Origin of the sequence: Streptomyces sp. BBFR25, assembly GCF_044590125.1 — a bacterium.
Taxonomy (GTDB): domain Bacteria; phylum Actinomycetota; class Actinomycetes; order Streptomycetales; family Streptomycetaceae; genus Streptomyces; species Streptomyces canus_D.
In genome coordinates this window covers 1,033,228-1,089,585 of record NZ_CP172447.1, presented here as the reverse complement: position 1 = coordinate 1,089,585, position 56,358 = coordinate 1,033,228, and the positions used below count along the sequence as shown (strand labels likewise).

General features: G+C 73.0%; 49 protein-coding genes and 1 pseudogene (1 of these 50 only partly in view). 16 read left to right on the top strand and 34 right to left on the bottom strand.

Annotated features, from left to right (window positions below; translation table 11 throughout):
• A protein-coding gene (locus tag ACGH52_RS04750; protein WP_399937800.1) for an ATP-binding protein crosses the window boundary here: on the bottom strand, positions 1–1,420 show its 5' portion. It extends 74 nt beyond the left edge of the window; 1,420 of the gene's 1,494 nt are visible here — the first part of the coding sequence; its start codon is at positions 1,418–1,420; the stop codon falls past the left edge of the window.
• A complete protein-coding gene (locus ACGH52_RS04745) occupies positions 1,417–3,093 on the bottom strand; it encodes an FAD-dependent oxidoreductase (protein ID WP_399937797.1) in 1,677 nt (558 codons plus the stop codon). Before ACGH52_RS04745 ends, ACGH52_RS04750 begins: the two co-directional genes overlap by 4 nt.
• A 213-nt stretch (positions 3,094–3,306) precedes the next feature.
• On the opposite strand from ACGH52_RS04745, the gene ACGH52_RS04740 reads away from it, so the two are divergent.
• Complete coding sequence (locus ACGH52_RS04740; RefSeq protein ID WP_059297262.1) at positions 3,307–4,179, top strand: universal stress protein; 873 nt, start codon at positions 3,307–3,309, stop codon at positions 4,177–4,179.
• Between the two features lie 16 nt (positions 4,180–4,195).
• Here the strand turns inward: ACGH52_RS04740 and ACGH52_RS04735 are convergent, their stop codons facing one another.
• The 3 genes from ACGH52_RS04735 to ACGH52_RS04725 all read right to left on the bottom strand — a co-directional run bounded on the left by ACGH52_RS04735 (position 4,196) and on the right by ACGH52_RS04725 (position 6,890).
• Complete coding sequence (locus ACGH52_RS04735) at positions 4,196–5,428, bottom strand: DUF4032 domain-containing protein (RefSeq protein ID WP_076972983.1); 1,233 nt, start codon at positions 5,426–5,428, stop codon at positions 4,196–4,198.
• A 9-nt stretch (positions 5,429–5,437) separates the two neighbouring features.
• The gene (locus ACGH52_RS04730; RefSeq protein WP_210975501.1) at positions 5,438–6,184 is read right to left on the bottom strand and encodes an MBL fold metallo-hydrolase; all 747 of its coding nucleotides are present in this window, start codon (positions 6,182–6,184) and stop codon (positions 5,438–5,440) included.
• 76 nt (positions 6,185–6,260) lie between these two features.
• Positions 6,261–6,890, bottom strand: a complete 630-nt coding sequence (locus ACGH52_RS04725) for an alpha-ketoglutarate-dependent dioxygenase AlkB (protein ID WP_076972981.1) — start codon at positions 6,888–6,890, stop codon at positions 6,261–6,263.
• A 142-nt stretch (positions 6,891–7,032) separates the two neighbouring features.
• On the opposite strand from ACGH52_RS04725, the gene ACGH52_RS04720 reads away from it, so the two are divergent.
• Both ACGH52_RS04720 and ACGH52_RS04715 read left to right on the top strand, forming a co-directional pair.
• On the top strand, positions 7,033–7,656 hold the full coding sequence (locus ACGH52_RS04720) for a TetR/AcrR family transcriptional regulator (RefSeq protein ID WP_059297258.1): 624 nt from the start codon (positions 7,033–7,035) through the stop codon (positions 7,654–7,656).
• A gap of 23 nt (positions 7,657–7,679) precedes the next feature.
• Positions 7,680–9,353 carry an FAD-binding dehydrogenase gene (locus tag ACGH52_RS04715; RefSeq protein ID WP_399946632.1) on the top strand — a complete coding sequence of 558 codons (1,674 nt, stop codon included), beginning with the start codon at positions 7,680–7,682 and terminating at the stop codon, positions 9,351–9,353.
• A 34-nt stretch (positions 9,354–9,387) separates the two neighbouring features.
• Here the strand turns inward: ACGH52_RS04715 and ACGH52_RS04710 are convergent, their stop codons facing one another.
• The 3 genes from ACGH52_RS04710 to ACGH52_RS04700 form a co-directional block, all read right to left on the bottom strand.
• Positions 9,388–9,741 (bottom strand): DUF488 domain-containing protein, encoded by a 354-nt coding sequence (locus tag ACGH52_RS04710; protein WP_121703920.1) that lies wholly within the window; start codon positions 9,739–9,741, stop codon positions 9,388–9,390.
• Positions 9,742–9,802: 61 nt separating this feature from the next.
• Complete coding sequence (locus tag ACGH52_RS04705) at positions 9,803–10,054, bottom strand: WhiB family transcriptional regulator (protein ID WP_059297255.1); 252 nt, start codon at positions 10,052–10,054, stop codon at positions 9,803–9,805.
• 97 nt (positions 10,055–10,151) lie between these two features.
• On the bottom strand, positions 10,152–11,078 hold the full coding sequence (locus tag ACGH52_RS04700; RefSeq protein WP_210975502.1) for a LysR family transcriptional regulator ArgP: 927 nt from the start codon (positions 11,076–11,078) through the stop codon (positions 10,152–10,154).
• An 80-nt stretch (positions 11,079–11,158) separates the two neighbouring features.
• Here ACGH52_RS04700 and ACGH52_RS04695 point away from each other — a divergent pair, with 80 nt between their 5' ends.
• Together ACGH52_RS04695 and ACGH52_RS04690 are read left to right on the top strand one after the other, a co-directional pair.
• A complete protein-coding gene (locus ACGH52_RS04695) occupies positions 11,159–11,773 on the top strand; it encodes a LysE/ArgO family amino acid transporter (RefSeq protein ID WP_059297253.1) in 615 nt (204 codons plus the stop codon).
• Positions 11,774–11,871: 98 nt separating this feature from the next.
• Positions 11,872–13,182 (top strand): MFS transporter, encoded by a 1,311-nt coding sequence (locus ACGH52_RS04690; RefSeq protein WP_374103191.1) that lies wholly within the window; start codon positions 11,872–11,874, stop codon positions 13,180–13,182.
• A gap of 7 nt (positions 13,183–13,189) precedes the next feature.
• Here ACGH52_RS04690 and ACGH52_RS04685 read toward each other — a convergent pair whose 3' ends face one another.
• The 3 genes from ACGH52_RS04685 to ACGH52_RS04675 form a co-directional block, all read right to left on the bottom strand.
• Positions 13,190–13,645, bottom strand: a complete 456-nt coding sequence (locus ACGH52_RS04685; protein WP_059297251.1) for a cyclic nucleotide-binding domain-containing protein — start codon at positions 13,643–13,645, stop codon at positions 13,190–13,192.
• 293 nt (positions 13,646–13,938) lie between these two features.
• Entirely contained in the window at positions 13,939–15,417 is a 1,479-nt protein-coding gene (locus ACGH52_RS04680) for an aminotransferase class I/II-fold pyridoxal phosphate-dependent enzyme (RefSeq protein ID WP_121703922.1), read from the bottom strand.
• 48 nt (positions 15,418–15,465) lie between these two features.
• Positions 15,466–15,681: a hypothetical protein gene (locus ACGH52_RS04675; protein ID WP_399937786.1), complete on the bottom strand. Its 216-nt coding sequence runs from the start codon at positions 15,679–15,681 to the stop codon at positions 15,466–15,468.
• Positions 15,682–15,845: 164 nt separating this feature from the next.
• Between ACGH52_RS04675 and ACGH52_RS04670 the strand changes: the two genes are divergently transcribed.
• The 5 genes from ACGH52_RS04670 (at position 15,846) to ACGH52_RS04650 (ending at position 19,148) form a co-directional block, all read left to right on the top strand.
• Entirely contained in the window at positions 15,846–16,304 is a 459-nt protein-coding gene (locus tag ACGH52_RS04670) for an ATP-binding protein (protein ID WP_121703923.1), read from the top strand.
• A 184-nt stretch (positions 16,305–16,488) separates the two neighbouring features.
• Positions 16,489–17,370 (top strand): SigB/SigF/SigG family RNA polymerase sigma factor, encoded by an 882-nt coding sequence (locus ACGH52_RS04665; RefSeq protein WP_121703924.1) that lies wholly within the window; start codon positions 16,489–16,491, stop codon positions 17,368–17,370.
• 91 nt (positions 17,371–17,461) lie between these two features.
• Positions 17,462–17,713, top strand: coding sequence for a DUF5133 domain-containing protein (locus ACGH52_RS04660; RefSeq protein WP_121703925.1), 252 nt, complete (start codon positions 17,462–17,464; stop codon positions 17,711–17,713).
• Between the two features lie 138 nt (positions 17,714–17,851).
• On the top strand, positions 17,852–18,685 hold the full coding sequence (locus tag ACGH52_RS04655; RefSeq protein ID WP_121703926.1) for a DUF1206 domain-containing protein: 834 nt from the start codon (positions 17,852–17,854) through the stop codon (positions 18,683–18,685).
• Between the two features lie 28 nt (positions 18,686–18,713).
• Positions 18,714–19,148, top strand: coding sequence for a hypothetical protein (locus ACGH52_RS04650; RefSeq protein WP_059297244.1), 435 nt, complete (start codon positions 18,714–18,716; stop codon positions 19,146–19,148).
• Between the two features lie 23 nt (positions 19,149–19,171).
• On the opposite strand, the gene ACGH52_RS04645 is transcribed toward ACGH52_RS04650, so the two are convergent.
• The 10 genes from ACGH52_RS04645 to ACGH52_RS04600 form a co-directional block, all read right to left on the bottom strand.
• A complete protein-coding gene (locus tag ACGH52_RS04645; protein WP_193777833.1) occupies positions 19,172–21,418 on the bottom strand; it encodes an FUSC family protein in 2,247 nt (748 codons plus the stop codon).
• A 144-nt stretch (positions 21,419–21,562) separates the two neighbouring features.
• Positions 21,563–22,939 (bottom strand): NAD(P)/FAD-dependent oxidoreductase, encoded by a 1,377-nt coding sequence (locus ACGH52_RS04640; RefSeq protein ID WP_399937780.1) that lies wholly within the window; start codon positions 22,937–22,939, stop codon positions 21,563–21,565.
• A 209-nt stretch (positions 22,940–23,148) separates the two neighbouring features.
• Entirely contained in the window at positions 23,149–24,888 is a 1,740-nt protein-coding gene (locus ACGH52_RS04635) for a PP2C family protein-serine/threonine phosphatase (protein WP_399937777.1), read from the bottom strand.
• Positions 24,885–25,946 carry an ATP-binding SpoIIE family protein phosphatase gene (locus tag ACGH52_RS04630; RefSeq protein WP_399937774.1) on the bottom strand — a complete coding sequence of 354 codons (1,062 nt, stop codon included), beginning with the start codon at positions 25,944–25,946 and terminating at the stop codon, positions 24,885–24,887. Before ACGH52_RS04630 ends, ACGH52_RS04635 begins: the two co-directional genes overlap by 4 nt.
• Positions 25,946–26,386 carry an anti-sigma regulatory factor gene (locus ACGH52_RS04625; protein WP_121703930.1) on the bottom strand — a complete coding sequence of 147 codons (441 nt, stop codon included), beginning with the start codon at positions 26,384–26,386 and terminating at the stop codon, positions 25,946–25,948. The genes ACGH52_RS04630 and ACGH52_RS04625 overlap by 1 nt, the downstream gene beginning before the upstream one ends.
• Positions 26,386–26,817: an STAS domain-containing protein gene (locus ACGH52_RS04620; RefSeq protein WP_076972966.1), complete on the bottom strand. Its 432-nt coding sequence runs from the start codon at positions 26,815–26,817 to the stop codon at positions 26,386–26,388. The genes ACGH52_RS04625 and ACGH52_RS04620 overlap by 1 nt, the downstream gene beginning before the upstream one ends.
• The gene (locus ACGH52_RS04615; protein ID WP_121703931.1) at positions 26,814–27,713 is read right to left on the bottom strand and encodes an STAS domain-containing protein; all 900 of its coding nucleotides are present in this window, start codon (positions 27,711–27,713) and stop codon (positions 26,814–26,816) included. The genes ACGH52_RS04620 and ACGH52_RS04615 overlap by 4 nt, the downstream gene beginning before the upstream one ends.
• 155 nt (positions 27,714–27,868) lie before the next feature.
• Positions 27,869–28,261 carry an STAS domain-containing protein gene (locus ACGH52_RS04610; RefSeq protein WP_059297748.1) on the bottom strand — a complete coding sequence of 131 codons (393 nt, stop codon included), beginning with the start codon at positions 28,259–28,261 and terminating at the stop codon, positions 27,869–27,871.
• A gap of 118 nt (positions 28,262–28,379) precedes the next feature.
• The gene (locus ACGH52_RS04605; RefSeq protein WP_121703932.1) at positions 28,380–30,863 is read right to left on the bottom strand and encodes a SpoIIE family protein phosphatase; all 2,484 of its coding nucleotides are present in this window, start codon (positions 30,861–30,863) and stop codon (positions 28,380–28,382) included.
• Positions 30,860–34,855, bottom strand: a complete 3,996-nt coding sequence (locus tag ACGH52_RS04600; RefSeq protein ID WP_121703939.1) for a HAMP domain-containing protein — start codon at positions 34,853–34,855, stop codon at positions 30,860–30,862. The genes ACGH52_RS04605 and ACGH52_RS04600 overlap by 4 nt, the downstream gene beginning before the upstream one ends.
• A 419-nt stretch (positions 34,856–35,274) precedes the next feature.
• On the opposite strand from ACGH52_RS04600, the gene ACGH52_RS04595 reads away from it, so the two are divergent.
• Positions 35,275–35,748 (top strand): ATP-binding protein, encoded by a 474-nt coding sequence (locus ACGH52_RS04595; RefSeq protein ID WP_121703933.1) that lies wholly within the window; start codon positions 35,275–35,277, stop codon positions 35,746–35,748.
• A 9-nt stretch (positions 35,749–35,757) separates the two neighbouring features.
• On the opposite strand, the gene ACGH52_RS04590 is transcribed toward ACGH52_RS04595, so the two are convergent.
• Positions 35,758–36,192, bottom strand: a complete 435-nt coding sequence (locus ACGH52_RS04590; protein ID WP_059297235.1) for an ATP-binding protein — start codon at positions 36,190–36,192, stop codon at positions 35,758–35,760.
• A gap of 131 nt (positions 36,193–36,323) precedes the next feature.
• The gene (locus tag ACGH52_RS04585; RefSeq protein ID WP_399937765.1) at positions 36,324–38,231 is read right to left on the bottom strand and encodes an AMP-dependent synthetase/ligase; all 1,908 of its coding nucleotides are present in this window, start codon (positions 38,229–38,231) and stop codon (positions 36,324–36,326) included.
• Positions 38,232–38,384: 153 nt separating this feature from the next.
• Here ACGH52_RS04585 and ACGH52_RS04580 point away from each other — a divergent pair, with 153 nt between their 5' ends.
• Positions 38,385–38,621 (top strand): DUF6480 family protein, encoded by a 237-nt coding sequence (locus ACGH52_RS04580; RefSeq protein ID WP_076972961.1) that lies wholly within the window; start codon positions 38,385–38,387, stop codon positions 38,619–38,621.
• Between the two features lie 4 nt (positions 38,622–38,625).
• Here the strand turns inward: ACGH52_RS04580 and ACGH52_RS04575 are convergent, their stop codons facing one another.
• From ACGH52_RS04575 to ACGH52_RS04550, 6 genes and pseudogenes are all read right to left on the bottom strand, one after another.
• Positions 38,626–39,717 (bottom strand): glutamate--cysteine ligase, encoded by a 1,092-nt coding sequence (locus tag ACGH52_RS04575; RefSeq protein WP_076972960.1) that lies wholly within the window; start codon positions 39,715–39,717, stop codon positions 38,626–38,628.
• A 72-nt stretch (positions 39,718–39,789) separates the two neighbouring features.
• Positions 39,790–42,015 (bottom strand): 1,4-alpha-glucan branching protein GlgB, encoded by a 2,226-nt coding sequence (gene glgB, locus ACGH52_RS04570; protein ID WP_210975511.1) that lies wholly within the window; start codon positions 42,013–42,015, stop codon positions 39,790–39,792.
• Positions 42,016–42,018: 3 nt separating this feature from the next.
• Positions 42,019–43,380, bottom strand: coding sequence for a hypothetical protein (locus ACGH52_RS04565; protein ID WP_059297230.1), 1,362 nt, complete (start codon positions 43,378–43,380; stop codon positions 42,019–42,021).
• Between the two features lie 28 nt (positions 43,381–43,408).
• Positions 43,409–45,127: a maltose alpha-D-glucosyltransferase gene (gene treS / locus ACGH52_RS04560; protein ID WP_123621267.1), complete on the bottom strand. Its 1,719-nt coding sequence runs from the start codon at positions 45,125–45,127 to the stop codon at positions 43,409–43,411.
• A pseudogene (locus ACGH52_RS04555) lies at positions 45,124–47,123 on the bottom strand (alpha-1,4-glucan--maltose-1-phosphate maltosyltransferase). The gene treS and the pseudogene ACGH52_RS04555 overlap by 4 nt, the downstream one beginning before the upstream one ends.
• A gap of 68 nt (positions 47,124–47,191) precedes the next feature.
• A complete protein-coding gene (locus ACGH52_RS04550) occupies positions 47,192–47,464 on the bottom strand; it encodes a DUF5133 domain-containing protein (RefSeq protein WP_059302912.1) in 273 nt (90 codons plus the stop codon).
• Between the two features lie 279 nt (positions 47,465–47,743).
• Here ACGH52_RS04550 and ACGH52_RS04545 point away from each other — a divergent pair, with 279 nt between their 5' ends.
• Together ACGH52_RS04545 and glgX are read left to right on the top strand one after the other, a co-directional pair.
• Positions 47,744–48,259, top strand: a complete 516-nt coding sequence (locus ACGH52_RS04545) for a hypothetical protein (protein WP_059302913.1) — start codon at positions 47,744–47,746, stop codon at positions 48,257–48,259.
• On the top strand, positions 48,256–50,403 hold the full coding sequence (gene glgX / locus ACGH52_RS04540) for a glycogen debranching protein GlgX (RefSeq protein ID WP_399937758.1): 2,148 nt from the start codon (positions 48,256–48,258) through the stop codon (positions 50,401–50,403). Before ACGH52_RS04545 ends, glgX begins: the two co-directional genes overlap by 4 nt.
• Positions 50,404–50,416: 13 nt before the next feature.
• On the opposite strand, the gene ACGH52_RS04535 is transcribed toward glgX, so the two are convergent.
• Positions 50,417–51,217, bottom strand: coding sequence for a VOC family protein (locus ACGH52_RS04535; protein WP_171987521.1), 801 nt, complete (start codon positions 51,215–51,217; stop codon positions 50,417–50,419).
• A gap of 176 nt (positions 51,218–51,393) precedes the next feature.
• On the opposite strand from ACGH52_RS04535, the gene ACGH52_RS04530 reads away from it, so the two are divergent.
• On the top strand, positions 51,394–51,735 hold the full coding sequence (locus ACGH52_RS04530) for an ANTAR domain-containing protein (protein ID WP_107487898.1): 342 nt from the start codon (positions 51,394–51,396) through the stop codon (positions 51,733–51,735).
• Here the strand turns inward: ACGH52_RS04530 and ACGH52_RS04525 are convergent.
• Positions 51,683–52,474 carry a SigB/SigF/SigG family RNA polymerase sigma factor gene (locus tag ACGH52_RS04525; RefSeq protein ID WP_059302917.1) on the bottom strand — a complete coding sequence of 264 codons (792 nt, stop codon included), beginning with the start codon at positions 52,472–52,474 and terminating at the stop codon, positions 51,683–51,685. The genes ACGH52_RS04530 and ACGH52_RS04525 overlap by 53 nt on opposite strands.
• A gap of 302 nt (positions 52,475–52,776) precedes the next feature.
• On the opposite strand from ACGH52_RS04525, the gene ACGH52_RS04520 reads away from it, so the two are divergent.
• Positions 52,777–53,301, top strand: coding sequence for a hypothetical protein (locus ACGH52_RS04520; RefSeq protein ID WP_076977595.1), 525 nt, complete (start codon positions 52,777–52,779; stop codon positions 53,299–53,301).
• Positions 53,302–53,358: 57 nt separating this feature from the next.
• Here the strand turns inward: ACGH52_RS04520 and hemC are convergent, their stop codons facing one another.
• From hemC to ACGH52_RS04505, 3 genes are all read right to left on the bottom strand, one after another.
• Positions 53,359–54,294 carry a hydroxymethylbilane synthase gene (hemC, locus tag ACGH52_RS04515; protein ID WP_121703545.1) on the bottom strand — a complete coding sequence of 312 codons (936 nt, stop codon included), beginning with the start codon at positions 54,292–54,294 and terminating at the stop codon, positions 53,359–53,361.
• Between the two features lie 73 nt (positions 54,295–54,367).
• Positions 54,368–55,144: an NPP1 family protein gene (locus tag ACGH52_RS04510; protein WP_076977597.1), complete on the bottom strand. Its 777-nt coding sequence runs from the start codon at positions 55,142–55,144 to the stop codon at positions 54,368–54,370.
• Between the two features lie 141 nt (positions 55,145–55,285).
• Positions 55,286–56,266 (bottom strand): ATP-dependent DNA ligase, encoded by a 981-nt coding sequence (locus ACGH52_RS04505; protein WP_399937751.1) that lies wholly within the window; start codon positions 56,264–56,266, stop codon positions 55,286–55,288.
• Positions 56,267–56,358 lie beyond the last annotated feature (92 nt).

The following is a 56,358-nucleotide window of genomic DNA, read 5'->3' as shown; positions in this document are numbered from 1 at the left end:
TGAGCGGCAGGAGCACCTGGAACCGGGTGTCCCCGGGCACGGACTCGACCTGGAGGCTGCCGTGGTGCTTGTCGACCACGATGCGCCAGGAGATGTCCAGACCGAGTCCGGTGCCCTCGCCCACCGGCTTGGTGGTGAAGAACGGGTCGAAGACGCGCTCCCGGATCTCCGGGGCGATCCCGGTGCCGGTGTCCCGGAACTCCACCAGCAGCCGGTCGTGGTGGAGCGACGTCCGCACGGTCAGCGTGCCCTCGCCGCCCGCGCCGTTCATCGCGGCGACCGCGTTGTCGATCAGGTTGGTCCACACCTGGTTCAGCTCCGCCGGGTACGCCGGGACCCGGGGCACCGTGCGGTCGTACTCCTTGACGACCTCGATCCGCGGGCCGATCTTCCCGGAGAGCATCAGCAGGGTGCTGTCGAGGAGTTCGTGGACGTCGACCGTGCGGTGCGGCGCCCGGTCCAGCTGCGCGTACTGCTTGGCCGCGTCCACCAGGTGCGAGATGCGGGCGGTGGAGTCCGCGATCTCGTTCATCAGCAGCTCGGTCTCGACCGTGTAGTTGAGCCAGCCGACCGCTCCCGGCAGGATCTCCGCGTCCACGGCCGCCGCGACCTGCTCCAGCCACTCGGTGTCCAGACCGGCCTGCACGAAGGTCGGTGCGAGCTGCCAGCCGTGCTCGATGCCGTGGTCCTCCAGCCAGTCGCCGAGTTCGTCCTCCCGGTCCGCGGCCTCCAGCGGGCTGAGCGAGGGCGCCTTGGCCACCCGTTCCGCCGTGCGCTCCTGGATCTCGATGAGGCCCGCGAGCGCCTCGCGGGAGAACGGCCCCTCGGCGATCACGGCGAGCTTGTGCCGCATCTTCGCCACCCGCTCCCGCAGCGACGAGGTGGCCCGCACCGCGGCCGCCGCCGGGTTGTTCAGCTCGTGGGTGAGACCCGCGGACAGCGAGCCCAGCGCCAGCAGCCGCTCGCGCTGGCCGATGGCGCGCTGGGTGTTCTTGGACCCGAAGAACAAGCCCTCCAACAGGTGCACCGCCATCGGGAACCACTCCCGCATGACGGCCGCGAAGGTGTCCGCCGGGAGCACGAAGAACCGCGTCGGCTCGGTGACCCGCATCGAGTTGTTGTAGACCTGCGGCACCCGGTCGCCGACGTACGCCTGCATCGCGCCCGCGTACACCCCGGGCTGCGAGGTGCGGTTGGTCTCCACGTCGTCCCCGCCGACCCGGCGGGACAGCACGACCGTCCCCTCCAGCATCACGTAGAAGCAGGTGGCGTCCTCGCCCTCCGCGTACACGGGGCCCGGGTCGAACAGCTCCACCCGGCCCTCGGCGCACAGTCTGCCCAACTGCTCGGGCGTCAGCTTCTCGAACAGGAACAGCTTCCCGATCTCCTCGGGGCTGCACGGCACCGGCCGCCCGCTCACGACTGCTCCAGGTACCGGTGGACGAGCATCACGGCCATGGCTCCCTCTCCGACGGCGGACGCGACCCGCTTGGCGGACTCCGCGCGGGCGTCGCCCGCCACGAACACGCCCGGGACGCTGGTCTCCAGGTGGTACGGCGGCCGGTCCAGCTCCCAGTCGGCCGGTGGCCGTCCGTCGGGGGTGAGGTCGGGCCCGGCGAGGATGAACCCGCGCTCGTCCCGCAGCACCGTGCCGTCCAGCCAGTCGGTCAGCGGGGCCGCGCCGATGAACACGAACAGCCACTGCGCGTCGACGACTTCGGTGGCGCCGTCGATCGCGTCGCGCAGGGTGAGCCGCTCCAGGTGGCCGTCGCCGTGCACGCCCTCGACGACGGTGCCGCAGCGCACGTGGATGTTGGGCGTCTCCTCGATCTGCTGGATCAGGTAGTACGACATCGACGCCGCCAGGGACTCGCCACGCACCAGCAGGGTCACGGACTTGGCACCCCGGGCCAGGTACATCGCGGCCTGCCCGGCCGAGTTGGCGCCGCCGACGACGTACACGTCGTGGCCCTGGCAGGAGGCCGCCTCGGTCAGCGCCGAGCCGTAGAACACCCCGCAGCCGGCCAGGTCCTCGGTGCCCGGCGCGGTCAGCTGCCGGTAGGACACGCCGGTCGCCAGGATGACGCTGTGCGCGGCGATCTGCGAGCCGTCCGAGAACCGGACGACCCGCGCCGCGCCGTTCGCCTCCAGGCCGGTCACCTCGCGCGCGGTGAGGATCTCGGCGCCGAACCTCGCCGCCTGCCGCCGGGCCCGCTCGGTGAGCTGGCCGCCGGAGACGCCGTCGGGGAAGCCCAGGTAGTTCTCGATGCGCGAGCTCTGCCCGGCCTGACCTCCGGTCGCCGACCGCTCCACCAGCACCGTCCGCAGCCCCTCCGAGGCCCCGTACACGGCCGCGCCGAGCCCCGCCGGGCCGCCGCCGATCACCACCAGGTCGTAGAAGTCGGCCGTCGGCGTGGTCGCCAGGCCCACCCGCGCGGCCAGGTCGGGCGCCTCCGGCTCCACCAGCGGGGTCCCGTCCGGCGTGATCACCACCGGCAGCCGCTGCCCGTCCTGCCCGGCCGCCGACAGCAGCCGCCGCCCCTCCGGCTCGTCCGAGGAGTACCAGCGGTAGGGCACCTGGTTGCGGGCCAGGAACTCCCGGACCTCCGAGGACCGCGCCGACCAGCGGTGTCCGACGACCTTGGTGCTGGGCACCGGACGGTGGTCGCCGGTCCGCCAGGCCTGGAGCAGGTCGTCCAGGACCGGATAGAGCTTCTCCTCGGGCGGGTCCCAGGGCTTGAGCAGGTAGTGGTCCAGGTCGACGACGTTGATCGCGTCGATCGCCGCGTTGGTGTCCGCGTAGGCCGTCAGCAGCACCCGCCGGGCGCCCGGATACACGTCCAGGGCCTGTTCGAGGAACTCGATGCCGTTCATCTGCGGCATCCGGTAGTCGGCCAGGATCACGGCCACCAGGTCGCCGCGCAGCTTCAGTTCGCGCAGTGCGCCGAGCGCCGACTCGCCGGACTCCGCGCGCACGATCCGGTACGTGGCGCCGTAGCGCCGCCGCAGATCGCGGGCGACGGCGCGGGAGACCCCCGGATCGTCGTCCACGGTCATGATGACGGTCCGCGTCTCCCCGTCGGCCTGTGCCATACGTCCCCCACGTCGAGCGGCCGGATTCACGGCCCGGCGTCCCCGTCACCGCACCGGCCTGCGGCCATCGTATGTTCGATCGCCGGTCCTCGCTCGGGCGGCCGGGGGAGAGACCACCGGCGTGCGTCCGCCGCCCCCGTGCGGGCCGTGCGGGCGGCTTGGGGAAGACTGGGCCGTGAGAACGACGTTCCCGCGACCCAGGGAGGGACCCGCATGACGCGCCCGATCACGGCAGGCTCGGACGGTTCGGAGGAGAGCCTGGCCGCACTGGCCTGGGCGGCGAGGGAGGCGGTCCGCCGCCGCGCCCCGCTGCACGTCGTGCACGCCTGGCGGTTCCAGGGGCAGGGCGTGGCGGACTCGGTGGACCGGGACACGCAGGAGGGCTGGGCGCGCGACGCCCTCTCCCAGGCGGTCGGGACGGTCACCGAACGGCACCCCGACCTCACGGTGACCACCGACGTCCGCGAGGGCGACGCCGTCGCGGCCCTGCTCGCCGCCGCGGCCGACGCCGAGACGCTGGTCCTCGGCTCGCGCGGGCACGGCGCGGTCGTCGGCTTCCTGCTCGGCTCGGTCGGCCAGCAGGTGATCGCCGAGGCCACCCGGCCGGTCGTCCTCGTGCGGGCCGGTGACGAGGCCGCCGCCGAGGCCGCGGGCCGCGAGGTGGTCGTGGGCCAGCAGGGCGAGCCGGAGGACAGCGCCGACGTCATCGGGTTCGCCTTCGAGGCGGCCGCCGCCCGCGGCGCCACCGTGCGCGCCGTGCGGGCGTGGACCCTGCCGACCGTCTTCACCTACAGCCCCGGCTCGATGGCGCTGGCCGACGAGGCCGGGGGCCTGGAGCAGTACGAGCGCAAGGCGCTCGGCGAGGCGCTCGCCCCGTGGCGCGAGCGCTTCCCCGACGTGCCGGTGGTCGAGCACGTGGAGATGGGCAGCGCGGGCCAGGTGCTGCTGTCGGTGTCCGCGAACGCCCAGCTGGTGGTCGTCGGCCGCCGCGCCCGCCGTACGGCCGTCGGCGCCCGGATCGGCTCGGTGGCGCACGGCGTGCTGCACCACGCGGAGTGCCCGGTGGCGGTGGTCCCGCACACCTGAGCCTCGGCCGCGCCGCTCAGTCCGCCGTGGGCTGGAGGGTCTCCCGGGCCCTGGGCAGGATGTTGACGAGGTAGTCCTCGACGGCCGTGTCCAGGCCGATGTCGTGCTGGGCCCGCTCGGACAGGTACCAGCGGTGCTCCAGCAGCTCGTGGTAGATCTCCGCCGGGTCCATCGCGCCGCGCAGCTCCACCGGCACGGCGCGCACGGTGGGCCGGAAGACCTCGCGCACCCAGCGGTGGGCGAGGACCTCCGGGCGGGCACCGAGGGGGTCGCCCGGGGCGTAGTCGTCCTGGGTGGCCATCCAGCTCTCCAGGTCGTTCAGCAGCCGCCTGGCCTGGTTCTCCTCGGCGTCCAGGCCGGTCAGGCGCAGCAGTTGGCGCTGGTGGTGACCGGCGTCGACGACCTTGGGCACGAAGGTGACGGTGTCGCCGTTGGAGGCGTGCTCGATCTGCATCTCGGCCACGTCGAAACCGAGGTCGTTCAGGCGCCGGATCCGGCGCTCGATGTAGTGGTACTTGCCCGCCGGATAGACGGAGGTGCGGGTCAGCTCCTCCCACAGGCTCCGGTAGCGGGCGCAGATCTCGGTGCCGAAGTCGACCGGGTCGACGGAGGGGTGCAGCGCCCCGGAGGCCTCCAGGTCGAGCAGTTCCCCGCTGATGTTCACCCGGGCCAGGTCGAGGTCGTAGTCGCGCTGGCCGTCGCTGAGCCGCGGGTGCAGTTCCCCGGTCTCGGCGTCGACCAGGTAGGCGGCGTACGCGCCCGCGTCGCGCCGGAAGAGCGTGTTGGACAGCGAGCAGTCCCCCCAGGCGAACCCGGCCAGGTGCAGCCGGACCAGCAGCACCGCCAGGGCGTCCATCAGCCGGTGCATGGTCGCCGGGCGCAGCGTCGTCTCGAACATCGACCGGTACGGCTGCGAACCGCCCAGGTGCCGGGTGACCAGCACCGGTTCCAGCGCCTCACCGGCGGCGTCGGAGCGGCCGGTGACCACGGCCAGCGCGTCCACCGCCGGGATGGCGAGCCGGTCCAGGTCGCGCAGCAGCTGGTACTCGCGCAGCGCGGGCCGCTCGGCCAGCTCCTTGACGGCGATCACCTCGTCCCCGGCGCGCGCGTAGCGGACCACGTGCCGGGAGATGCCGCGGGGCAGGGGCACGAGGTACTCCTCGGGCCACTGCTCCAGCGGCAGCTGCCAGGGCAGTTCGAGCAGGAGCGCGGGGTGCTCCGGATTGGTGGCGCTGATCTGCAAGGCCATGCCCCGACTCTAGAACGCCCGTTCCCGGGCCCGGTCCGCGGCGTCCTTCACCGGCCCGCGGTGGACGGGACCGTGCCCCGGCAGCAGGAGGTCGCCCGCCAGCCCGGCGATGACGTCGAGCGAGGCGGTCGCGCGCGTCCGGTCGTGGTGGAAGAGGTCGGGCAGCAGCTGCGGTCCCTCGGTGCGGGAGAGGGCGTGCCCGCTCACCAGCGCGTCACCGGAGATCACCACCCCGGCGTCGGGGAGGTGGTAGACGCAGTGGCCGTCGGTGTGCCCGGGGGTGTGCACCGGCACGGGCCGGCCGGGCAGGTCGAGGGCACCGTCCGCCGGGAAGGGCGCGGGAGCGGTCACCGGGTGCTGTCGGGTGCCGCCGGTGCGCAGCACGTGCACCGCCCACGGCAGGACGCCCGGCCGCCAGGCGTTGCGCAGCACCGTGCCGACCGACACCTGCTGGAGGAAGTCGCGCCGGGCGTGGGGCACCTCGGCCTCGTGCAGGAGGACGGGGGTGCCGTGGGTGGCGCGCAGGTACTCGGCGGAGCCCAGGTGGTCGTTGTGGGCGTGCGTGATCAGGACGGCCGCCACCGCCTCGGGCGAACTGCCGACCGCGGCCAGGGAGTCGAGCAGTGCCCGGCGGTCGCCGGGGTAGCCGGTGTCGACGAGGGTCACCGCGTCGCCGTCGGTGAGGAGCACCCAGTTGGTGTGGCCGCCGTGCACCAGGTAGGTGCCGTCGGCCACGTGCCGTACGTCCGCGCTCATGGTCTCCCGCGTTCCGGATCGGATGTCCCCGCTCGGGACAGCCAAGCAGATACACGGGGCGGGCGGTCGCCGACCCTCAGCGCACGCCGTGCGGACGGAACTGGACGCTGATGCGCGGACCGGCGGCGCGGGTGCTCTTGGGGACGCAGTGCTCCCAGGTGCGCTGGCAGGAGCCGCCCATCACGATCAGGTCGCCGTGGCCCAGCGGGCGGCGCACGGTCTGCCCGCCGCCGCCCGCCGGGCGCAGCAGCAGGTCCCGGGGCGCGCCCACCGAGAGGATGGCGACCATCGTGTCCCGGCGCGCGCCGCGTCCGATCCGGTCACCGTGCCACGCCACGCTGTCCCGGCCGTCGCGGTAGTGGCACAGGCCCGCGGTGGTGAAGGGCTCGCCCAGCTCCCCGGCGTAGTGGGCCGACAGCGCGTCGCGCGCCTCGGCCAGCAGGGGGTCGGGCAGCGGGTCGGAGGCGCCGTAGAACGCCAGCAGCCGGGGCACGTCGACGACGCGCTCGTACATCTCCCGCCGCTCCGCGCGCCAGGGGACCTCGGCGGCCAGCCGCTCGAACAGCGCGTCGGCGCCGCTCAGCCACCCGGGGAGCAGGTCGATCCAGGCTCCGGAGCCCAGGTGGGTGCGGCGCAGTCCGTCGAGCGGGCCCAGCCGGACCTCGTCGGCCTGGTCGAAGAGCGAGCCCTGGAGGTGCGTGGTCATGGGACCAGCGTACTCCTTGTTCGAAAATATGTTCTAACCACGTCGTGGCCGTCCCCGCGTGGCCGTCCCTCCCTGTCCGTCCCTTTCGATACGTCGGTGTATCCGATACATTCCCGTATCGAACCGAGCGAAGGGGCCGGGCATGACGGCGAGGGCGACCACCGGGCGGGTGACCAGGCGGCGCGTGCGCACCCGCGCGAACCTCCTGGACGCCGCGTTCGCGGTGTTCGCCGCCAAGGGCTTCGGGCGGGTGTCGATCGAGGAGGTCTGCGAGGCCGCCGGGTACAGCCGGGGCGCCTTCTACTCCAACTTCGACAGCCTCGACGAGCTGTTCTTCGCCCTCTACGAGCAACGGGCCGGCCTGATCGCCGAGCAGGTGACCGCCGCCCTCGCCTCCGACGGCCCCGACCTGGACGTGCCCGCCGCGGTCGAGCGCGTCACCGAGGTGCTGCTCCTCGACCGCGACTGGCTCCTGGTGAAGACCGACTTCCTGGTGCACGCCGCCCGCGACCCCGAGGTCGCCCGGACCCTGCTGGAGCACCGGGCCCGCCTCAGGCGAGCGATCGCCGACCGGCTCGCGCGGGCCCGCGGACACACCGCCCTGCCCGCCGCGCTCGGCGACGCCGGGCAAGCCGCGCACGCCGTGGTCGCCGCCTACGACGGGGTCACCACCCAACTGCTCCTGGACCGGGACGTCGCAGGCGCCCGGGTCTGGCTGGGACAGCTGCTCACCGCGCTGCTCACCGACGGCGGCGCGCCTCAATGACGGAACAGGAAGGGACGGTCGCCATGGATGCCGACGTCATCGTGGTCGGAGCGGGACTCGCGGGCCTGGTCGCGGCCCACGAGCTGACCAGCCGGGGCAGGAGGGTCGCCCTGGTGGACCAGGAGAACGCGGCCAACCTCGGCGGACAGGCCTTCTGGTCCTTCGGCGGCCTCTTCCTCGTCGACTCCCCGGAGCAGCGGCGGCTCGGCGTCAAGGACTCCTTCGACCTGGCCTGGAACGACTGGCAGGGCAGCGCCGGCTTCGACCGGACCGAGGACGAGGACTCCTGGGCCGTGCGCTGGGCGCGGGCGTACGTCGAGTGGGCGGCGGGGGAGAAGCGGTCCTGGCTGGCCGGACACGGCATCACCTTCCTGCCCACCGTCGGCTGGGCCGAGCGCGGCGACCTGAGGGCGGGCGGGCACGGCAACTCCGTACCCCGCTTCCACATCGCCTGGGGCACCGGCACGGGGATCGTCGAGCCCTTCGTGCGGTACGCGAAGCAGGCCGCGCGGGACGGGCTGCTCACCTTCCACCACCGCCACCGCGTCGACCACCTGGTCGTCGAGGGCGGCACCGCGCGCGGGGTGCGCGGCACGGTCCTCGCGCCGGACGACTCACCGCGCGGCGTCGCCTCCAGCCGCGAAGCGGCCGGTGAGTTCGAACTCACCGCCCGGGCCGTGGTCGTCACCTCCGGCGGCATCGGCGCCGACCACGACATCGTCCGCCGCCACTGGCCCGAGCGCCTGGGCACCCCGCCCGCCGAGATGGTCACCGGCGTCCCCGCCTACGTCGACGGGCGGATGCTCGACATCAGCGCCGAGGCGGGCGCCCGCCTGGTCAACCGGGACCGGATGTGGCACTACACCGAGGGCCTGCGCAACTGGGACCCGATCTGGCCCGGCCACGGCATCCGCATCCTGCCCGGGCCGTCCTCCATGTGGTTCGACGCGCTCGGCCGCCGACTGCCCGAGCCGTACCTGCCCGGCTACGACACCCTGGGCACCCTGCGCCACCTGCGCACGGCCGAGGGTCTCGCGGAACACGACCACTCCTGGTTCATCCTCACCCGGAAGATCATCGAGAAGGAGTTCGCGCTCTCCGGCTCCGAGCAGAACCCCGACATCACCGCCAAGGACCGCGCCGGCTTCCTGCGCGAACGCCTGCTCGGCAAGGGCGCCCCGGCCCCGGTGGACGCGTTCCTGCGCAACGGCGCCGATTTCGTCACCGCACCGGACCTGAAACAACTGGTCGAGAAGATGAACCGGTTGACCGACCGGCCGCTCCTGGACGCCGCCGCGCTCCGGCGCCAGATCGAGGCCCGCGACCTGCAACTGGCCAACCCCTACGCCAAGGACGCCCAGGTGCAGGGCATCCGCAACGCCCGCCGCTACATCGGCGACCGCCTCGGCCGGGTCGCCACCCCGCACCGCATCCTCGATCCCGCGGCAGGCCCGCTGATCGGCGTCAAGCTGCACATCCTCACCCGCAAGACCCTCGGCGGCATCCAGACCGACCTGGACTCCCGCGCCCTGGGCGCCGACGGCACCCCGGTCGAGGGCCTGTACGCGGCCGGTGAGGTGGCCGGCTTCGGCGGGGGAGGGGTGCACGGGTACAACGCGCTGGAGGGCACCTTCCTCGGCGGCTGCCTGTTCTCCGGACGGGCGGCCGGCCGGGCCGCGGCGCGGCAGACCGCCTGAGCGACGGACGCGCCCGCGGGCCGCTCCGCGCCCCTCACCCCTCGTCGAGGAGGCGGAGCAGCACGGCGGCGTGGCTCTCGCCGGGGGACTTGGCCGCGGTCAGCAGCGTCACGTCCCCCGCCCCGGCCATTTCCCGTACGCGGCCGAGGAGTTCGCTCGCCTCCGACGCGGTCAGCTCCGCCTCGTACCGGCGGGCGAACTCCTCGTACGAGCCCTCGCCCGCGTGGTACCAGCGGCGCAGCTCGCTCGACGGGGTCAGTCCCTTGGGCCACTCGTCCACCCGCGCCGCGTCCTTCGACACGCCCCGGGGCCACAGCCGGTCCACCAGGACCCGCACGCCGTCGTCCGGCTCCGGCGGGTCGTAGACGCGGCGCACGCGTACGCTCATTGCGCTCCTCCCACGGCCGACGACGCTCGCGCCGACCTGTCTTAGGCGCGGGCGGCCGGGATCAGCCCGACCTCCGGCGCGCGGCCTCGCGCCGCTTGAGCGCCCGGCGTTCCAGCTCGCCGGTGCCGCCCCAGACACCGAGGGTCTGCCCGGTGTCGAGCGCCCAGCGCAGGCACTGCTCCTGGACCGGACAGGTCCGGCAGACCGCCTTCGCCTGCTCGGTCTGCAATGCGGCCGGGCCGGTGGTGCCGATCGGGAAGAAGAGGTCGGGGTCCTCCGTCCGGCATGCGGCGTGCTCTCGCCAGTTGTCCATCAAAGTCACCTGCGATCGGTATCGTTCGCGCCTTCGGGCATGGCTTGCTCCCTTGCGGGTGACCTGTCGACAGCGGTGCGAAACCGGCGGGGCCGGCTCAGGACGCCGTCCCGGTGCCCGGCGCCCGCCGGCGCAGCGCCCGCGCGGCCGCCGTCACCACGGCGTCCGCCACCGCGGCCAGCGCGGGGGAGTCCAGCTTCCACTGCTGCCAGTACAGCGTGACGTCCACCGCCAGGTCCGGGGCGAAGCAGACGAGCCGGCCGGTGCCCAGTAGGGGTTCCGCCTGCGGCTGCGGCACCATGCCCCAGCCGAGACCGGCGGCGACGGCCTCGGCGAAACCCTCCGAGGTCGGCACGTAGTGCCGCACGGTACTCGCGCCCTCGTGACCGAGCCGCCGCGCGAAGGCGTCCTGGAAGTCGTCCCGCCGGTCGAAGACCACCACGGGGGCGTCGGCGACGGACTCCCGCGGCGGCCCCGTCAGATGCCGGGCGGCGAACGCGGGGGCGGCACAGGGGAGATAGCGCATCCGGCCCAGCTCCCGGACCGTGCAGCCCGGCACCGGTTCGGGCGACGAGGTCACCGCCGCCATCACCACGCCCTCCCGCAGCAGCGTCGCCGTGTGCCCCTCGTCCTCGCGGCGCAGTTCGAAGCAGAGGGCGGGTTCCCGGGGGAGCCGGGTCAGGGCGGGCAGGAACCAGGTCGCCAGCGAGTCCGCGTTCACCGCCACCGACACCCGGGTCGGCTCGCCCTCCCCGCGCAGGCCCAGCTCGGCCGAGGCGTCCCGCTCCAGCCGCGCCACCTGGCGGGCCAGCCGCACCAGCACGGCACCGGAGTCGGTGGCCCGCACCGGCTTGGTGCGCAGCAGCAGCACCCGGCCGGTGCGCTGCTCCAGCGCCTTCACCCGCTGGCTGACCGCGGACGGTGTCACGTGCAGGGCGGCGGCGGCCGCGTCGAACGTGCCCTCGTCCACCACGGCCAGCAGGGTGCGCACGTGGTCCAGCGGCAGATCCGCGAAGGTCGTCATCACGTCGTCATCACGAGCGCTAATGTTACGTAAGAATCTTTAGCTGTACGTCCAGTGATCGCCCGCTTAGCGTCGAGGGCATGAACAACGCCCTCACGGCAGCCGCCGCCGGATTCGGCACCGGACTCTCGCTCATCGTCGCCATCGGTGCCCAGAACGCCTTCGTCCTGCGCCAGGGCGTCCGCCGCGACGCCGTCCTCGCCGTGGTCGGGATCTGCGCGCTGTCCGACGCCCTGCTCATCGCCCTCGGCGTCGGCGGGGTCGGTGCGGTCGTGGTGGCCTGGCCGGGCGCGCTGACCGCCGTCGGCTGGATCGGCGGGGCCTTCCTGCTCTGCTACGGCGCCCTGGCCGCCCGGCGGGTGTTCCGTCCGTCCGGCGCGCTGCGGGCGGACGGCGACGCCGCGGGCTCGCGCCGCCGGGCCGTGCTCACCTGCCTGGCGCTGACCTGGCTCAACCCGCACGTCTACCTCGACACGGTCTTCCTGCTGGGCTCCGTCGCCGCCGACCGGGGGCCGCTGCGCTGGACCTTCGGCGTCGGCGCCGCGGTCGCCAGCCTGGTCTGGTTCGCCGCGCTCGGCTTCGGCGCCCGCTACCTCGGCCGCTTCCTGGCCCGGCCCGCGGCCTGGCGGGTCCTGGACGGCCTGGTGGCCGCCACCATGATCGCCCTGGGTGTCTCCCTGGTCGCCGGGGCCTGAGCCGGGCCGGACGCGGCCCCACGCGTTGCGGAGTGCTCGAACGGAGCTGCGATAGTGATCCCCGCAACCGAAAGATGTACCGAGCACGTAGGAAGCGCGTGGACACCAGCGAGAGCAGCGGCGAGAGCGGCACCGAAGCGGACACGAAGGCCTCGGCGCCGGAGGGAGTACGGCAGCGTGGGTGGCGCCGCTGGGCCATGGACACCCGCCCCCTGCGCCGCCCGGCCTACCGCAGACTGTGGTCCTCGACCATCGTCACGGCCGTCGGCAGCCAGCTCACCGCGGTCGCCGTACCGAAGCAGATCTACGACATCACCGGCTCCTCGGCCTGGGTCGGCGCCGCGAGCCTCGCCGGTCTGCTGCCCCTCATCGTGTTCGCGCTGTGGGGCGGCGCGGTGGCCGACACCGTGGACCGCCGCAAGCTGCTGCTGATCACCAACGCCGGCATCGCGGTGACCTCGCTGCTCTTCTGGATACAGGCGGTCGCCGGCCTGGACTCGGTGGCCGCGCTGATGCTGCTGCTCGCGCTGCAACAGGCCTTCTGGGGCCTCAACGCCCCGGCCCGCAACGCCTCCATCGCCCGCCTGGTGCCCGAGGACGAGCTGCCCGCCGCCAACGCCCTCGGCTCGACCGTCATGCAGACCGGGCAGGTGGTCGGCCCGCTGCTCGCCGGTGCGCTGATCCCGGTGATCGGACTGCCGGAGCTGTACCTGATCGACGCCCTGGCCCTGTGCGTCACCGTGTGGGCGGTCTACAAGCTGCCTTCCCTGCCGCCGCTGGCGGGCACGGCGGTCCGGCGCGCGGGCGTGCGCGAGGTCGTGGCCGGATTCCGCTACATCGCCGGGCACAAGGTGCTGCTGCTGTCCTTCCTGGCCGACATCGTCGCCATGGTCCTCGGCATGCCCCGGGCCCTGTTCCCGCAACTCGCCGCCGAGACGTACGCGCCCTACGGCGAAGGGCTCGCGCTCGGCCTGCTGTTCGCGGCGATCCCCATCGGCGCGGTGGCCGGCGGACTGTTCTCCGGCACCTTCTCGCGGGCCCGCCGGCACGGCTGGATGGTGATCGGCGCGGTCGTCGTCTGGGGGGCCGCCATCACCGGTTTCGGGCTGAGCGGCAGCCTGTGGCTCGCGGTGGCGTTCCTGGCCGTGGCCGGTGTCGCCGACATGGTCTCCATGGTGTTCCGCGGGGCGATCCTGCTGTCCGCCGCCACCGACGAGATGCGCGGGCGCATGCAGGGCGTGTTCACCGTCGTCGTGGCGGGCGGCCCGCGACTGGCCGACGTCCTGCACGGCGCCGCGGGCTCCGCCTTCGGCGCGCGCGAGGCGGTGGCGGGCGGCGGGCTGCTCGTCGTGGCGGTGATGCTGGCCCTGGCCGTCGCGGTGCCGGCGCTGCGCCGCTACCGCGTCTGACCGCGCCTCACAGGGAGCCGCGTCCGTGCAGTGCGTAGTGCTCCATGAGCCGGCCCCTGGTGGACTCCAGCCGGTGGGCGAGGATCTCCGCGACCGACCGCACCAGCACGATGCCCAGCTGCGGGTCGCGCTCGCACAGGTCGAGCACCGACGCCGCCTCGAACTCGTAGGCGCGCACCGGGCTGAACGCCTCGGCGCCGAAGTCCCACTCGTAGGGCGGGAACAGCCAGGACCAGCCCAGCAGGTCGCCCGCGCCGAGACTGGCGACCGTGACCCGCTGCAGGGACGTCACCTGCTGGGTCAGGGAGACCGCGCCGGAGCGGATGACCCAGAAGCGGTCCGCCCTGCCCCCCGCCTCGAAGATCCGGTCGTCCTCCGGGAAGGAGACCTCCTGGGCCAGTTCCATCAGCCGCGCGCGCTGGGGGAGGGGGAGGGCGGTCAGGAGTTTGATCGCTTTGGTCATGGCACGGGACTCCTCGCCGGCGATTCGGTTCCGGGGCTTTCCCTATGCCCATTTCAGTCGCTGTCGCCGTCCTGAGCACCTCGGCGGAGGGCGGGATCCCGTAGGGATTGCGTGCCGGAACCGGGGACGGGAGCGCGAGGGCATGAAAAAGCCCTGGCCGGACGGGGGAGGCCGGCCAGGGCCGTAAGCGGTGACCGCGGAGGACGTTTCGGTCGACTCCGTCGCCACGTATGGATGAACGCTAAACCATCTCGGTTCGTTCCGCGAATCCGGCCCCCGTCACGTGACTCGTCTCACCCGCCGTCCCCCGCGACGACCCTGATCGTCTCCAGCGCCGGGTCGGTCGGGTCGGGGAGGTACATCCCCGCGTCCAGACCGGTGCGCAGATAGCGCAGGACCGGCTCGGCCAGCCGCTCACCCGGCAGCACGGCCGGAATACCGGGCGGATACGGGGTGATCATCTCCGCCGCGACCCGGCCGGCGGCCCGGTCCAGGGGCACGTCCTCGGTGGGACCGAAGAACGCGTCCCGGGGCAGGCACACCTGCGGCATCCGCAGCTCGGCCGGCGCCGGGACCTCGACCCGCGGAGCCGGGTCGAGACCGGGGGCGGCGCGGGCGAGGTCCTTGAGCGCGGTGAGCAGCTCGCCGGCGGTCTCCCGGTCGTCGCCGTGGGTGATCTGCGCGCCGATGCGGCGGTGGTCGGTGATGTGGGCGACCACGCCGCGGTTCTCCCGCAGCCAGTCCGCCGCCTGGAAGCCCGAGACGCCGAGCCCGGCGAGGTCGATGACGACCGGCAGCGGATCGAAGCCGTGGGCGGCCCCCGGGCCGCAGAAGTCGTCCCGGTCGTTGACGTGCATGCCGTCGATCTCCTCGACGGCCGCCCGGACACCGGCCGCCAGCTCCAGGGCGCCGCCCATCAGCTCCTGCCCGCGCAGCGCCATCTGGCGGCGCCAGCCGTCGAGACCGGCGAAGATCAGTACCGACGGGCTGGTGGTGCTCAGCAGGTCGGCGCGCATGCCGAGGAGCTTCGGCTGCACCAGGTCGCCGCGCAGATGGAAGACCGAACCCTGCTCCAGACCGCTGCCCATCTTGTGAATGCTGGTCACGCAGATGTCGGCGCCCGCGTCCATCGCCCAGGACGGCAGATCGGGGTGGAAGGGCAGGTGAGCCCCCCACGCCTCGTCGACGATCAGCGGCACCGAACGCCGGTGGCAGACCTGGGCGACGGCCCGCAGATCGGCGCTCGCGCCGTACGGCGTCGGGCTGGTGACCAGGGCGCCCTTGGCGTCGGGGTGGGCGGCGAAGGCCTCCTCGAACGCCTCGGCGGACGGCGGATGGGCCAGATGCCGCTGCGCGTCCCAGCGCGGTTCCACCCACACCGGCTCGATGCCGGACAGGATCAGCCCCGAGACCACGGACTTGTGGGCGTCCCGGCCGATCAGCAGCTTCTCGTGCGGTCCCGCGACCGCCAGCATCGCCGCCTTCACCGACAGGGAACTCCCGCACGTCGAGAAGAACGTGTGATCGGCGTGGACGGCGTCCGCCATCAGCTCCTGGGCGCGCTGCAGCACCCGCCCCCGGGTGAGCCGGTCGTCGAGTCCGGCCGTCGCCAGCACGTCACCGTAGAACACGGCGTCACCCAGCACCTCGCGCACCGCGGGGTCCGCCCCGCGGGCCTGCTTGTGCCCCGGCGGCGTGAACGACAGCCGCCCCTCGCGGCGGTATTCGACGAGGGCTTCCAGGACCGGTGCTCGGGTGTGATCCGCTGTCATGCCGACCGGTTTCCCGTCCGGCGCCGCGGCAATCCGTCCCGCGGCCCCTCACCCCGTGTGCCGGCCCGGGGTCAGCACCTCGTCGAGCACCCGCAGGACCGCCTCGTACGCCACCGTCCGTACGGCGGCCTCCCGCGCGGCCTCCGGGTCGCTCGACCGCAGTTCCTCGCTGCGCGCCCGCCAGATCCGCCTCTCCTCCAGCGCGCAGGCCCTCGCGCGGTGCATCCGGCGCAGCAGTTCGTCCGAGTCCACAACATCCGTCATGCACTCCGCGTACCCCCGCTGGGCGCCCGGATGGCCCCCGGGACCGCACGGACGACCGGGGGAGCGGAGGTTTGCCCGTACCGGCAGAGGTCAGCCGACAGTGACGAGGCCGCGGCGCGCGCACGGCCGGACCGGACCGTCCCCACCTATCAGGGAGCTGACGGATGCGTGACAGGGACACGACTCAACCCGTCGTCGAACAGCGCGGCGAGGACATCTGCCGCCGGAACCGGCCGTGCAGGCCGGCCGACGCGCGCAGGGCGGTCGAACGGGCCGTCACCGACTGCTCCGGCGCCCACGGCGGCGGGTCCTGCGACGCGGGCGCCCTGTCGGACGCCGTACTCGTCGCCTCGGAGCTGACCACCAACGCCATCCTGCACGGCGGCGGCATCACCGACTTCCGGGTCGATCTCGTGGGACCCGGCAGGCGAGCGGGGGTGCGCCTGTCGGTGTGCGACCGCAGCCACGACCTGCCGGTGGCGGTGCCCGCCACGGACGACCGGGGCCGTCGGCGCCTCGGCGGCCGGGGCTGGCCGATCGTCTGCCGACTGGCCCGCGAGGTGCGGGTGGCAGATCTTCCCTCGGGAGGCAAGTGCATCACCGTGGTCGTTCCGCTGTCCTGATGACTTTTCGAAAAGCGGAGTTTGTTCCACCGGGTCAGGGGCAGTCGCAGATTCGTGCTTCGGACCGGAGGCGCAGCAGCGGGAGCGGTACGGCTGCTTCGGTGCCCCGGGTGCGCCCGGGCGACCCGGACCAGCGCCGTTCCCGCGGAAGTCCCCTGAGACCACCGTTCAGGAGCGGATCCGCATGCTCATAGAAACGCCCACCATCCGTCCCGGTACCCCCCAGTCCCCCGAGTCCACTCAGCCCGTCGACCCCTCGAACGCCGCCGCCCGCCGTCGGCACGACGACGCCCCCGACACCATGGCCCTCTTCGGCCGCCTCGCGGGGCTGGCGGAGGGGCCCGAGCGCGACGCCGTCCGCGACGAGCTGGTCACGGCCTGGCTCCCCATGGCCCACCGGATCGCCGGGCGGTTCCGGGACCGCGGCGAGTCCATCGAGGACCTCCGCCAGGTCGCGGCGCTCGGCCTGGTCAAGGCGATCGACCGCTTCGACCCGGAGCGCGGGGCCTTCGAGAGCTACGCCGTGCCCACCATCACCGGTGAGGTCAAGCGCCACTTCCGTGACCGGATGTGGGCCCTGAGGGTGCCCCGCCGGGTGCAGGAACTGCGCAACAAGGTGCGCGTCGCCCGCCGGGAGCTGGCCCAGAGCCCGGGCAGCCCCGAACCCTCGGTGGCCGCCCTCGCCGCCCACACCGGGCTGACCGAGGACGAGGTCGGCGCCGGGATGGAGGCGCTGGAGAGCTTCAGCACCCTGTCGCTGGACGCCGAGCTGTCGGCCGGCGACGACGGCTACAGCCTCGCCGACACCCTCGGCGCGGCCGACGGCTCGTACGACACCGTGATCGACCGCGAGTCCGCCAAGGAGGGCCTGCGCAAGCTGCCCGAACGGGAGCGCGCCATTCTCTACATGCGCTTCTTCGAGGACATGACGCAGAGCCGGATCGCGGACTGCCTGGGCATCTCGCAGATGCACGTCTCGCGGCTCATCAGCCGCAGCTGCGCCCGCGTCCGCGACGAGGCGCTGGGAGAGCGCACGGTCCGCTCCGGACACCCGGCGCGGACCTGATGGGCCGCCGGGGCGACTAGCCGGACGGAAGGCGAACACCGGAGACACCGGGGACACCAGGAACATCAGGAACACAGGGAGGGACGGACGGATGCTGATGCCACACCCCGCGGTGCTGCGCAGACTCCTGGCGGAGTACGAGGCCGCCGCGGTGGACGAGCCCGCCGACGCGACGGGCCGGCCGGGCCCGCGGACCCGGGACCTGGAGTACACGCTGTGCGTGTCCACGGGCACCCGTGATGTGCGGCGGGCCCTGGAGACCGCCCGGCGCCACCTCGCGGACGCGTCGGCACCGGGGCCGCAGCCCGTTCCCGGCGGCGCGCACGCGGGAGTGGCGGACTGACGCGAGGAACGGCCAGGGGCACGACGGAGACGACCGCCCGTACACCACCAGTCGGTGTGCGGGCGGTCGCCCGTCCACCAGCACTCCGGTGTGCGCGGGCGATGCCGGGGCATGCGCAGTCCGGGAGGGGAGGTCCACATGAACGCACGTGTCCTGGCACGTACCGGCCGAGGCCACGCCCGGCGGGCCGCGAACGGATCGGCGGCCGAGGGGGCCGCCCGGGCGGGGCTCACCGCTCGCGGCGTCATCTATCTGCTGGTCGGCATCCTGGCCCTGCGGATCGCCTTCGGCAGCGGAGACCGGCAGGCGGACCGGGGCGGCGCCCTGGCCGAGCTGTCGGACCGGCCCTTCGGCGCGGTGCTGCTGTGGGCGCTGGGCGCCGGACTCGTCGGAATGGCCCTGTGGCGGCTGTCCGAGGCGCTCTTCGGAGTCACCGGCAAGGACGGGCACACGGCGAAGAAGCGCCTGCCCGCCGCCGCCCGCTGCGTCTTCTACGCGTTCGTCGCCTACTCCGTACTGGCCTTCGCGGCCGGAACCGGCGGCAGCGGCTCCAGCGACCGGCAGTCCCGGGACGTCACCGCGAAGGTGATGGAGATGCCCGCCGGCCGGTGGCTCGTGGGCGCCGTCGGTGCCGGGATCGTCGTCGCCGGAGTGGTGATCGCCGTACAGGCGCTGCGCCGCACCTACCGCAAGAAGATGAAGCTCGGCGGGCTCAGCCCCCGGGCCCGGCTGCTGGTCGACGTCACCGGCGTCGGCGGCGGGACGGCCCGCGGCATCGTGTTCGCCGTGGCGGGGGGCTTCGCCGTACGGGCCGCCGTCGACTACGCGCCCGACCGGGCCAAGGGACTCGACGACACCCTCCGCTCCTTCGCCGACACCTCCCTCGGTCCCTGGCTGCTGGCCTGCGTCGCCGCCGGTCTGGTGCTGTTCGGCGTGTTCTCCTTCACCCTCGCCCGCTGGCGGAGGGTCTGAGCGGCCCGGCACGGGGAACACGGGGCGCATGAACGAACACGAGATTCCTCCGCCGGACGGACGTCCCGTGGACGTCTACCTCGACCTCCTGCGCGTTCGCATGCCGAACGACGACTACCAGATGCTGCTCAGCGTGGTGGAACCGGTCCTCCGGGCGATCGACGAGCAGCAGATGCCGACCATCGACTTCTCCCTGGACGGGGACAACGCCGAGGCGCTGCCCCAGGAGATCCGGGACGAGGCCGCACTCGTCATCGCCACCGCCGTCACCGGACGTCTCGACAACGAGGTCGTCGAGATCGACACCGACGAGACCGGACCGGTCCGGGTCGTCACCGACGCGGCCACCGCCTCCGACCCCGAGCGCCTCGGCGAGATCGCGGACTACCTCAAGGAACGCCACCAGCAGAACGAGGAACTGCGCGGCATCGCCGAGGCGAGCGGTCTGCCCAGCGACTTCTGACCCTCACCGGCTCGGTGGCCCCGTCAGTGCTGCGGCGCCCTGACGGTCACCCCCAGCGGCCGGGCGAGGCCGACCACCGCCTCGTCCAGCCGCTCCAGGTGCCGCAGCACCCGGCCCGTGATGCGGCCGTAGCGCGGCACTCCGGCGGCGTCCGGCTCCAGCAGCGAGGCGATGCTCGGCCCGGTCTCCACCTGTGCCACGGCGTTCTCGTCGGTGACGTGGGCGGCGATCGCCTCGATGTTGCGCACCGTGCGCCGCACCGCGCCGCGCAGCCGCGGGTCGGCCGCGATCGAGGGATGGGTGGGCAGCAGCTCGGCCGTCGCCGCCAGCGACCGCGCGTGATAGGCGCAGGTCTCCAGCAGCGCCACCACGTACTGGGCCGTGTCCCGCCGGGCCCGCAGCGGTGTGATCGGATGGGTCAGCGGCTGGGTGGCGGCCCGCAGGTCGCCCAGCGCCTGGTCCAGGTCCCGCGCCGTGTCCAGCAGGTCGGCCGCCGGCCCGCCGCTGAGCTGGTCGACGGCGCCCTCCGTCACATCGGTGAGCCGCTCCAGCACCGTGCCCAGCAGTTCGTTCGTACGCCGGTCCGTGCGTATCGGCAGCACCAGCGCCGCCGCCACGATCCCGCAGGCCGCGCCGAGCGCCGTCTCCTCGATGCGCAGCACCAGCACCGACAGGCTGTAGGTGTGCAGCAGCGTGTACAGCAGTCCGAGCATCGCGGTGACGAAGAACGACATCAGCGTGTAGGACAGCGGCGCGGTGTAGAACATCGCGAAGATCAGCACCAGCACCAGTGCGAACGCCGTCCAGGTGTGGTTGCCCACCAGACCGGCCAGCACGATGCCCGCCACCACCCCCAGCACGGTGCCGAGCAGCCGGCGGTAGCCCTTGACCAGGATCTCGCCGGTGGAGGCGGTGTTGATGAAGACGATCCAGCAGGTGAGCACCGCCCAGTACCAGCGCTGCGAGGACAGGAACTCCCCGCCGACGATCGCCAGCGAGGATCCCACGGCCACCTGCACCGCGGCGCGCGTGGTGGGCCGCCGCAGCCCGGTCTGCTCCTCCTCCTCGGCCGCCTCCTCACCGGCGTCGATGGCCGCGTCCTCCGCGTCCAGCTCCTCCCGGGAACGGGCGGTGGCCGGTGAGTCGTCGGACTCGTCCTGCGGCCCGTCCAGCGCGATCCTCAGGCCCATGACCGCCCGCGCCGTCTCTCCGATGCCGCGGAACACGTCCTGGACGGCCGCGGTGGCCTCGGGCAGGTTCTCCTCGTCGCGGTAGCCGAGCAGCCGGTTGCGCAGGTGGGACAGCGCCGTTCCGCGCGCCTCCGCGGGCGGCCGCAGCACCAGGGTGCGCAGCGCCGTGAGGTCGCGGCGCAGGGTCTCCGTGGCCTCGCCGGGCGCGGGGGAATGGCCCACCGTGGGGGCCGGTGCGCCCGGCAGGTGCAGCGTGAGGGTGTCCGCCCGTTCGGCGCTGCGCGCGGTCAGCAGCAGCAGCCCCAGGCGCTCGGCGGCGATCTCGGCGTCCGCGATGCGCCGCTGCACCAGGCGCGCGGTGGACGCGTCGGGTGTGCCCTCGTCCAGCCGGGACTGGATCATCAGGGCGGTCTCGTGCAGGCGCGCGGTGCCGTCCCGCAGGCGCTGCAGCGTCCTGTCGATGTCGTCGGGACCGGCGTCCAGCAGATCGATCTGCGTCGCGATCAGCTGGGCCAGCCGGGCGCGGAAGGCCTGCCGCAGCATACTCAGGATGCGCGCGGGCGTCGCCGGGACCACCCCGAAGCGCACCACCGCGCTGGACGCGAACGCCACCGCGACGGCGGCCCACAGCCCCGGCAGCCCGGAGACCTTCGCACCGACGAACAGCGACACGAAGTAGACCTGGAAGCCGATCAGCCCGAGCGCCGTGCCCCGGTCGCCGAACCGGCGCACGAAGACCGCGCAGAAGATCAGGACGACGAAGAAGGCGTCACCGAGGACGACCCGCGAGGTGAGCAGCGTGCTCAGCGAGACCGAGGCCAGGGCGACGGGCAGGCCCAGCGCCAGCGTGACGGCCTGCGGGCCCAGCTCCTTCTCCCGGATGGCGAACGTCGCGACCATCGCCGCGATGGCGCCCGCCACCAGATGCTTGACGTCCACGCCGAACACGGCGAGCACGCCCAGTGTCAGCGCGACGGCGCCCACCGTCCGCAAGCCCGTCGTCAGCCGCAACAGCCCCGGGTCGGACGCGGCGACGCGGTCCCGCAGCCGTGTCCGCGCCGAGCGTCCCGCTGCCTTCACGCCGCCGTACACTCTCCCGATTCACAGCCGGCCCTCACGGCCGGTTCCAGCCATGTCCCGGCCGGTTCACGCCGAGATCCACTTCTCAGCATGTCATGCCCCGGCCCGCCATGGGCCGCCGGGGCGGGCCGGGACGGCCGGCGGTCAGGGCTTCGCCCGGTCGGCGTCCGCGACCCGCTCCCGCACCTGTTCCGGCGTCAGATAGGCGTCGGTGTACTCGAAGTCCTTCAGCTTGGCGGGCTTGCGGGCCTGGAAGCCGGTGCGGACGAAATCGTCGCCCGCCACCGCGTTCAGCGCCCAGTTGGCCGCCACCCGGGCCTTCGCCACGCCCGTGCGCAGCGCCGACCAGTGGTAGCCGCGGGCCACAGCCTGCGCGGGCAGGCCCGTCAGCTCCACCCCGAGCGGCTTGGAGACCGCGTCGGTGCCGCCCAGGTCGACGACGAGCCCCAGGTCCTTGTGGACGTACGGCCGCATCGGCTGGTTGCGCAGGGCGGCGATGAGGTTCTCGGCGACGTGCTTGCCCTGCCGCATCGCGTGCTGGGCGGTGGGCGGGCAGACGGCGCCCTCCTGCCCCTTGGCGAGGTCGGGCACGGCCGCGGAGTCGCCGAGCGCGAACACCCCGTCGTGGTCCGGCAGGCACATCTCCGCGGTCACCGCGAGCCGGCCCTTGACCGTCTCCGCGCCGAGCGTGGCGATCAACGGGCTCGCGACCACGCCCGCCGTCCAGATCAGCGTGCGGGTGGGAACCACCCGGCCGTCCGTGAAGGTGACCTCCTCCGGCGCGGCCTTGGCGATGGAGACACCCAGCGAGATGTCGATGCCGCGCCGCGTCAGGATCTCCTGCGCGTCGTGGCCGAGCTTCTCGCCCAGCTCCGGCATCAGCTTCGGCGCGATGTCGATCAGATGCCACTTGATCAGGGCCGGGTCGAGCCGGGTGTAGCGCTTGACGGCCGCGTGCGTCAGCCGCTGCAGACACGCCGCGGTCTCGGTGCCCGCGTAGCCGCCGCCCACCACCACGAACTGCAGCCGGGAGGCGCGCTCCACCGGGTCCTGGCTGGCGTCGGCGAGGTCCAGCTGCGAGATGACGTGGTCGCGGATGTACGCGGCCTCCGCCAGCGTCTTCATGCCGAACGCGTTGTCGGTGAGCCCGGGGATGTCGAAGGTGCGGGTGATGCTGCCCGGCGCCAGCACGATGTAGTCGTAGGGCTCGTTGACGATCCGGTCGGTGATGGTGCGCACCACGCAGACCTTCGCCTTGAGGTCCACCCCGATGGCGCCGCCCGGGATGATCCGGGTCCGGTACTTGCTGCTGCGGCGCAGCGAGAGCGCGATCGACTGGGGGGTGAGCACCCCGGCCGCGACATGCGGCAGCAACGGCAGATAGAGCTGGTAGGAGAACGGGGTCACCAGAGTGATCTCGGCCTCGTGCGGCGAGAGCCTGCGTTCCAGACGACGGACGCACTCCACGCCGGCGAAGCCTGCGCCGACCACCAGGATCCTGGGTCGTGTCACGGTGTTCATCCCTTTCTGCGGCTCCGGGGCGGTCTGCCGCGGACGCCATTCGCCTGCCCGAGGATCGCCGCTTCGCACCTCGTCCATGCGACCGCGCCCGGACCGCTTCGGCCAGCCGGGTGCGGCAGGCAGGCGACGCGCCCTGATCACCACCATGCCCCGCCCGGCCCGGGAGCGCACCGGGCGGGAGCGAACCGCGTGGAACTTCTCCCGCGGGATCAGCCCGTACCGCGCAGATGACACAGCAGCAGACACACGTCGTCGTCCCGCTCGGAGTCGCTGAGCATCGGACGCAGCAGCCGGTCGGCCGAGCCCTCCAGGTCCGTGTCCAGCTCCGCCGGGCCGAACGACCCGAGCGTGTCCGCCAGCCGCGCGATCCCCGGATCTATGCCGAGGGCGCGGCGCTCCACCAGACCGTCCGTGTACAGCGCGAGCGTCGAACCGGGCGCCATGGGCACCGTGTGGTCCGCGATCTCCTGCCGCAGCGGGATGCCGAGCATCGCACCGGGTTTGGCGTCCAGGGTGCACACCCGCCCGTCCGGGGTACGCAGCACCGGCGGCGGATGGCCGGCGGCCGCCCACGTCACTGTCGGGTCGTCGGGGTGGAAGCGCGCGATGACCGCGGTGGCGAACAGGTCGGGCTGGAGGTGGTGCAGGAAGATGTGCAGCCGGGTCAGCAACTGCCCCGGGCTGCCGCCGTCGACCGCGTACGCGCGCAGGGCGGTGCGCAGCTGACTCATCATCACCGCCGCGCGCAGCCCGTGCCCGGTGACGTCCCCGACCACGACGATGACACCGCCGTCGGGCTGCCGGAACGCGTCGTACCAGTCGCCGCCGATGTTCAGCCCGTGGGTGGCGGGCAGATAACGGGCGGCCAGGGAGAGGCCGGGCGGGGTCGGCAACTCCGTCAGCAGGGCCCGCTGGAGGGTCTCGGCGATGTCGCGGTTGTGCTGGTAGCGCTGGGCGTGGTCGATCGCGATGCTGGCCCGCCGGGTCAGCTCGACCAGCATCACGGCGTCGTCCGCGTCCCAGTGCTCCCCGGGCGGGGACAGGGTCACCACCCCCAGGGGCGCCTGGCGCGTCGGCAGCGGGATGCACAGCAGGGGCCGCTCCGGGTCCAGCGCCGAGGGCGGCTGGTCGTCCACGCCGGGCAGTCCGCCCGGTCGCGTGGCGGCGTACTGCGGGCGCCCGGTGCGGGCGGCGACCACCGCGGCCGCCGCATGGGCGGGCCCCGGCCGGTCGCCGTCCTGGTCGAACAGCCAGACGTCGACACTCGCCGCGTACTCGGGCACCAGCAGCTCCGGCAGTCGGCGCACGATCTCGTGGTGGTCGAGCGACGCCGTCAGCACCGCGCTCGCGTCCGCCAGGAAGGTCAGCCTGCGCCGGGCGTTCTCCGCCTCCGTGCGCGCCTTGCGCTCGGCGGCGAACGCCTCGCGCTGGGCCCGTCCGGCGGCGTCCAGCTCGGCGTGCAGCGCCACCACGCCCTGGTTCGTCTGCTGAAGCTCCTCCCGGTGGAACTCGACCAGGCCCTCCTGCTCGGTGAGCCGCTCCAGCACCAGCGCCGTGTCCTCGTCGGCGCCCAGCAGGGCCTCCGCCAGCAGCGCCGGGTCGTCCGCCACGGCGTCGGCGCCCGCGTCCACGTCCGCCGCCGCCTCGGGGCACGGCACCGTGACCCGCCACGGCGGCTGCCCGGCGGCAGCGGCCTCGGGCGACGGCGTCAGCACGGCGTGCAGCACGCTCTGCCCGGCCCCCGGCGCGGGGCGGGAGGCCGTCCCCGTCTCCAGGGTGAGCCGCCAGGTGCCGCCCTTGGCCAGGCACAGCCGCAGCTGTGCGCCGAGCGAGGCGGTCAGCCGCGCACGCTCCACGGGCGGCACACCGAAGGCCGCCGCCAGGCGCGCGGTGGCCATGCGCGCCCGCGCCGCGTCACAGACGTCGGTGATCTGCCAGGTTCGGGTCATGGGCCGTCCGGCGGGGTCGGGGCCAGCACGGCCACGGCGGTGTCGTCCCGCACGGGCCGCGCCGGGCTGCTGGCGTCACGGATCGTGACGGCGGCGGTCACCGCCGGGTCGGCCGCCGCGCGGCACGTGTCGGACGTCGGCGACCACCGGCTCGGCAGACCGTCGCTGTGCAGGACCAGCACCCGGTCGTCCGCCCAGGGCACCTCCTCCTGGCGCAGCGTGGTGGGCCGGTGGGTGCCGACGATGCCGGGCCGCGACACCAGGTGCCGCCAGGTGCCCCCCTCGCACAGCCGCGCCCCGATGTTGCCGACGCCGGTGAAGCGGAGCACCCCGGCCCGCGTGTCGACCTGGGCCACCGCGACGGCGGCGCCGCGCGTGCCCGACAGCGCCCGGTCGAGCCGCCGCACCGCCTCGGCCGGCGGCAGGTGGGCGGCGGCACGCAGCGCCTCCACGGCGGCGTCCGAGGCACGGGAGGCCTCGGGACCGTGGCCGAGGCCGTCGGCCAGCATCAGCGTGACCAGGTCGCCGTCCCGGACCCAGGCCCAGGCGTCACCCGAGTACTGCGCACCGCCGAACGGGACGTTCACCGCGCCCGCCCGCAGCCGGTCCGCCGCACCGGTGCCGCTGACGCGGGCTCCGGGTACGCCGATCCGGGCGACCACCACCGTGCCCCGGCCGGGGACACTGTGCAGGTCGAAGTCGTCGGCGAGGCGCGCACAGGTGCCGAGACCCGCACCGAGGGACCCCGTGGTGGTGAAACCGTCGCGCAGCGCGGCGGACACGTCGGCGATGCCGGGCCCGTGGTCGAGCGTGGCGACCTGCACCCGCGGCCTCGTCTCCCCGCCGGCCGTGAGGAAGGGCGGGGCGACCACGTCGACGATGACCCGGCCGCCCCCGGCGTGCTTGAGCAGGTTGGTGGCCAGCTCCGTCGCCACCAGCGCCGCCGTCGAGGTCCGCTGCTCGTCGAGACCGGCCAGGGCCGCCGCGTGCTCGGCGGCCACCCGGGCGTCGCGCACCCGGGTCGAGTCGTGCACCGGGACGTCCCACACGCGAGGCATCAGGACCCCCCACGCGGGCGGGGCGGCCGCCCCACCCAGGACGTCACCCGCACGGTCGTCCCGGAGCCCGGGGCGCTCTCGATCGCGAACTCGTGCACCAGGCGCCGCGCGCCCCCCAGCCCCATGCCGAGCCCTTCGCCGGAGGTGAAACCGTCGCTGAGCGCCTGTTCCAGGTCCGGGATGCCGGGCCCCTCGTCGTTGAAGGTCAGCCGCAGGCCGTGCGTGGTCCCCTCCACGAGCGACTCCGTCTCCATGGTGCCGCCACCGCCGTACACGAGGGTGTTGCGGGCCAGTTCACTGGCCGCCGTGACCAGCTTCGTCTGGTCCACCAGTCCGAAGCCGAGCTGGGCGGCCGCCTGCCGCACATGCTGTCGCACCCACACCAGATCCATGTCCGAACGGATCGGCAGGCGGGCCTGGGAGCCCGCTGCAGTGTGCATCACTGACTCTCCTGGCGCAGGCCGCCGAAGCGGGACGACGGAGCCTGCTGCCTGAGGAGATCCATGGCCACCTCGGTACTGAGCGCGGTGTGCACACCCGGCAGCGTCAGACCCAGCTCCACCAGCGTGATGGCGACCGCGGGCCGCATGCCGACCAGCACGGTCCGCGCGGCCAGCAGACCGGTCTGCCCGGCGATCTCGGCCAGGATCCGGCCGAGGAAGGAGTCGACGATCTCCACCCCGGACACGTCTATGACCACACCGGTGGCGCCGCTGCGCACGATGGTCTCGGCGAGATCCTCCTGGAGCTGCTGCGCCGTGCTGTCGTGCAGATCCCCCTGAAGGGTGACCAACAGGATCTCACCGAGCCGCAGGACCGGAACATGCCCCGTCACCGGAGCCCCGTGGGGCCCGGGCAGTACCTGGCTCACCGCGTGACCGCTCCGTTCGTGCCGGGCGTCACGATGCCGACCCCGAGCTGGTGCAGCACGTACCCCAGGGCGTCGGCGAGGCTGGCCCGGGTGACCACGGTGCCCAGGTCCAGACCCAGGTGGACCATGGTCTGCGCGATCGCGGGCCGGATACCGGAGACGATGCACTCGGCGCCCATGAGCCGGGCCGCCGCGACCGTCTTCATCAGGTGCTGGGCCACCAGCGAGTCGACGGTCGGCACACCGGTGATGTCCAGGATCGCGTAGCGCGCCTGCTGCTCCACGATGGACTCCAGCAGGGTCTCCATCACCACCTGGCTGCGCGCGCTGTCCAGCGTGCCGATCAGCGGAACGGCCACGATGCCGTCCCACAGCTTGATGACCGGCGTGGCCACCTCGAGCAACTGCAGGCGCTGGCGGTCGATGAGCGCCTGCCCCTCGCTGAGCGCCGTCTGCATCACCACGACCCGCAGGGTACCCATCAGCACGCTCAGCGTGGTGACACAGTCCCGGACGTGCTCGGCCGGGGCGTCCTCGGGCAGCTCGGCCACCAACAGGTTCTCGACGGGCGGACGCAGCGCGGCCAGTTCGCTCGACACCTGCGCGGTGCTCAGCCCGGAGCGCGAGCGGGCCGCGCCCATCCGCGCCAGCTGCTCGCGCACCGCCGTGAACCCGGCGGCGTCCGGGTCCTCGACCCGGGCCGCGTCCGCGACCTGCGCCAGCGCGTCCACGACGGCCTTCCCCGCCTCCACCGCCTCGTCGCGCGAGACGGTGAACACGGCCCGGAACAGGGGCTCGTCCGCCCACCGCTGGGCGATCTGCTCACGGCGGCGCCGCAGCAAGTCCCTTACCTCGCGCGTCGGCGCTGCCGCCGTTCCCTCCGCGTGCTCCGGCACCTGTCCCACTCCTCATCCGCGTAGCGCCGCACGTCACCCCGCTCGGGGTGACGTGGCGGCGACGTGACCCAGCCGGTCGACAACTCTAACCACCCGCCGACCTGGCACGGCACCTGCTTCCGCACTACCGGTCCGGATGAGGCGCGGCGCGGCGCTCAGGCGTCGGGCACCCGCGGACCCTCCGGCTGGGCGTCGATGCGGGAGAGGGCCTCCTCGACGCTCTCCGAGACCGGAACCGTGATGCTCACCCCGGTCAGATCCAGGACGCGGCGCACCGCGGGCGGCGGCGCGATGATGTGCACGCTGCCCGGCAGCTCGCGCACCTCCTGGTAGACCCGCAGAATGATGTTCATACCGGACGAGTCCATGAACGGGACCGCCGAAAGGTCCAGCAGGAAGTGCCGTCGGCCGTGATGGAGCTGATTGGCCAGATGGTGCTGGAACTCGGTCGCCGTGTCGACGTCCAGGTAACCCTCCACCTTGAGCAGCGCGACCTCCTCCCTCGGCAGCGTCACCTCGACGGACAGCGGGTTCTGGGCTATGGGCACGTGTACCTCCAACAACGCGGCGGCGCGGCGGACCTTCGTGTGGTCCACCGCGCCCGCCGGATACCCCCGAAACCCCTCTCCACACCTGTCGTCCGGACCCGGGTTCCCGTGCCGTGCGTCACCCCACCCGGATGCCCACCAGACATGTGTCGTCGTCCGTGTCCGACCTGCTGTAGGTGAGCAGCCGGTCCAGATGCTGGTCCAGGGTGTTCGGCGTCGGGCGCACGGTGCTCAGCAGCTGGGTCAGCGCCTCCTCCACCGGGCGGTCACGGCGCTCGATCAGACCATCGGTGTACATCAGCAGCGTGTCCCCGGAGGCCAGCTGCGCCTCGGCCTCCTCGTACGCGGCCTCCGCCGCCGCACCCAGCAGCATGCCCCGCACCAGCGGCAGCGGCTCCGCAGCCGGGCCTCGGACCAGCACCGGCGGCAGATGGCCCGCCCTGGCCCAGCGCAGCGTGCGCCGGGACGGGTCGTACAGGCCGCACACCGCCGTGGCGGTGACCCCGCCCGTCAGATGGTGCGCCACGATGTTGAGCCAGGACAGCAGCTGTCCCGGACCGGCCCCGGTCACCGCGAGACCGCGCAGCGCGTTGCGCAGCACCACCATGCTGGTCGCCGCCTCTATCCCGTGCCCGGCGACGTCCCCCACGCACAGCAGCACCAGCCCGCTGGGCAGCATCACGGCGTCGTACCAGTCGCCACCCACCAGCTGCTCCGTCTCCGCGGGCCGGTACCGGACGGCCACCTGGAGGTCCGGCACCCGCAGCGGGGACTGGGCGGGCGGCATGATGGCGTGCTGCAGCTGCAGGGTCAGCCGGGCGCGCTCGACGGCCTGCTGCTCGGTGTGCGCCAGCTGGTCACGGGTCGCGGCGAGCGCCACCTCCGTCCAGTGCTGGGCCGAGATGTCCTGGCAGGCGCCCCGTACGAGGAGCAGCCGGTCGTCGGTGTCCAGGACCGGCTCGGCCACCACCCGCACGTGCCGGGTCACCCCGTCGGGCCGCCGCAGCCGGAACGCCGCCGACGCCGGCCGCCGGTGGTGCAGCAGGGTGCGCAGGAACCGCCCGATGGCGACCGCGTCGTCCGGGTGGGCGTGGGCGGCCAGCTCCTCCAGCGGCACCGGCGTGCTGGTCTGCGGGCGCCCGTACAGGTCGAACAGCTGCCCGTTCCAGGTGATCTCGCCGGTCAGCAGGTTCTCCTCGAAACCGCCGATGCGGCCGAGCCGCTGGGCGTGCTGCAGGAGGCTGGCCAGCCGGGCCGTCTCGTCCTCGATGCGCCAGATGAGCAGCACGGCGTTGCCGTGCCGGCTGACGCTGATGTCCGCCACCGCCGACAGCGGCACCTGGTCCACCAGGGCGGTCAGGTTCATGTGCCGGGCCCGGAACGGCTCGCCCGTGGCGTACACGCGCTCCACGTTCCGGAACAGCTCGCTGTCCCCGGCGGCCATCGGGTAGGCCTCCAGGAGCAGGGCACCGCCCACGACGGCACGCGGCCGCCCGGCCGGATCCATGAAGCGCTTGTTCACGTGCTGGATGCGGAAGTCCGCCAGCTGCCCCGCCGCGTCCAGGTGCGGCACCAGCACCAGCGCCGGGTCGTGCAGCCCGTCGGCCAGGTCCATCAGTTCCACCGCGTCCGGGATGGCCCGCGGCTCCTGCCCCGGGCCGCGCGGCGGCGTGTACGACTCCAGGGTGTGCGCGCACAGCTCCGCGAGCGCCTCCACCTGACGGACCACCTGGGGCGGCTGCGGGGCCAGCGGCATCGGCCAGGCGATCTCCAGCACGCCGTGGACGCGCCCCCCGGTACCGGCGGGCACGGCGACCCTGCCGCCGTCCGGGTACTGGTGCCGGCCCACACTCGGCAGCCCCGTGTCCGCCAGGGACGTGATCCACTGCCCGGTGCGCTCGGTCAGGCCCCGCCGCGCCACCGTCGCCACGTCCGGCGGCACGTACCGCCAGCGGGCCGCCTCGGCCGGGGGGAACCCGGCGCTGCCCACCAGGGTGAGCGACCCGTCGTACCCGGCCGACCAGATGGCCACCGCCACCGCGCCCAACGGGCGCAGCGCCTGCTCCAGCAGCGCGTCGGCGACGGCCTGGGTGTCGTCCGCGGCCAGCGCGCCGCTCTCGGCCGCCCGCAGGCGTACGGCGGCGGACTCGGCCATCGACTCCCCGGCCGCCCGCGCTCCCGAGGTGCCCGCACCGTCCGTGTCGTCCGTGTCGTCCGTGCCGTTGCCGGGACCCGCGGTGCGCACGGACGCGGTGGCCGCCAGGAACGCGTCCGTCACCTCCGACATGCGGTCCCGCGCGGCCTGGTTGATGACCTCGACCGCGAACTCCAGCGGCGTCACCTGGGACTGCTCGGCCAGTTCGGCGAGCTGCCGGGCCGCCTCGGCCGGACCGCAGCCGAGCCGCGCGACCAGGATGCCCTTGGCCAGCTCGATCAGCGCCCGCCCCTCGGCCTCCGCCTGGGCGGCCCGCACCTCGCGGCTGAGCCGGTCCACCGTGGCCGCCAGCCTGCCCACGGGGGACAGCGGCGTCATGCCGGCCGCCCCGGACGCCTCCCGCCGGACGACGCCGCCCGTCTCACCGGACTGCTCGAACGTGCTCATACGGGCAGCCACCGGCGGACGCACGCGATGAGGTCCTGGGTGTCGACGGGCTTGGTGACGTAGTCGCTGGCGCCCGAGGCCAGGCTCTTCTCCCGGTCGCCGGGCATCGCCTTCGCCGTGACCGCGATGATCGGCAGCTCGGCGTACCGCGGCATCCGGCGGATCTCGGCCGTCGCCGTGTAGCCGTCCATCTCCGGCATCATCACGTCCATCAGGACCAGCGCCACGTCCGGGTGGTCCACGAGGGTCTCGATGCCCCGGCGGCCGTTCTCCGCGTGCAGCACCCGGAAACCGTGCAGCTCCAGGATCCCGCTGAGCGCGAACAGGTTGCGCGCGTCGTCGTCGACCACGAGGACGGTGCGCCCGGCGGGCGCCTCCTGACCGGCCCGCGCCTCCGGACGCGGTGGCTCCTCCGGCCGCACCAGGGGCAGCACGTCCCCGGGTTCCTCCGCGGCCAGGTGCAGGGCGATGCGCTCACGCAGCTCGTCCAGGCTGGACAGGAACTCCAGCGCCCCGCCCGCCGTGCCCGAGCGCAGGTCCTCCTCCACGGCGGCGTCCGCGCGGTGACCGCTGTGCACGAGCACCGGCACGCTCGCCAGCGCCGAGTCGCCGCGCAGCGCGTGCAGGAAGCGGGACGCCTCGTCGTCCGGCATGCCCAGCTCCAGCACGACGCAGTGGCACGGCTCGGCCGCCAGCGCGCCGGCGGCCTCGTCGGCCCCCACGGCCGTGATGACGTCGAGCGGCGGCCTGTCTCCCGCGTCGTCCCGCCCGTGCGTCAGATCGGCGACCACGCTCTCCGCGACGAGGGTCAGCAGACCGCGCGGACGCTCCTCCACGACCAGCAGGCGCCGCGGCCGCTGCCGGTGCCCGCCGGTCAGCTCGGCGACCGGCGCCGGACGGTCGAGGACGTCGGCGGACACTTCCGCCCGGATGTGCTCAGGACCGCGGGCCAGCAGGTCCTCGAAGTCGGGCCGGGCCACCGGCAGGTACAGCGTGAAGGTGCTGCCCCGGCCGGGTGTGCTGTCCACCGTGACGGCGCCGCCCAGCAGCTGCGCGATCTCCCGGGTGATGGACAGGCCGAGCCCGGTGCCGCCGTACTTGCGGCTCGTCGTGCCGTCCGCCTGCTGGAAGGCGCCGAAGATCGACTCCAGGTTCTGCTCGGGGATGCCGATGCCCGTGTCCTTCACCCGGAAGGCCACCACCGCCCCGCCCCGGAGGACGCCCCTGGGCACCTCGTCGTCCGGTGCCGGTTCGACGGCCAGCTCCACGCCGCCCCGCTCGGTGAACTTCACCGCGTTGGACAGCAGGTTGCGCAGCACCTGACGCAGCCGGGAGTCGTCGGTCAGCAGGTCCGCCGGCGCCCCGGCGGCCGTCGCGACGGTGAACTCCAGGCCCTTCTGGCTCGTCATGGGCCGGAAGGTGGCCTCGACGTACTCGATGAGCTGGCGCAGCGTCACGCGCTCGGGGGAGACGTCCATCTTGCCCGCCTCGACCTTCGACAGGTCCAGGATGTCGTTGATCAGCTGCAGCAGGTCCGAGCCGGCCGAGTGGATGATGCCCGCGTACTCGACCTGCTTCGGGGTGAGGTTGCGCGAGGGGTTCTGGGCCAGCAGCTGGGCGAGGATGAGCAGGCTGTTGAGCGGGGTGCGCAGCTCGTGGCTCATGTTGGCCAGGAACTCCGACTTGTACTTCGAGGCCAGCGACAGTTGCTGGGCGCGTGCCTCCAGCTCCTGCCGGGCCTGCTCGATCTGCAGGTTCTTCGCCTCGATGTCCCGGTTCTGCGCCGCGAGCAGGGACGCCTTGTCCTCCAGCTCGGCGTTGGAGTGCTGCAGCTCCTCCTGCTGCGACTGCAGCTCGGCGGAGCGGGCCTGGAGCTCGGCGGTCAGGCGCTGGGACTCGGCGAGCAGCTCGTCGGTACGGGCGTTGGCCACGATCGTGTTGACGTTCACGCCGATGGTCTCGATCAGCATGTCCAGGAAGTCCCGGTTGATCTGGCTGAACGGCGCGACCGAGGCGAGTTCGATGACGCCGAGGACCTGCCCCTCGACCACGATGGGCAGCAGCACCAGCGCGGCCGGCACCACCTCGCCGAGCCCGGAGGAGATGGTCAGGTAGCCCGGCGGCAGTTCGTTCACCATGATGGTGCGCCGGCTGCGCGCGGCCTGGCCGACCAGGGTGCGGCCGAAGGCGATGCGGGTGGGTCTGTCGGTGTCCTCCGGGTAGCCGTAGGAGCCGACGAGCCGCAGCTCGGGACCGGCGTCGCCGTCCTCGGCCAGGTAGAAGGCGCCGTACTGGGCCGAGACCAGCGGCACCAGTTCGTCCATGATCAGCTCGGCGACGACGGGCAGGTCCCGGTGCCCCTGCATCAGGCCGGAGATGCGGGCGAGGTTGGTCTTGAGCCAGTCCTGCTCCTGGTTGGCCCGCGTGGTCGCGCGCAGGGACTCCACCATGGCGTTGATGTTGTCCTTCAGCTCGGCGACCTCGCCGGACGCCTCCACGTTGACCGAACGGGTCAGGTCGCCCTCGGCGACGGCGGAGGTGACCTCGGCGATCGCGCGGACCTGGCGGGTGAGGTTGCCGGCCAGTTCGTTGACGTTCTCCGTGAGGCGCTTCCAGGTGCCGGAGACGCCCTCCACCTCGGCCTGGCCGCCGAGCCGGCCCTCGGTGCCGACCTCGCGGGCCACCCGGGTGACCTCGTCGGCGAAGGCGGAGAGCTGGTCGACCATCGTGTTGATCGTCGTCTTGAGTTCGAGGATCTCGCCGCGCGCGTCGACGTCGATCTTCTTCGACAGGTCGCCCCGGGCCACCGCGGTCGTCACCAGGGCGATGTTGCGCACCTGGTTGGTGAGGTTGTTGGCCATCGAGTTGACGTTGTCGGTGAGGTCCTTCCAGGTGCCGGCGACGTTCGGCACGTGCGCCTGGCCGCCGAGCCGCCCGTCGGTGCCGACCTCGCGGGCGACGCGGGTGACCTCGTCGGCGAACGCGGACAGCGTGTCGACCATGGTGTTGATCACGTCGGCCAGCGCCGCGACCTCGCCCTCGGCGTCGACGGTGATCCGCTGCGACAGGTCGCCGCGGGCCACCGCGGTGGCCACCTGGGCGATGGAGCGCACCTGACCGGTCAGGTTCGACGCCATCACGTTGACGTTGTCGGTGAGGTCCTTCCAGGTGCCCGACACCCCGCGCACCCGGGCCTGCCCGCCCAGGTTCCCGGCCGTGCCGACCTCGCGGGCCACGCGGGTGACCTCGTCGGCGAAGGCGGAGAGCTGGTCGACCATCGTGTTGATGGTGTTCTTCAGCTCCAGGATCTCGCCGCGGGCGTCCACGGTGATCTTCTGGGAGAGGTCGCCCTTGGCCACGGCGGTGGCCACCTGGGCGACGTTGCGGACCTGGTTGGTGAGGTTGCCCGCCATGAAGTTCACCGAGTCGGTGAGGTCGCGCCAGGTGCCCCGCACGCCCTGGACGTCGGCCTGGCCGCCGAGCCGGCCGTCGGTGCCGACCTCGCGGGCGACGCGGGTGACCTCGTCGGCGAAGGCGGAGAGCTGGTCGACCATCGTGTTGATGGTGTTCTTCAGCTCCAGGATCTCGCCGCGGGCGTCCACGTCGATCTTCTGGGAGAGGTCGCCCCGGGCCACCGCCGTGGCCACCTGGGCGATGTCTCGGACCTGGGTGGTGAGGTTGCCCGCCATGGCGTTGACCGAGTCCGTCAGGTCGGCCCAGGTGCCCGAGACCCCCGGCACCTTCGCCTGCCCGCCGAGGGCGCCCTCCGTGCCGACCTCGCGGGAGACCCGTGTGACCTCGGAGGTGAACACGGACAACTGGTCCACCATGCCGTTGAAGACCTTGGCGATGTCGCCCATCAGCCCGTCCGCGTCGTCCGGCAGACGGGTTCCGAAGTCGCCGTCCCGCACGGCGGTCAGGCCCGCCAGGAGACGGCGCAACTCCTGATCGCCCGGAACCGCGTCGACGGATCCGGTGCTGTCGCTGGTCATGCGCATCCTCGTTCCGCTCCCCGGGAGTCCTCGCGGCGAGGACCCCACCACCCCCTGCCGGACCGTTCGCAGTCCGGCCTCCCGTGTCCGCGTTCGCGCAGTTCACGGATTCGCCCCGGGAGAAAAATACGCCAGAGGCTAACCCAGGTCCCCGGCGCGGACAAAGCGGTGTGTCACCCGGCCGGACGGGTACCCCCGCACGGGTCACGCCGCGCCGGCGGCACCCGCGGCGCACCCGGTCGGCATGCCACCGCCGCCGAAGGGCCCGCCGGACCGAATGCGGCGGCCCCGGGCGGGTATGCGCTGTCGTGGAGCCGGTCCGGCCCGTCGCGTCCGCCCGGCCCGGTGGTCGCCGCGGGGGAGCCCCGCGAGCAGACCGGACCGGACGACGGCACGCGGAAACCGGGGGCACCACGGACATGGAACCAGCCGAGCGGACCAGCACGAGCGCGGCGGCCACCACGGCGCCGCCCTGTCCCGCGCCTCCCGCCGTACTCGCGCGGGGCGGCGGGGGCGGCGCGGCGGACGCACGGGCGTACGCGGAGTCGGTGGCGCGGACGGTCTGGGGCGGTCCCGGGCGCGAGGTGCGCGAGGAGGACGTCGTCGACCTGCTGCTCGTGGTCTCGGAACTGGTGACCAACGCCATCCGGCACGGCGAGGGGCTGGCCGGCTTCGAGGTCCGGCCCACCGCGGAGGGGTTGTGGATCGCCGTCCACGACAACAGCTCGGTGGTCCCCCGGGCCGCGTACGCGTTCCCCACCACCCACCCCGGCGGCGGATACGGCTGGCCGCTGGTCACCCGCCTCGCCCGGGACATCACCGTCGAGCCGCGCCCGGAAGGCGGCAAGACGATCGGCGCGCTGGTCCCGCTGCGGGTCGCACCGGCCCAGTGAGCGCGCCGGTCACCACGGCAGGAAGACGTGGATGTCCTTGCCCCGTTCCCCGGTGACGACGCTCACCTGGTCGGACAGGGTGTGGATCAGATGCCAGCCGATGCCGCCGCCGCCCTGGCTCGGATGGAAGGGACGCGGTGCGGGCTCCGTCGTGCTGGTGTCGTGCATCACCACGTGCACACCGTCGAAGGTACGGCGCAGCCGCAGCTGGAACGGCCCCGGAGCGTACTGCACGGCGTTGGCCGCCAGCTCCGTGACGACGAGGAGGATGTCGTCCCAGTGCTCGGGCGCCGCGGGCGGCGCCGCGCGGGCGAGGTCGTAGAGGAACTCCTCCGCGACCAGCCGCGCACCGGTCACGTTGTGCAGCTCCCCGGCGAAGCTGGCGGTGCGATTCGTGATCTCCTCGGAAGCCAGTGTCCTGTCCCAACGCGACTCGGCTGCCATTGCGCCTTCCCGGCCCGGCACCGGCCGGGCGCCGTCCTTTCTCCTTCGGATGCCCTCCGTTGGTAAGTTCCCGTGCCGGCCGAACCTAGTCGCACCGGTGTTCCGGTCCGGCGGCGGGAGCGGGCCCCGGATCAGCGCAGGAACACGTTGTCCGCGTCCTCCCACCCGGCCGGCTCCTGGGGCGCCCGCTCCGGCCGGCGGTGCGAACGCGCCGCGTACATCGCGTCGATCTCCAGCGCGTAGGTACGTACGATCTCGTCGCGGCGGAGTTTCATCGAGGGGGTGAGCAGACCCCCCGCCACGTCGAAGGGGTCGGGCAGGACCCGGAAGACCCGGATGGACTCCGAGGGGGACACCGCGCTGTTGGCCGCCGCCACGGCCCGCGCGACCTCCTCCCGCAGCGCGTTCTCCTCGCGTGCCTCCCGGGCGGGGGCGTCGCCCGGCAGGGCCAGGGACGCCCGCCAGTGGGTCAGGAACTCCGGGTCGAGCGTGATCAGCGCACCGACGCAGGGCCGGTTGTCGCCGACCAGCACCGCCTGGTGGACCAGCGGGTGCATCCGCAGCCGCTGCTCCAGGGCGGCCGGGGCGACGCTCTTGCCGCCGCTGGTGATGATGACGTCCTTCTTGCGGCCGGTGATCGCCAGGTAGTTCTCGTCGTCCAGGTGTCCGAGGTCGCCGGTGGCCAGCCAGCCGCCGCGCAGCACCTCGCGGGTGGCGGCCTCGTCACCGACGTACCCCTGGAACAGCGACGGGCCGCGCACCAGGATCTCCCCGTCGTCGGCCACCCGGACCTCCATGCCGGGCAGCGGCTGCCCGACGGTGCCCGACTTCTCCCGGCCCAGCGGCTGCATCGTCAGTCCGCCGCTGGTCTCGGTGAGGCCGTAGCCGTCGTGCACGTAGACACCCATCCCCTCGTAGAAGAGGGACAGCTCGCGGCTGAGCGGCGAACCGCCGGACGTGGCCCGGCTCACCCGGCCGCCCAGCGCCGAGCGCAGCCGCCGGTACACCGTCCGCTCGTACAGCGCGTGCTGCAGGCGCAGGTCGAGGCCGGGCCCGGCCCCCCTGCCGAGGCGCTGGCGCTCCAGCGCGGCGGCGAAGTCCCGCGCCGTGTCCGCGGCCCGCTCGAACAGCGCACCGCGTCCCGCCTGCTGGGCCGTGCGCAGGAAGTTCTTGTAGATCTTCTCCAGGACCGACGGGACGGCGTACAGGTACGTAGGCCGGAAGGAACGCAGGGCCGAGGAGAGCGCCTCCGGGGTCATCTCGGGCTCGTGTGCCATCAGCAGCCCGCCCCGCACGCACAGGGTCTGGATCATCAGCCCGTACACGTGCGAGAAGGGGAGGTAGGCGAGGACCGCGCCCTGTTCTCCCGGGGGCGCCACCGTGTGGCCCCAGCCCGCCAGCAGGGTGTCGCAGGGCGCGGCCAGACCGCGATGGCTCAGCGCGCAGCCCAGGGCGCGGCCGGAGGTGCCGGAGGTGTAGGCCACCACCGCCGTGGAGTCCGGCAGCACGATGCGGCGCATGGAGTCCACGGTGGCGAACGCAAGGAACGCGCCGCGCGCCGCCAGCGTGTCCAGCGCGCCCGCGTCGATCTGCCACACGTGGCGCAGCGCGGGCAGCGACGCGCACACCGAGCCGACGGTCATCACGCTCTGCTCGTCCTCGACCAGTACGCCCACGCATCCCGCGTCCCGCAGGATCCACTCGACCTGCTCGCGCGAGGAGGTCGGATAGACCGGCACGACCTCGGCGCCCACCGTCCACAGGGCGTAGCTGAAGACCGTCCACTCGTACCGGGTGCGGGCCAGGATCGCGACCCGGTCGCCAGGCTGGATCCCGCTCGCGATCAGGCCCTTCGCCAGGTCGACCACCTCGTCGCGGAACTCGACGGCCGTCACCTCGTCCCAGACCGCCGCGCCGGGGCCGCGGCGCCGGGCGAGCATCGGCAGGGTCGGTGTACGGGCGGCCGTCTCGAAGAGGCTGTCCGCCAGAGAGCCGGTCAGCGGCGGGACGGCCCGGGGAGCGAGTGCGGTCTCGCGCATGCGCCGGCTCCTGACGTGTACGGACGGTGACGCCGCCGACGATCACCGTGGTCGACGGTGCTCGGAGGCTAGCTCAGCCGCAGGCGGCGGGGGGCCGGGAACGCGGAAGTGTTCCCACCCGGTGATCCGGCGGGATCGGGGGACCCGGGTGACATGACGTACGTGAACCCTGATCCCGAACCCCGGCTCAGCACCGGTCTGGAGCCCGGCGGCTCAGTGCCGCCCGGGGAGACCCCGCCGGCGGAGAGCAGCATGCCCGAGGCAGGCCCCCAGGACCTGCTCAGCAATCCGGCCAAGGGCTGGAGCAAGGGGCCGATGGCCCTGATCCTCGCGGTCGTGCTGATCTTCGCGGTGGGTCTCCTGGGCTACGCCCTGGCCCTGATCTTCTGATCCCTCAAGCCGCCTGGGTACGGCGCACGCACGCGGCGACGACCTCCCGCAGGCTGCCCGTGCGCTCCAGCAGCTCGCGCTGCACCCGGGCGCCGTTGCCGTGCCGCAGCAGCGCGTCGACACCCTCGCGCACCCGGTCCAGGTCGCCCGCGGCCGCGAGGGCCTGACCGGTGTGCTCGAGCAGGGCCCGGACGACCGTCTCGGCCGGCATCCGCCGCATCGTCGCCGGGTGCAGCAACTCCTCCGTCAGCCCGGACCGGGCGGCCCGCCAGGCCGCGAGACGGAGCAGGCTCACACTGTGCCCCGCCGGTTCCGTGCCCCGGCGCCACTCCTCGGCGGCCGTGTCGACCAGCGCGCGGGCGAGTGCGGCGAGGACGACGGCCGTCGAGGCGTCCAGGCAGACGTCCGCGACCCGGAACTCGACCGTCGGATAGCGCGGGGAGAGCCGGACGTCGAAGTAGACCATCCCGTCGTCGAGGATCGTCCCGGTGGCCAGCATGTCCGCGACCCGGCGGTGGTAGCGCTCCGCCGAGCCGAACAGCTCGGTGGGCCCGGTCGACGGCCAGCGCTGCCAGACCCGGCTGCGGTAGCTGCTGTAGGAGGAGTCCTGTCCCTGCCAGAACGGCGAGTTCGCGCTCAGCGCGGTCAGCACCGGCAGCCAGGGCCGCACCCGGTCGATCACCGCGACGCCCTCCTCGTCGGAGCCGACCGACACGTGCACGTGGCAGCCCAGGACCAGCTGCTCCTGCACCACGACGCCGTACTGCTCGGCCATCCACTCGTAGCGCCGGTTCACGCCGATGGAGGGCGTCACCGGCAGCGGTGAGGTGGCGAGCGCGGCCACGGCGCACCCGATCCCCCCGGCATGCCGTCCGGCCTCCTCACGGCAGCGGACGATCTCCGCGTGCAACTGCTCCATGTCCGCCTGCGGATGCGTGGCGAACTCCAGCATCTGCTCGTGCAGCTCCTTCTCGAACACGTCCTGCCCGGAGTCGTCCAGGAAGGCGCGGGCGAGCACCGCGGCGGACAGCGCCCGCGGCTCACCGGTCGCGGGATCGACCAGGAGGAGTTCCTCCTCCACTCCGACGGTGCGCACGTGGTGCCGCCTTTCTGTGGGCCGGTGCCACCGACCGACTGCCCCGGACAGCCGGTCGGACACCTGGTCGGCTCACCGGGCGTACGGCACCAGCCACACCGTCGCCAGCGGAGGCAGCGTGATCCGGATACTCCCGTCCTCCGGCTTCACCGGCTCAGGGTTGGCCACACCGCTGCCGCCGTACTCCTCGGCGTCGGTGTTGAGCACCTCCTGCCACGCATCGGCCTCGTCGCCGACGGCGAGCGCGTACGCGTCGCGCACCACCGGCGAGAAGTTCGACACCGCCAGCAGCGGGGCGCCGTCCGCGCCGTACCGCAGGAACGCGAAGACGTTGTCCTCGGCCGCGTCCACCGAGACCCACCGGAAACCGGCCGGGTCGGTGTCGCGCTGCCACAGGGCCGGCGTCCGCCCGTAGCGGGTGTTCAGCTCGCGGACCAGGTCCTGGATCCCGCGGTGGTCGGACGCCGAGTGGTACCCCTCGTCCAGCAGCCACCACTCCGGGCCCTGCTTCTCCGACCACTCCGCGCCCTGTGCGAACTCCTGGCCCATGAACAGCAGCTGCTTGCCGGGGTGGGCCCACATGAAGCCCAGGTAGGCGCGCACGTTGGCCCGCCGCTGCCACCAGTCGCCCGGCATCTTCGACACCAGCGCCTGCTTGCCGTGCACCACCTCGTCGTGCGAGATCGGCAGCACGTAGTTCTCGCTGTAGGCGTACACCATCGAGAACGTCATCTCGTGGTGGTGGTACTTGCGGTGCACCGGCTCGTGCGCGACGTACTCCAGCGAGTCGTGCATCCAGCCCATGTTCCACTTCAGGCCGAAACCGAGCCCGCCGGTGTCGGTCGGCCGGGTCACCCCGCCCCACGCGGTCGACTCCTCGGCGATGGTGACCACGCCGGGGCAGCGCCGGTAGACGGTCGCGTTCATCTCCTGGAGGAAGGCCATGGCCGCCAGGTCCTCGCGGCCGCCGTACTGGTTCGGCTCCCACTGGCCGGAGTCGCGCGAGTAGTCCAGGTACAGCATCGAGGCGACGGCGTCCACGCGCAGCCCGTCGATGTGGAACTCCTCGCACCAGTACACGGCGTTGGCCACGAGGAAGTTGCGCACCTCGGTCCGCGCGAAGTCGAAGGTGTACGTGCCCCAGTCCGGGTGGGTCGCGCGCCGGTCGTCCCCGGGCTCGTACAGCGGGTCGCCGTCGAAGCGGCCCAGCGCCCAGTCGTCCTTCGGGAAGTGCGCCGGCACCCAGTCCATGATCACGCCGATCCCGGCCCGGTGCAGCGCGTCCACCAGGTACCGGAAGTCGTCGGGCGAGCCGAGGCGCGCGGTCGGGGCGTAGAACCCGGTGACCTGGTAGCCCCAGGACGGCCCGTAGGGGTGCTCGGCGACCGGCATCAGCTCGACGTGGGTGAAGCCCATGTCCTTCACGTACGCGGGCAGCTCCTCGGCCAGCTCGCGGTAGGTCAGCCCGGGCCGCCAGGACGGCAGGTGCACCTCGTACACCGAGAACGGCGCCTCGTGCACGGGAGTGTCCGCCCGGGTCCGCATCCACTGCGCGTCGCTCCACTCGTAGCGCGAGGCGGTCACCACGGACGCGGTGTTCGGCGGCTCCTCGGCCGCGCGGGCCATCGGGTCGGCCTTGAGGAACCGGTGCCCGTACCGGGAGTGGATCTCGAACTTGTACCGGGTGCCCTCGCCGACACCGGGCAGGAACAGCTCCCACACCCCGGACGAACCCAGCGAACGCATCGGGAAGGCGGTGCCGTCCCAGTGGGTGAAGTCGGTGGCGACCCGCACGCCCTGGGCGTTGGGCGCCCACACCGTGAACCGGGTGCCGGTGACCCCCTCGTGCGTCATCGGCTCGGCGCCGAGGGCCTGCCAGAGCTGCTCGTGCCGGCCCTCGCCGATCAGGTGCAGGTCCAGCTCGCCGAGGGCGGGCAGGAAGCGGTACGGGTCGTGCGTCTGCTGCGGCTCGCCCTGCTCGTACGCCACCGCCAGCGTGTACGCCGGGATCTCGGCGAGCGGCAGCACGCCGGAGAACAGGCCGTCGCCCTCCGACTCGAGGGCGTGGCGCTCGCCGTCCACGACCACACCCACCTCGCGGGCGAAGGGGCGCAGCGCCCGGAAGGCGATGCCGCCGGGCACCGGGTGGGCGCCCAGCAGGGCGTGCGGGTCGTGGTGGGCGCCCGCCAGCAGGCGCCCCCGGTCGTGGGGGTCCAGGGGCGGCGCGGTCGCGCACGCACCGGGTGCGGGCGCGACGGGACCGGACGGCTCGGGGATCGAGGTGTCGCGGAGGGCCACGGGTCAGTCTCCTCTCACGGCGAGTCGTTCGATCGCCGCCATGGGTACGGGAAGCCAGTCGGGGCGGTGCCGGGCCTCGTACAGCACCTCGTACACGGCACGGTCGGTCTCGTAGGCGCGCAGCAGACCGTGCTTCTTGCGGGGGTCCCATCCGGCGCGGGCCGCGTAGCCCGCGCAGAACGCCTCACGGCAGCGGCGCGCCCACTCCGGGCGCCACGGGCGGCGCTGGCGGGCGGCGTAGTCGAAGGAACGCAGCATGCCCGCGATGTCCCGCACGGGGGAGTGGGCGCTGCGCCGCTCGGCCAGCGGCCGGGAGGGTTCGCCCTCGAAGTCGATGACGAACCAGTCCCGGCCGGCCCGCAGCACCTGCCCCAGGTGCAGGTCGCCGTGGATGCGCTGGGCGGGCGGCCCCGAGTCGCAGGTCGACAGCGCCGCGAACGCCGCCCGCAGGCCCGGGACGAAGGGCTGCAGCGCCGGTACGCAGTGCGCCGCCGCGGTCAGCCGCTCGGTCATCGCCGCCGCCGTGCGGCCGTTCTCGCCGGGCGCGCCGACCGGGAAGGCGGAGGCCAGCGCGAGGTGCACGTCGCCCATCGCCTGCCCCAGCTCGTGGGCCTGCACGGTGAACTCGTCCCCGGCGGCGAGCGCGTTCAGGGAGAGGGTCCAGCCGTCGGAGGCGCCGTGCAGGAAGGGCTGGAGCACGCCGAGCGTCGCCTGGTACGGATGGGTGGTACGCATCCACGCCACCGGCGCCGGGACCCGGCCGCAGCCCTGGCGGGCCAGCGCGTCGGGCACCTCCAGGTCCGGGTTGACGCCGGGCTGGACGCGCCGGAAGAGCTTCAGGATGAACTCGTCGCCGTAGATCAGCGAGGAGTTGGACTGCTCGGCGTCCAGCAGCCGCGGCGCGAGACCGCCGGGCACCGGCCGCGCGGGGTCCGCCTCGAAGCGCAGGGGGCCCGCCTTGCCCGGGTGCCGGAGCCGTTCGAGGAGCAGCTGCGCGGTCCGGGGGTCGTGCAGCGCGTCGTAGACCGTCCGACCCGCCAGCGGCCCGTCCTGCACCTGCCCGATGATGGCCCGGCCCAGCCGCGGCGACGGCTGCTCGCGCACGCCGAGCAGCAGCTGGTAGCAGTCCCCGGCCGACGGGGCGCCGCCCGGGAAGGGCGCGGAGCCCTGTCCGGTGTGCACCAGGAGGTGCAGGCAGCCCGGGAACAGCTCGGTCATCGACAGCAGGCCCAGCTCGGCCACGGGCCGGTCCTTGCCCGCGAACCAGCGCTGGCGCGGCAGCCACTGGCGCAGCAACTCGCCGAGCGACGCCATCGGCTCGGCGAGCTGCCCGCGTCTCGTGCGCAGGGGTGCGGTCTTCGGCATGGTGACGCGTCCTTTCCTCGGCCCACGCTCAAGCGCGGCGGCCGATGCGGGATGCGACTCGGGTGAGCCGGAACCAGTAGAAGCCGTGGCCCCCGAGGGTCAGCAGGTACGGCAGTTCGCCGATGGCGGGGAAGCGGACCCCGCCGAACAGCTCGACCGGATGGCGTCCGGCGAACTCGCGCAGGTCCAGTTCGGTGGGCTGGGCGAACCGCGCGAAGTTGTTCACGCACAGCACCAGGTCGTCCTCGTACTCCCGCAGGAAGGCCAGGACCGCGGGGTTGGAGGAGGGCAGCTCGGTGTAGGTGCCGAGGCCGAAGGCGGGGTTCTGCTTGCGGATCTCGATCATGCGACGGGTCCAGTGCAGCAGGGACGAGGGCGAGGCCATGGACGCCTCGACGTTCGTCACCTGGTAGCCGTAGACCGGGTCCATGATCGTGGGCAGGTAGAGGCGCCCCGGGTCGCAGGTCGAGAACCCGGCGTTGCGGTCCGGGGTCCACTGCATCGGGGTGCGGACGGCGTCGCGGTCGCCGAGCCAGATGTTGTCGCCCATGCCGATCTCGTCGCCGTAGTAGAGGATCGGCGAGCCCGGGAGCGCCAGCAGCAGCGCGGTGAACAGCTCGATCTGGTCGCGGTCGTTGTCCAGCAGGGTGGCGAGCCTGCGGCGGATGCCGATGTTGGCGCGCATCCGCGGGTCCTTGGCGTACTCCGCGTACATGTAGTCGCGCTCTTCGTCGGTGACCATTTCCAGGGTCAGCTCGTCGTGGTTGCGCAGGAAGATGCCCCACTGGCAGCCGGACGGGATGGCCGGGGTCTTGGCGAGGATTTCCGAGACGGGGTAGCGGGACTCGCGGCGCACGGCCATGAAGATGCGGGGCATGACCGGGAAGTGGAAGGCCATGTGGCACTCGTCGCCGCCGGTGGCGTAGTCGCCGAAGTAGTCGACGACGTCCTCCGGCCACTGGTTGGCCTCCGCCAGCAGCACGGTGTCCGGGTACTGGGCGTCGATCTCGCGGCGCACCCGCTTCAGGAACGCGTGAGAGGCGGGCAGGTTCTCGCAGTTGGTGCCCTCTTCGGCGTACAGGTAGGGCACGGCGTCGAGGCGGTAGCCGTCGACCCCCAGGTCCAGCCAGAACTTCAGGGCGGCCAGCATCTCCTCCTGCACGGCCGGGTTCTCGTAGTTGAGGTCCGGCTGGTGGGAGAAGAACCGGTGCCAGTAGTACTGGCCGCGGACGGGGTCGTAGGTCCAGTTGGACGCCTCGGTGTCCACGAAGATGATGCGGGCGTCGGCGTAGCGGGTGTCGTCGTCGGCCCAGACGTAGTAGTCGCCGTAGGGGCCGTCGGGGTTCTTGCGGGACTCCTGGAACCACGGGTGCTGGTCGCTGGTGTGGTTCATGACGAAGTCGATGATCACGCGCATGCCGCGCTGGTGGGCCGCGTCGATGAACTCGACGAAGTCGGCCAGGTCGCCGAACTCGGGCAGGACGGCGGTGTAGTCGGAGACGTCGTAGCCGCCGTCGCGCAGGGGTGACTTGAAGAAGGGCGGGAGCCAGAGGCAGTCCACGCCGAGCCATTGCAGGTAGTCCAGTTTGGCGGTGAGGCCCTTGAGGTCGCCGACGCCGTCGCCGTTGCTGTCCTGGAAGGAGCGGACGAGGACCTCGTAGAAGACGGCTCGTTTGAACCAGTCCGGGTCGCGGTCCTTGGCGGGGGTGTCCTCGAACTTGTCCGGCACGGGCTCGTTCACGGTCATGAGGCTGCGGACCCTTCGTTCCGGGGCGCGGCGGCGGAGGGCCGGCGGAGGTGGAAGACGTGGGCGGGGGCCCGGCCGGGCTCCAGCCGCACGTAGTTCGTGCGGCCCCAGTGGTAGGTCTCGTCCGTGAGTTCGTCGTGGACCGGCACGGACTCGTGCCAGTCCAGGCCGAGCTGCGGCATGTCGAGCGAGATCGTGGCCTCCTGGGTGCGATGCGGATCGAGGTTGGCGACCACCAGGACGACGTCCGACCCGGCGCGCTTGCTGTACGCGATGAGCGCGTCGTTGTCGGTGTGGTGGAAGTGGAGGTTCCGCAGCCGGTGCAGTGCGGGGTGGGCCCGCCGGATGGTGTTGAGGCGGGTGATGAGGGGGGCGATGGTGGTGCCCTCGCGGTCGGCGCGGGTCCAGTCGCGGGGTTTGAGCTGGTACTTCTCGCTGTCGAGGTATTCCTCGCTGCCTTCGCGCAGGGGGGTGTTCTCGCAGAGTTCGTAGCCGCTGTAGATGCCCCAGGTGGGGGAGAGGGTGGCGGCGAGGACGGCGCGGACCTCGAAGGCGGGGCGGCCGCCGTGCTGGAGGTAGGCGTGCAGGATGTCGGGGGTGTTGGTGAAGAGGTTGGGCCGCATGTAGGCGGCGGCGTCCCTCGACAGTTCGGTGAGGTACTCGGTGAGTTCCTGTTTGGTGTTGCGCCAGGTGAAGTAGGTGTAGGACTGCTGGAAGCCGATCTGGGCGAGGGTCGCCATCATGGCGGGGCGGGTGAAGGCCTCGGCGAGGAAGATGACGTCGGGGTCGGCGTGGTTGATCTCGGCGATGACGCGTTCCCAGAAGGCGACGGGTTTGGTGTGGGGGTTGTCGACGCGGAAGATCCGGACGCCGTGGTCCATCCAGAAGCGCAGGATGCGCACGGTTTCGGTGACGAGGCCGTCGGGGTCGGCGTCGAAGGCGATGGGGTAGATGTCCTGGTACTTCTTGGGCGGGTTCTCGGCGTGGGCGATGGTGCCGTCGGGGCGGTGGTGGAACCAGTCGGGGTGTTTGTGGACCCAGGGGTGGTCGGGGGAGCACTGGAGGGCGAAGTCGAGGGCGGTTTCCAGGCCCAGGTTTGCGGCTTCCCGTACGAAGTGGTCGAAGTCGTCGAGGTTGCCCAGGGCGGGGTGGATGCTGTCGTGGCCGCCTTCGGGGGAGCCGATGGCCCAGGGGACGCCGACGTCGTCGGGGGCGGCGGTGAGGGTGTTGTTGCGGCCTTTGCGGTGGGTGGTGCCGATGGGGTGGACGGGGGGAGGTAGACGACGTCGAAGCCCATGGCGGCGATGGCGGGCAGGCGTCGGGCGGCGGTGCGGAAGGTGCCGTGGGGCTGGGCGGGGGTGCCCTCGGAGCGGGGGAAGAACTCGTACCAGGCGCCGTAGAGGGCGCGTTCGCGCTCCACGAGCAGGGGCAGCGGGTCGGAGGAGGTGACCAGGTCCCGCAGGGGGTGGCGGGCGAGCACGGCGTCCACCCGCGGCGTCAACGCCGCCGCCAGCCGGGTGGCCACGGGCAGCGTGTCGTCGAGCAGTGTCTTGGCCGCGTCCAGCACCACCGCCCGCCCGGCTTCCTTCGGTACCCCCGCGGCGGCCCGCCGGTACAGCTCGGCCCCCTCCTCGAGCACGAGGCCGGCGTCGATGCCGGCCGGGACCTTGATCCGCGCGGTGTGCCGCCAGGTGGCTACGGGGTCGCTCCACGCCTCCACCCGGTACGTCCAGTCGCCCGGTGCGTCCGGGGTGACCTCGGCACCCCAGCGGTCGCTGCCCGGGGCCAGCTCCCGCATCGGCGTCCAGGGGCCCGGCCGGCCCTCGGGGTCCTTGAGCACGACGTTGGCGGCCACCGCGTCGTGCCCCTCCCGGAACACGGTGGCGGTGACCTCGAACGTCTCTCCCGTCACCGCCTTCGCCGGACGCCTGCCGTGATCCACCACCGGCTGGACGTCCCGGACCGGGATACGTCCGATCCCCACGGTCGCGCTCATCCGCATCTCACCTCCGCCGTGCTAAGGGGCCGGGCGCGGGCCCGGCCGATTGGGTTGGGCCGATCGGGTCAGGCCGCGCCCGAGGGGGCCTTGTGCCCCGACGGGGCGAGCCGCTCCGGCTGCTCCTGCGCATGGGTGACCAGGTTCGTCCGCAGATACCTTTCGGCGGCGTCCGCGGCCTCGCGTGCGCACCGCTTCCCCATCAGCACGCAGAGGGTGTAGCCGGAGTCCTCGAAGGTGGTCCGGACGGTGACGTCCGTGGGGGACGCCAGCATCGAGCGTTCCCAGGCGCGGTAATGCCGCAGCTGCCGGGCGACTTCGCTCTTCGCGGGGAGCAGCATGGCCGGTCACCTTCCGGACGGTCCGGTGATACGGACGATCGAGTTCTTCACACATGGTGCACGGGCGGTGACGCCCCGTCTTGTTGGATCTTCAACTGCTTGCCGCCACCCGCTCCGCCCCGGATTCCGGGCCCACGGGCCGCTCGTGTTGCACGAATGGGCTACCGCTCCCACTCTGGAGTGACTCAGAAGCGATCAGCGCTCACGCTTCGTGATCGGGGAGCCCGTCCCCCAAGGGACGAGGAGGAGCGAGAGCCTTCGCGGTGAGGAGCCACGACGATGAAGACCGCAGTGCCCTGCTACTACCACCTCGACGTGGAAGTGAGCCCGGAACGGGTCGGACAGGTCAGGCGCATCCTGGCCGCTCACCTCCGGTTCTGGAACCTGGACAACCTCGTCGAACCCGTCTGCTCGGGCGCCGAGATGCTGCTCCGGGCGATCGACGAACACGCCAGCGACAAGAACACGTCGATCGAGATGTGGTGGAACCGCCAGCACCTCATCACGGCCGTGGGGGGCAACGACCAGGCTCTCCGGGTCGACCAGGACCTGCGCACCTGTCTGCAGCACCTCGCCGCCAACAGCGACGGCTGGGGCTGCTGCGCCACCGACACCGGGGCGAAGGTCATCTGGTTCTCGCGCCGCGCCCGCGCCGGCGAACGCGTCCCGCTGGTCGAGCGGGCGCCCGAGCCGATCACCCAGGAGGGGCTGGAAGTGCCGCGAGAGATCATGCCGGTGGCCCGGGTGGCCGGACGGGCACGTACACGCGAAGGCGTTCTGGAGGAGGCCCGGTGACCCGCGCCAGGCCGAGCTGGAAGGGGTCGCCCGTGTGGAGCGGGCACCCCTACCCCCTGGGGGCCGCGTACGACGGACAGGGCACGAACTTCGCCCTGTTCAGCGAGGTCGCCGAGCGGGTCGACCTCGTCCTCGTCGACGACGACGGCAACCACAGCAGCATCCCGCTGCCCGACGTGGACGGCTTCGTCTGGCACTGCTACCTGCCGGGCGTCGGTCCGGGGCAGCGCTACGGCTACCGGGTCCACGGCCCGTGGGCCCCGGCCGTCGGCCACCGCTGCAACCCGGCGAAGCTGCTCCTGGACCCCTACACCCGCGCCGTGGACGGGCTGGTGGACAACCACGCCTCCCTCTTCGAGCGGGCCAGGGGCAAGGCCGATCCGGGCGACAGCGCCGGGCACACCATGCTCGGCGTGGTCACCGACCCCTTCTTCGACTGGGGCGACGACCGCCCGCCCCGGCGCCCGTACTCGGAGAGCGTCATCTACGAGGCCCACGTCCGCGGCCTCAGCCGCACCCACCCCGACGTGCCCGAGGAACTGCGCGGCACCTACGCGGGCCTCGCGCACCCGGCGGTGGTGGAACACCTGACCTCCCTCGGCGTGACCGCCGTGGAGCTGATGCCGGTGCACCAGTTCGTGCACGACGGAGTGCTCCAGGACCGGGGCCTCGCCAACTACTGGGGCTACAACACCATCGGCTTCTTCGCGCCGCACAACGGCTACGCCGCCCTCGGCACCCGGGGCCAGCAGGTCACCGAGTTCAAGTCGATGGTCAAGACCCTGCACGAGGCCGGCCTCGAAGTGATCCTCGACGTCGTCTACAACCACACCGCCGAGGGCAACGAGAAGGGCCCCACCCTCTCCTTCCGCGGCATCGACAACGCCTCCTACTACCGCCTGGTGGACGGCGACTGGCAGCACTACTACGACACCACCGGCACCGGCAACAGCCTGCTGATGCGCCACCCCTACGTGCTCCAGCTCATCATGGACTCGCTGCGGTACTGGGTCACCGAGATGCACGTCGACGGCTTCCGCTTCGACCTCGCGGCCACCCTGGCCCGGCAGTTCCACGAGGTGGACCGGCTGTCCGCGTTCTTCGACCTCATCCAGCAGGACCCCGTGATCAGCCGCGTCAAGCTGATCGCCGAGCCCTGGGACGTCGGCGAGGGCGGCTACCAGGTGGGCAACTTCCCGCAGCTGTGGTCGGAGTGGAACGGCAAGTACCGCGACGCCGTACGGGACTTCTGGCGCGCCGGGGAGCACACGCTCGGCGAGTTCGCCTCCCGACTGACCGGCTCCTCCGACCTGTACCAGCACAGCCGCCGCCGTCCCCGCGCCAGCGTCAACTTCGTCACCGCCCACGACGGGTTCACGCTGCGCGACCTCGTCTCGTACAACGACAAGCACAACGAGGCCAACGGCGAGGACAACCGGGACGGCGAGAGCCACAACCGCTCCTGGAACTGCGGCGTCGAGGGCGAGACCAGGGACCCGGCCGTCCGGGAGCTGCGCGGCCGCCAGCAGCGCAACTTCCTGGCCACGCTCCTGCTCTCGCAGGGCATCCCGATGATCTGCCACGGCGACGAACTCGGCCGCACCCAGCGCGGCAACAACAACGCCTACTGCCAGGACAACGAGATCTCCTGGGTCGACTGGCGGCTGAACGAGGAACAGCGCGCGCTGCTGGACTTCACCCGGCGCCTGATCGCGCTGCGGGCGGACCACCCGGTGCTGCGCCGCCGCCGCTACTTCCGCGGCGAGACCGTCACCCACGCCGGTCAGCCGCTGCCCGACCTGGTGTGGCTGCGTCCGGACGCGCGGGAGATGACCGACGACGACTGGCGGCGCTCCGACGCGCACACCGTCGGCGTCTTCCTCAACGGCGACGCCATCGCGGAACCCGACCCGTGCGGCCGGAGGGTCACGGACGACTCGTTCCTGCTGCTGCTCAACAGCCACTGGGAGCCGGGCGGTTTCCGGCTGCCCGACGCCACCTACGGCGAGCGGTGGACGACCTTGATCGACACCGCCGACCCGGAGGGCACCCCCGACGAGGCGGAGCACAAGGCGGGCACCGTGGTGAGCGTCGAGCAGCGCAGTTTGGTGCTGCTCTCCCGGCCGTCCCGCACCGGCCGGTGAGCGGCTCGTGAGGTCAGCTGCCGAGACGGCGCGCGGTCACCGTGAACTGCGCGCCGTCGGCGTCCCGGAGCACCGCCTCGTCCGCGTCCAGGGAGAGCACGCTGCCGCCGTGCCGTTCCGCGGTGCGGGCGCAGGCCGTGACGTCCTCGACGGCGAAGTGGACCTGCCAGTGCGGGCGGACGGCCGGGTCGGGAGCCGCTCCCAGCGCCCCCGACTCGATGCGGGCCACGACCTCGCCCTCGTGGCGCAGGACCACCTCGTCACCCTCGTACCGGACCTCGCAGCCCTGCCCCGACGCCCACTCGAAGATCTCGCCGTAGAAGATCGCGGCGTCGAAGGCGTCGCGGGTGTGCAGCCGGATGAAGGCGGGACGCTTGGTGCGCCAGGTGTCCCAGTCCGAGAACAGTTCGCCCTCCCAGATCCCGAAGGTCGCGCCGTCCCGGTCGGCGAGCAGGGCCGCCCGTCCCGGCGGCAGGGAGATCGGCCCGACCGCGGCGGTGCCGCCGCGCTCCTGCGCCCGCGACACGGCCTCGTCCGCGCTGCGCACGGCGAAGTACGGCGTCCAGGCCACCGCCATCTGCCACATCGCGGCGACGGCGGCGATCCCGGCCACCGGCACCCCGTCGGCCAGGGCGATCCGGAAGGGCTCGCCCAGCCGGACGGGCCGCCACCGCCAGCCCAGCACGGCGGAGTAGAACTCCTCGGTGGCCTGGAGATCACGGCTGGTGAGGCTCACCCAGCAGGGCGCTCCGTACACGGAGTGCGTGGACAGGAGGCCTTCCCCGCGGGTGGAGGAGGTCGTGTCGTGGTTCATGGCAGTCGTGTCCTGGTCTCGTCCACCGGCAGCCACCGGCTCCACACCAGTGTCCGGCCGGGAGTGCGGCGGGCGCCTGGCGAGTACCCCGCACATGGCGCCGAAACGGTGGCGCACCCGCCCCGGACGGCCCAGTGGCGCGACAGCGCACCGCTGCCGAGGACGGAGACCCGGAGGTGACCGTGCCCCCCACCGACGTGGACCAGATCTTCCGGCTGCAGGAGCAGGTCCGGCAGCTCAAGGAGGCGGTCGTCTCGCACGCCGTCGTCGACCAGGCCATCGGGGTGGTCATCGCCCTCGGCGGGGTGACGCCGGACGAGGGGTGGATCGTCCTGAAGGAAGTTTCCCAGCATACGAACATCAAACTCCGCAATGTGGCGGAAACGATACTCATCTGGGGGCGCACCGGAGTGATGCCGCCGGAGATCCGGACTGCCCTGGAGGACCGTCTGGGGCGGCCCGCGCTCAGCGGGCCTCCGCCAGGATCTCCTCGCGTATCCGGTCGAAACAGCCGGTGAGCAGCCGGGAGACGTGCATCTGGGAGATGCCGAGCTGCTGGGCGATGCGGCTCTGCGTCATTCCTCCGAAGAAGCGCAGGTAGAGGATGGTGCGCTCGCGCTCGGGCAGCGCCTCCAGACAGGGCCGGACGGCCACCCGGTCGACCACCGCGTCGAAGGCGGGGTCGGGGCCGCCCAGCGCGTCACCGAGGGCGTACCCGTCGGTGCCGGGCATCTCCGCCTCCAGCGACAGGGCCGAGAAGCACTCCAGGGCCTCCATGCCGGTGCGCACCTCGACCGTGGTCAGCTGCGCGTGCTCGGCGATCTCCTCGACGGTCGGGGCGCGCCCCGGCGTGGTCTGCGCCAGCTCCTTGGCCGATCTGCGGACCCGGTTGCGCAGATCCTGGATGCGGCGCGGCACGTGCAGCGTCCACATGTGGTCGCGGAAGTGCCGTTTGATCTCGCCGGTCACGGTCGGCACCGCGTACGCCTCGAAGGCGTGGCCGCGTCCGGGGTCGTAGTGGTCGACGGCCTTGACCAGGCCGAGGGCCGCCACCTGATAGAGGTCCTCCAGGTTCTCGCCGCGGCCGCGGAAGCGGACGGCGATCCGCTCGGCCATGGGCAGCCAGACCCGGATCAGTTCGTCCCGCAGCGCCTTGCGCTCCGGTCCCTCGGGCAGCCCGGCGAGCCGGTCGAACGCCGCGGCCGTGTCGGGGGCGTCGTCGTGCGGGTGGGGCTGGGTTCTGCCGGCGACACGCATCACGCGCACCTCCCTCAGCAGGGGTGCTGGCAAGTCCTCGTATATATGGATACTGAGCGCGAATGCCCCGAACGGCCACTCGAACGGCTGCGTGCCGGTGACCGGGCGACCGCCCGGTCGCGGGACGTGATGTGCGGCACGCTCTTGGTGATCGCGCGGACCGGCACCGGCGGATCGTCCCTGCGCAACGCTTGATCACCGATCAAAAGGGACGAAGTCCCTGGCCACAGCGCATTCCGCTCATTTGACAGTGCGCTGAGCGTGCGGATAGGAAGCAGCGTCGAGAGGTCGAGAGGGGCACCGTGTACGAGCCGAACGTGGTCGGGGACTGGCAGGAGTACGACGAGCACGCCGGCCTGCGGGTCCGTGTCCACCGTCTTGAGCCGGCCGAGCCGCCGCGTGGCCGTGACGACGCCGCCGAGGGGCTGACGTACTTCCGGGTCCGGGTGACCGTCGAGAACCGGGGCGGGCGCCACCTCGGCATCCACCTGGAGGACGGACAGGTCGACGTGCGGATCGGGCCCGACGGGGAGAGCGCCTTCCTCGACTGGCGCAACTCCCAGTTCATCGAGGGCTTCGACGTCTACCCGCTGCGCCGGGCCACGGCCGTGCTCTATGCGGCGGGACCGGAGGCGAGCCTGAGCCAGGTGGACGTGCAGGTGCAGCTGAGGGTGGACGAGGAGTGGGCCGAGCGCCGGCTGTGGAGCGGCGCCCTCGGGCTGCCCGACGGCGTCGGCGCCACCCCGTGCGGCGGGGTGCGGGACGAGGGCCTCGCGCACCAGGTGAGCGCGTTCCTGCGGGGCCAGTCGGAGGAGGGCCCGGCCTGATCCGCCGGGCGGCCGCTCCCGGGCCGCGCTGCCGCTCCCCGGGGTGCGACGCCGTCCTCAGTGCGCGATGCCGTCGATGATCTCGCGGGCGCCCTGCCGCAGCAGGGCCACCGCGACCGAGGTGCCCAGGGTCGCCGGGTCGAGCCGGCCGGCCCATTCGTGGGCGTTCAGCCGGACCTTGCCGTCCGGGGTGAACACACAGGCGCGCAGGGAGAGTTCTCCGCTGCGGTCCACATGCGCGTGTCCGGCGATCGGGCTGTTGCAGTGCCCCTGAAGGACGTGCAGGAACATCCGCTCCGCCGTCGCCTCCCGGTGCGTCGCGCGGTGGCCGAGGCCGCTCACCGCGTCGATCAGGCCGCTGTCGCCCTCCCGGCACTGCAGGGCGAGGATGCCCGCGCCGATCGGCGGCATCATCGTCTCGGGGGAGAGGACCTCGCTGATCACGTCGCTCCGGCCGATGCGTTCCAGACCGGAGACGGCGAGCAGCAGCGCGTCCGCCTCGCCCGCGGCGAGTTTCGCCAGCCGCCGGTTGGCGTTGCCGCGGAAGGGCACGCACCGCAGGTGCGGGTGGGTGGCGGCCAGTTGGGCGACCCGGCGCACCGAGGAGGTGCCGACGCGCGTGCCCTCGGGCAGCTCGTCCAGCGTGAGCCCGTCGGGGTGGACCAGTGCGTCCCGCACGTCGTCCCGCTCCAGGAACGCGGCGAACACCGTACCGGCGGGCAGCGGCCGGTCGGCGGGCACGTCCTTGACGCAGTGCACCGCGAGGTCGGCCTCGCCCGACAGCAGGGCGGCGTCGACCTCCTTGGTGAACGCCCCCTTGCCCTCCACCTGCGAAAGATCACCGAGCCACTTGTCGCCGGTGGTCTTCACCGGGACGACCTCGGTGCGCACGCCGGGGTGGAGGGCCGCCAGCTCGGCCCGGACGCGCTCGACCTGAGCCAGCGCCATGGGGGAGTCGCGGGAGACGATACGGATGAGCTCGGGGGCGGACATGTGGCCACGATAGTGCGCGCGGGGGCGTCCGTGGGGCGCGGTTCGCTCGACCGGCCCCACCCTTTCGTTCGCCTCAGGCGTTCGGGTCGAAGGGGATGCCGGACGGCTTGGCGGCGGCCAGGTGGGAGGCGAAACTGCCGTCCTTGAGGCCGAAGGTGGCGCTGCCGAAGTCGTAGGCGCTCAGCTTCTCGCGCAGGCCCGCCGGATAGCCGTTCCAGCCCACGAGGGCCGGGTACTGCCAGCTGCCCTCGTGGTTCTCCGGCGGCTCGTCGCCCGAGGTCGCCGGGCGGAAGCAGTGGGTGCTGATGCCGTCCTTGTGGTAGACGATCTTCGGATGGGTGCCGTCGAAGCGGACGGCCGACCGCTCGTGCACGCTGAACGAGCCGTGGTTGGACGTCGCCACGTACTGCACGGCGCCGTCCTTCACCCACACCACCACGTGCTCCCAGTCGTGCCGGTGGCCGCCGAGGCTCGTGCCGGGCAGCGCCTGGTCCTTCTCGAAGTAGAGGCCGTACAGGTAGGCGCACCAGCCGTTGTCGCACTTGGCGCGCGCATAGCCGTTGGTGTTGTCCAGGTCGGAGGCGTCGCGGCAGTTGCCGTTGAGGGCGCCGGTCGGGTTCAGCCCGCCGTTGACCGCTCCGTCGGCGCCGATGGCCGGGGTGGGGTAGCAGCCGTCGGTGTCGTAGTCGTAGGCGGGCTGGTACGCCCGCTCCAGGCTGTCGGCGTTGCCGGGCAGTCCCGGCGGCGGGGCGGCGAACGCGGTGGCGGGGAAGGCGAGGACGAGGGCGAGGGCACCGAACGGTACGGCGAGCCATCTGGGGCGGGGCGTTGCGGCGGTACGCGACGGCATCGCGTCCTCCTCAGGCTGGGGCAGCCCAACGGCTGTGGGGGGAAGGGGAGTTCAGGTTCCCGTCTTTTCCCTCCCGCGCCAAGGGTGCACAGGCGTCCCTGCGGTGAAGGCCCGGCCAACACCTGATCCGGCGTCACACGCTCACACCAGGTCGTCCGGAATGTCAGCGGCCGACTCCTCGGGCGTCAGGTCCGGGCGGAGCCTGAGCCAGGACGGCTGGCGCAGCATGCCCTCCCGGGTGCGCGTGCTGTAGCGGACCTCGCCGACCAGCCGGGGCACCACCCAGCGCGCCCCCGGCACCCGCGGCACCGGATCGAAGGGGCAGACGTCACTTGCGGCGGCCGCCAGCAGCGCGGCCAGCTCGGCGCGCTCGCCCGCGCTCCAGCCGGTGCCCACCCCGCCGACGTAGCGCAGCCGGCCCGCGGCGCGCTGGCCGACCAGGACGGCGCCGGGCAGGCCGCCGAGCCGTCCCTTGCCGGGCAGCCAGCCGCCGACCACGACGTCCTCGCTGCGCATGTTGCGGATCTTGATCCAGGCCCGGGAGCGGACCCCGGGCTCGTACACCGAGTCCAGCCGCTTGCAGACCAGCCCCTCCAGGCCGTGCTCGCGGGTGGCCCGCAGGGCCTGTTCGCCGTGCCCGACCAGCGCGCCCGGGGTCGACCACGACGGCCCGCTGAGACCGAGGTCCGTCAGCCGCTCCCGGCGGCCGGTGTAGGGCAGGCGCAGCAGGGAGCGTCCGGCCAGGTGGAGGACGTCGAACAGGACCAGGTGGACGGGGACCTTCGCCGCCCGGTGCGCGGCCCGGCCGGGGGCGTGCGCGAGACCCATCCGGGACTGGAGCAACTGGAAGTCGGCACGGCCCCGTTCGTCCAGGGCCAGCACCTCGCCGTCCAGTACGGCACCGGTCGCGCCGAGCGCGGTGGCGAGCGGCGCCAGTTCCGGATAGGCGGCGGTGATGTCCTGGCCGGAGCGGGCGCGCAGCAGGACGCTCCCGTCGCCGGGCAGGTAGACCACCACGCGCTGCCCGTCCTGCTTGGTCTCGTAGGCCCAGCGCGCGTCCTGCCCGGCGGACGGCAGGGCGCCGGGGGTGGCGAGCATCGGGGGGATCAGCGGCAGCTCCACGGGTCAGTACTCGACCCGCCCGGGCGCGGTCACGCGCGCCGCCCGCCAGGTTCGCCTGAACGGCGCCGGTCCCGGGCGGGACCGGCGCCCTC

Bases quoted from the DNA above. Each gene is read 5' to 3' on its own strand.
- hemC (WP_121703545.1), bottom strand. From the start codon at position 54,294: ATGTCCGCCCCCGAGCTCATCCGTATCGTCTCCCGCGACTCCCCCATG.
- ACGH52_RS04545 (WP_059302913.1), top strand. From the start codon at position 47,744: ATGAAGACCGCAGTGCCCTGCTACTACCACCTCGACGTGGAAGTGAGC.
- ACGH52_RS04715 (WP_399946632.1), top strand. From the start codon at position 7,680: ATGGATGCCGACGTCATCGTGGTCGGAGCGGGACTCGCGGGCCTGGTC.
- ACGH52_RS04590 (WP_059297235.1), bottom strand. From the start codon at position 36,192: ATGGCAGCCGAGTCGCGTTGGGACAGGACACTGGCTTCCGAGGAGATC.
- ACGH52_RS04525 (WP_059302917.1), bottom strand. From the start codon at position 52,474: ATGCGTGTCGCCGGCAGAACCCAGCCCCACCCGCACGACGACGCCCCC.
- ACGH52_RS04705 (WP_059297255.1), bottom strand. From the start codon at position 10,054: ATGGACAACTGGCGAGAGCACGCCGCATGCCGGACGGAGGACCCCGAC.
- ACGH52_RS04680 (WP_121703922.1), bottom strand. From the start codon at position 15,417: ATGACAGCGGATCACACCCGAGCACCGGTCCTGGAAGCCCTCGTCGAA.
- ACGH52_RS04665 (WP_121703924.1), top strand. From the start codon at position 16,489: ATGCTCATAGAAACGCCCACCATCCGTCCCGGTACCCCCCAGTCCCCC.
- ACGH52_RS04685 (WP_059297251.1), bottom strand. From the start codon at position 13,645: ATGACCAAAGCGATCAAACTCCTGACCGCCCTCCCCCTCCCCCAGCGC.
- ACGH52_RS04600 (WP_121703939.1), bottom strand. From the start codon at position 34,855: ATGACCAGCGACAGCACCGGATCCGTCGACGCGGTTCCGGGCGATCAG.
- ACGH52_RS04740 (WP_059297262.1), top strand. From the start codon at position 3,307: ATGACGCGCCCGATCACGGCAGGCTCGGACGGTTCGGAGGAGAGCCTG.
- ACGH52_RS04700 (WP_210975502.1), bottom strand. From the start codon at position 11,078: ATGACGACCTTCGCGGATCTGCCGCTGGACCACGTGCGCACCCTGCTG.
- ACGH52_RS04730 (WP_210975501.1), bottom strand. From the start codon at position 6,184: ATGAGCGCGGACGTACGGCACGTGGCCGACGGCACCTACCTGGTGCAC.
- ACGH52_RS04725 (WP_076972981.1), bottom strand. From the start codon at position 6,890: ATGACCACGCACCTCCAGGGCTCGCTCTTCGACCAGGCCGACGAGGTC.
- ACGH52_RS04670 (WP_121703923.1), top strand. From the start codon at position 15,846: ATGCGTGACAGGGACACGACTCAACCCGTCGTCGAACAGCGCGGCGAG.
- ACGH52_RS04535 (WP_171987521.1), bottom strand. From the start codon at position 51,217: ATGAACCACGACACGACCTCCTCCACCCGCGGGGAAGGCCTCCTGTCC.
- ACGH52_RS04595 (WP_121703933.1), top strand. From the start codon at position 35,275: ATGGAACCAGCCGAGCGGACCAGCACGAGCGCGGCGGCCACCACGGCG.
- ACGH52_RS04745 (WP_399937797.1), bottom strand. From the start codon at position 3,093: ATGGCACAGGCCGACGGGGAGACGCGGACCGTCATCATGACCGTGGAC.
- ACGH52_RS04550 (WP_059302912.1), bottom strand. From the start codon at position 47,464: ATGCTGCTCCCCGCGAAGAGCGAAGTCGCCCGGCAGCTGCGGCATTAC.
- ACGH52_RS04640 (WP_399937780.1), bottom strand. From the start codon at position 22,939: ATGAACACCGTGACACGACCCAGGATCCTGGTGGTCGGCGCAGGCTTC.
- ACGH52_RS04650 (WP_059297244.1), top strand. From the start codon at position 18,714: ATGAACGAACACGAGATTCCTCCGCCGGACGGACGTCCCGTGGACGTC.
- ACGH52_RS04605 (WP_121703932.1), bottom strand. From the start codon at position 30,863: ATGAGCACGTTCGAGCAGTCCGGTGAGACGGGCGGCGTCGTCCGGCGG.
- ACGH52_RS04675 (WP_399937786.1), bottom strand. From the start codon at position 15,681: ATGACGGATGTTGTGGACTCGGACGAACTGCTGCGCCGGATGCACCGC.
- ACGH52_RS04510 (WP_076977597.1), bottom strand. From the start codon at position 55,144: ATGCCGTCGCGTACCGCCGCAACGCCCCGCCCCAGATGGCTCGCCGTA.
- ACGH52_RS04625 (WP_121703930.1), bottom strand. From the start codon at position 26,386: ATGCACACTGCAGCGGGCTCCCAGGCCCGCCTGCCGATCCGTTCGGAC.
- ACGH52_RS04585 (WP_399937765.1), bottom strand. From the start codon at position 38,231: ATGCGCGAGACCGCACTCGCTCCCCGGGCCGTCCCGCCGCTGACCGGC.
- ACGH52_RS04720 (WP_059297258.1), top strand. From the start codon at position 7,033: ATGACGGCGAGGGCGACCACCGGGCGGGTGACCAGGCGGCGCGTGCGC.
- treS (WP_123621267.1), bottom strand. From the start codon at position 45,127: ATGACCGTGAACGAGCCCGTGCCGGACAAGTTCGAGGACACCCCCGCC.
- ACGH52_RS04655 (WP_121703926.1), top strand. From the start codon at position 17,852: ATGAACGCACGTGTCCTGGCACGTACCGGCCGAGGCCACGCCCGGCGG.
- ACGH52_RS04735 (WP_076972983.1), bottom strand. From the start codon at position 5,428: ATGGCCTTGCAGATCAGCGCCACCAATCCGGAGCACCCCGCGCTCCTG.
- ACGH52_RS04710 (WP_121703920.1), bottom strand. From the start codon at position 9,741: ATGAGCGTACGCGTGCGCCGCGTCTACGACCCGCCGGAGCCGGACGAC.
- ACGH52_RS04565 (WP_059297230.1), bottom strand. From the start codon at position 43,380: ATGCCGAAGACCGCACCCCTGCGCACGAGACGCGGGCAGCTCGCCGAG.
- ACGH52_RS04695 (WP_059297253.1), top strand. From the start codon at position 11,159: ATGAACAACGCCCTCACGGCAGCCGCCGCCGGATTCGGCACCGGACTC.
- ACGH52_RS04630 (WP_399937774.1), bottom strand. From the start codon at position 25,946: ATGCCTCGCGTGTGGGACGTCCCGGTGCACGACTCGACCCGGGTGCGC.
- ACGH52_RS04635 (WP_399937777.1), bottom strand. From the start codon at position 24,888: ATGACCCGAACCTGGCAGATCACCGACGTCTGTGACGCGGCGCGGGCG.
- ACGH52_RS04660 (WP_121703925.1), top strand. From the start codon at position 17,462: ATGCTGATGCCACACCCCGCGGTGCTGCGCAGACTCCTGGCGGAGTAC.
- ACGH52_RS04580 (WP_076972961.1), top strand. From the start codon at position 38,385: ATGACGTACGTGAACCCTGATCCCGAACCCCGGCTCAGCACCGGTCTG.